The 57,671-nt window shown below is 35.1% G+C and carries 50 protein-coding genes, 1 tRNA gene and 3 pseudogenes (2 of these 54 cut by a window edge); 20 read left to right on the plus strand and 34 right to left on the minus strand.

Annotated features, from left to right (window positions below; genetic code table 11):
• From ACZZZA_RS14880 to ACZZZA_RS14905, 6 genes are all read right to left on the minus strand, one after another.
• Positions 1–1,410, minus strand: the 5' portion of a protein-coding gene (locus ACZZZA_RS14880; protein WP_463433067.1) for a glycosyl hydrolase. 1,368 nt of this gene lie to the left of the window's left edge; only the first 1,410 of its 2,778 coding nucleotides appear in the window; it begins with the start codon at positions 1,408–1,410; the stop codon falls past the left edge of the window.
• 11 nt (positions 1,411–1,421) lie between these two features.
• Complete coding sequence (locus ACZZZA_RS14885) at positions 1,422–2,744, minus strand: rhamnogalacturonan acetylesterase (RefSeq protein WP_463433069.1); 1,323 nt, start codon at positions 2,742–2,744, stop codon at positions 1,422–1,424.
• A gap of 2 nt (positions 2,745–2,746) precedes the next feature.
• Positions 2,747–3,190, minus strand: a complete 444-nt coding sequence (locus tag ACZZZA_RS14890; protein ID WP_463433071.1) for a hypothetical protein — start codon at positions 3,188–3,190, stop codon at positions 2,747–2,749.
• Positions 3,154–5,604: a glycoside hydrolase family 2 protein gene (locus ACZZZA_RS14895; RefSeq protein WP_463433073.1), complete on the minus strand. Its 2,451-nt coding sequence runs from the start codon at positions 5,602–5,604 to the stop codon at positions 3,154–3,156. The genes ACZZZA_RS14890 and ACZZZA_RS14895 overlap by 37 nt, the downstream gene beginning before the upstream one ends.
• Positions 5,601–6,980, minus strand: coding sequence for a rhamnogalacturonidase (locus ACZZZA_RS14900; RefSeq protein ID WP_463433075.1), 1,380 nt, complete (start codon positions 6,978–6,980; stop codon positions 5,601–5,603). Before ACZZZA_RS14900 ends, ACZZZA_RS14895 begins: the two co-directional genes overlap by 4 nt.
• 533 nt (positions 6,981–7,513) lie before the next feature.
• Positions 7,514–7,732, minus strand: a complete 219-nt coding sequence (locus ACZZZA_RS14905) for a hypothetical protein (protein ID WP_463433077.1) — start codon at positions 7,730–7,732, stop codon at positions 7,514–7,516.
• A 417-nt stretch (positions 7,733–8,149) separates the two neighbouring features.
• Here ACZZZA_RS14905 and ACZZZA_RS14910 point away from each other — a divergent pair, with 417 nt between their 5' ends.
• On the plus strand, positions 8,150–9,310 hold the full coding sequence (locus ACZZZA_RS14910) for a DUF389 domain-containing protein (RefSeq protein WP_463433079.1): 1,161 nt from the start codon (positions 8,150–8,152) through the stop codon (positions 9,308–9,310).
• A gap of 161 nt (positions 9,311–9,471) precedes the next feature.
• On the opposite strand, the gene ACZZZA_RS14915 is transcribed toward ACZZZA_RS14910, so the two are convergent.
• From ACZZZA_RS14915 to ACZZZA_RS14945, 7 genes are all read right to left on the minus strand, one after another.
• The gene (locus tag ACZZZA_RS14915; protein ID WP_463433081.1) at positions 9,472–10,647 is read right to left on the minus strand and encodes a hypothetical protein; all 1,176 of its coding nucleotides are present in this window, start codon (positions 10,645–10,647) and stop codon (positions 9,472–9,474) included.
• Positions 10,637–11,740 (minus strand): UDP-galactopyranose mutase, encoded by a 1,104-nt coding sequence (gene glf / locus ACZZZA_RS14920; protein WP_463433082.1) that lies wholly within the window; start codon positions 11,738–11,740, stop codon positions 10,637–10,639. Before glf ends, ACZZZA_RS14915 begins: the two co-directional genes overlap by 11 nt.
• A 5-nt stretch (positions 11,741–11,745) precedes the next feature.
• Complete coding sequence (locus tag ACZZZA_RS14925; protein ID WP_463433083.1) at positions 11,746–12,861, minus strand: glycosyltransferase; 1,116 nt, start codon at positions 12,859–12,861, stop codon at positions 11,746–11,748.
• A 575-nt stretch (positions 12,862–13,436) separates the two neighbouring features.
• Positions 13,437–13,799 carry a response regulator gene (locus tag ACZZZA_RS14930; protein WP_463433085.1) on the minus strand — a complete coding sequence of 121 codons (363 nt, stop codon included), beginning with the start codon at positions 13,797–13,799 and terminating at the stop codon, positions 13,437–13,439.
• Positions 13,800–14,051: 252 nt separating this feature from the next.
• A tRNA-Arg gene (locus ACZZZA_RS14935) sits at positions 14,052–14,125 on the minus strand.
• A 76-nt stretch (positions 14,126–14,201) separates the two neighbouring features.
• Positions 14,202–15,971, minus strand: a complete 1,770-nt coding sequence (locus ACZZZA_RS14940; protein ID WP_463433087.1) for a porin family protein — start codon at positions 15,969–15,971, stop codon at positions 14,202–14,204.
• Positions 15,972–16,060: 89 nt separating this feature from the next.
• The gene (locus tag ACZZZA_RS14945; protein WP_463433089.1) at positions 16,061–19,024 is read right to left on the minus strand and encodes a tetratricopeptide repeat protein; all 2,964 of its coding nucleotides are present in this window, start codon (positions 19,022–19,024) and stop codon (positions 16,061–16,063) included.
• 231 nt (positions 19,025–19,255) lie between these two features.
• Between ACZZZA_RS14945 and ACZZZA_RS14950 the strand changes: the two genes are divergently transcribed.
• The 3 genes from ACZZZA_RS14950 to ACZZZA_RS14960 all read left to right on the plus strand — a co-directional run bounded on the left by ACZZZA_RS14950 (position 19,256) and on the right by ACZZZA_RS14960 (position 22,151).
• Positions 19,256–20,929 carry an APC family permease gene (locus ACZZZA_RS14950; protein WP_463433091.1) on the plus strand — a complete coding sequence of 558 codons (1,674 nt, stop codon included), beginning with the start codon at positions 19,256–19,258 and terminating at the stop codon, positions 20,927–20,929.
• Positions 20,930–20,932: 3 nt separating this feature from the next.
• Positions 20,933–21,544, plus strand: coding sequence for a hypothetical protein (locus tag ACZZZA_RS14955; protein WP_463433092.1), 612 nt, complete (start codon positions 20,933–20,935; stop codon positions 21,542–21,544).
• Positions 21,545–21,827: 283 nt separating this feature from the next.
• Positions 21,828–22,151: an Mpo1-like protein gene (locus tag ACZZZA_RS14960; protein ID WP_463433093.1), complete on the plus strand. Its 324-nt coding sequence runs from the start codon at positions 21,828–21,830 to the stop codon at positions 22,149–22,151.
• Positions 22,152–22,381: 230 nt separating this feature from the next.
• Here the strand turns inward: ACZZZA_RS14960 and ACZZZA_RS14965 are convergent.
• Positions 22,382–23,313 (minus strand): annotated as a pseudogene (locus ACZZZA_RS14965) (SPFH domain-containing protein).
• A 72-nt stretch (positions 23,314–23,385) separates the two neighbouring features.
• Complete coding sequence (locus ACZZZA_RS14970; protein WP_463433794.1) at positions 23,386–24,741, minus strand: deoxyguanosinetriphosphate triphosphohydrolase; 1,356 nt, start codon at positions 24,739–24,741, stop codon at positions 23,386–23,388.
• Between the two features lie 144 nt (positions 24,742–24,885).
• On the opposite strand from ACZZZA_RS14970, the gene ACZZZA_RS14975 reads away from it, so the two are divergent.
• From ACZZZA_RS14975 to ACZZZA_RS14990, 4 genes are all read left to right on the plus strand, one after another.
• Positions 24,886–25,545: an Fpg/Nei family DNA glycosylase gene (locus ACZZZA_RS14975; protein WP_463433094.1), complete on the plus strand. Its 660-nt coding sequence runs from the start codon at positions 24,886–24,888 to the stop codon at positions 25,543–25,545.
• Between the two features lie 580 nt (positions 25,546–26,125).
• Positions 26,126–26,626: a MepB family protein gene (locus ACZZZA_RS14980; protein ID WP_463433095.1), complete on the plus strand. Its 501-nt coding sequence runs from the start codon at positions 26,126–26,128 to the stop codon at positions 26,624–26,626.
• A 178-nt stretch (positions 26,627–26,804) separates the two neighbouring features.
• Positions 26,805–27,527, plus strand: a complete 723-nt coding sequence (locus tag ACZZZA_RS14985) for an AAA family ATPase (RefSeq protein ID WP_463433096.1) — start codon at positions 26,805–26,807, stop codon at positions 27,525–27,527.
• Between the two features lie 232 nt (positions 27,528–27,759).
• Entirely contained in the window at positions 27,760–28,218 is a 459-nt protein-coding gene (locus tag ACZZZA_RS14990; protein ID WP_463433097.1) for a DUF5063 domain-containing protein, read from the plus strand.
• A gap of 243 nt (positions 28,219–28,461) precedes the next feature.
• Here ACZZZA_RS14990 and ACZZZA_RS14995 read toward each other — a convergent pair whose 3' ends face one another.
• Together ACZZZA_RS14995 and ACZZZA_RS15000 are read right to left on the minus strand one after the other, a co-directional pair.
• Entirely contained in the window at positions 28,462–31,161 is a 2,700-nt protein-coding gene (locus ACZZZA_RS14995; protein ID WP_463433098.1) for a LamG-like jellyroll fold domain-containing protein, read from the minus strand.
• Positions 31,091–31,465: a hypothetical protein gene (locus ACZZZA_RS15000; RefSeq protein ID WP_463433099.1), complete on the minus strand. Its 375-nt coding sequence runs from the start codon at positions 31,463–31,465 to the stop codon at positions 31,091–31,093. The genes ACZZZA_RS14995 and ACZZZA_RS15000 overlap by 71 nt, the downstream gene beginning before the upstream one ends.
• Positions 31,466–31,771: 306 nt before the next feature.
• On the opposite strand from ACZZZA_RS15000, the gene ACZZZA_RS15005 reads away from it, so the two are divergent.
• The gene (locus ACZZZA_RS15005; RefSeq protein ID WP_463433100.1) at positions 31,772–33,112 is read left to right on the plus strand and encodes a hypothetical protein; all 1,341 of its coding nucleotides are present in this window, start codon (positions 31,772–31,774) and stop codon (positions 33,110–33,112) included.
• A gap of 179 nt (positions 33,113–33,291) precedes the next feature.
• On the opposite strand, the pseudogene gcvP reads toward ACZZZA_RS15005, so the two are convergent.
• From gcvP to ACZZZA_RS15045, 8 genes and pseudogenes are all read right to left on the minus strand, one after another.
• Positions 33,292–36,151, minus strand: a pseudogene (gene gcvP / locus ACZZZA_RS15010) (aminomethyl-transferring glycine dehydrogenase).
• A gap of 288 nt (positions 36,152–36,439) precedes the next feature.
• Complete coding sequence (locus ACZZZA_RS15015; RefSeq protein ID WP_463433795.1) at positions 36,440–37,099, minus strand: J domain-containing protein; 660 nt, start codon at positions 37,097–37,099, stop codon at positions 36,440–36,442.
• 425 nt (positions 37,100–37,524) lie between these two features.
• Positions 37,525–37,782, minus strand: coding sequence for a hypothetical protein (locus ACZZZA_RS15020; protein WP_463433101.1), 258 nt, complete (start codon positions 37,780–37,782; stop codon positions 37,525–37,527).
• A 335-nt stretch (positions 37,783–38,117) separates the two neighbouring features.
• Entirely contained in the window at positions 38,118–38,456 is a 339-nt protein-coding gene (locus tag ACZZZA_RS15025; protein ID WP_463433102.1) for a hypothetical protein, read from the minus strand.
• A gap of 11 nt (positions 38,457–38,467) precedes the next feature.
• Positions 38,468–38,716 (minus strand): RNA polymerase sigma factor, encoded by a 249-nt coding sequence (locus ACZZZA_RS15030; RefSeq protein ID WP_463433103.1) that lies wholly within the window; start codon positions 38,714–38,716, stop codon positions 38,468–38,470.
• Entirely contained in the window at positions 38,676–39,023 is a 348-nt protein-coding gene (locus ACZZZA_RS15035) for an RNA polymerase sigma factor (RefSeq protein ID WP_463433104.1), read from the minus strand. The genes ACZZZA_RS15030 and ACZZZA_RS15035 overlap by 41 nt, the downstream gene beginning before the upstream one ends.
• Before the next feature lie 161 nt (positions 39,024–39,184).
• Positions 39,185–39,442, minus strand: a complete 258-nt coding sequence (locus ACZZZA_RS15040; protein WP_463433105.1) for a hypothetical protein — start codon at positions 39,440–39,442, stop codon at positions 39,185–39,187.
• 104 nt (positions 39,443–39,546) lie between these two features.
• Complete coding sequence (locus ACZZZA_RS15045; protein WP_463433106.1) at positions 39,547–40,497, minus strand: NAD(P)H-dependent oxidoreductase; 951 nt, start codon at positions 40,495–40,497, stop codon at positions 39,547–39,549.
• A gap of 142 nt (positions 40,498–40,639) precedes the next feature.
• On the opposite strand from ACZZZA_RS15045, the gene ACZZZA_RS15050 reads away from it, so the two are divergent.
• The 6 genes from ACZZZA_RS15050 (at position 40,640) to ACZZZA_RS15075 (ending at position 46,042) form a co-directional block, all read left to right on the plus strand.
• Positions 40,640–41,014 (plus strand): winged helix-turn-helix transcriptional regulator, encoded by a 375-nt coding sequence (locus ACZZZA_RS15050; RefSeq protein WP_463433108.1) that lies wholly within the window; start codon positions 40,640–40,642, stop codon positions 41,012–41,014.
• A gap of 154 nt (positions 41,015–41,168) precedes the next feature.
• Positions 41,169–41,729: a TetR/AcrR family transcriptional regulator gene (locus tag ACZZZA_RS15055; RefSeq protein WP_463433110.1), complete on the plus strand. Its 561-nt coding sequence runs from the start codon at positions 41,169–41,171 to the stop codon at positions 41,727–41,729.
• 55 nt (positions 41,730–41,784) lie between these two features.
• Positions 41,785–42,759, plus strand: coding sequence for an alpha/beta fold hydrolase (locus tag ACZZZA_RS15060; RefSeq protein ID WP_463433112.1), 975 nt, complete (start codon positions 41,785–41,787; stop codon positions 42,757–42,759).
• 226 nt (positions 42,760–42,985) lie between these two features.
• Positions 42,986–44,173 carry a retropepsin-like aspartic protease gene (locus tag ACZZZA_RS15065; RefSeq protein ID WP_463433114.1) on the plus strand — a complete coding sequence of 396 codons (1,188 nt, stop codon included), beginning with the start codon at positions 42,986–42,988 and terminating at the stop codon, positions 44,171–44,173.
• 357 nt (positions 44,174–44,530) lie between these two features.
• The gene (locus tag ACZZZA_RS15070) at positions 44,531–45,100 is read left to right on the plus strand and encodes a Crp/Fnr family transcriptional regulator (RefSeq protein WP_463433116.1); all 570 of its coding nucleotides are present in this window, start codon (positions 44,531–44,533) and stop codon (positions 45,098–45,100) included.
• A 78-nt stretch (positions 45,101–45,178) separates the two neighbouring features.
• Positions 45,179–46,042: an SDR family oxidoreductase gene (locus tag ACZZZA_RS15075; RefSeq protein ID WP_463433118.1), complete on the plus strand. Its 864-nt coding sequence runs from the start codon at positions 45,179–45,181 to the stop codon at positions 46,040–46,042.
• Between the two features lie 110 nt (positions 46,043–46,152).
• Here the strand turns inward: ACZZZA_RS15075 and ACZZZA_RS15080 are convergent, their stop codons facing one another.
• The 4 genes and pseudogenes from ACZZZA_RS15080 to ACZZZA_RS15095 all read right to left on the minus strand — a co-directional run bounded on the left by ACZZZA_RS15080 (position 46,153) and on the right by ACZZZA_RS15095 (position 49,441).
• Positions 46,153–47,793 carry an FAD-dependent oxidoreductase gene (locus ACZZZA_RS15080; RefSeq protein ID WP_463433120.1) on the minus strand — a complete coding sequence of 547 codons (1,641 nt, stop codon included), beginning with the start codon at positions 47,791–47,793 and terminating at the stop codon, positions 46,153–46,155.
• An 88-nt stretch (positions 47,794–47,881) separates the two neighbouring features.
• Positions 47,882–48,094, minus strand: a complete 213-nt coding sequence (locus tag ACZZZA_RS15085; RefSeq protein ID WP_463433122.1) for a (4Fe-4S)-binding protein — start codon at positions 48,092–48,094, stop codon at positions 47,882–47,884.
• Positions 48,095–48,096: 2 nt separating this feature from the next.
• A complete protein-coding gene (locus ACZZZA_RS15090; protein ID WP_463433124.1) occupies positions 48,097–48,387 on the minus strand; it encodes a GNAT family N-acetyltransferase in 291 nt (96 codons plus the stop codon).
• A 30-nt stretch (positions 48,388–48,417) separates the two neighbouring features.
• Positions 48,418–49,441: pseudogene (locus ACZZZA_RS15095) on the minus strand (LLM class flavin-dependent oxidoreductase).
• A 441-nt stretch (positions 49,442–49,882) separates the two neighbouring features.
• On the opposite strand from ACZZZA_RS15095, the gene ACZZZA_RS15100 reads away from it, so the two are divergent.
• From ACZZZA_RS15100 to ACZZZA_RS15120, 5 genes are all read left to right on the plus strand, one after another.
• Complete coding sequence (locus tag ACZZZA_RS15100) at positions 49,883–50,464, plus strand: Crp/Fnr family transcriptional regulator (protein WP_463433126.1); 582 nt, start codon at positions 49,883–49,885, stop codon at positions 50,462–50,464.
• 111 nt (positions 50,465–50,575) lie between these two features.
• Positions 50,576–51,229 carry a hydrolase gene (locus tag ACZZZA_RS15105; protein WP_463433128.1) on the plus strand — a complete coding sequence of 218 codons (654 nt, stop codon included), beginning with the start codon at positions 50,576–50,578 and terminating at the stop codon, positions 51,227–51,229.
• Between the two features lie 70 nt (positions 51,230–51,299).
• Positions 51,300–51,656 (plus strand): nuclear transport factor 2 family protein, encoded by a 357-nt coding sequence (locus ACZZZA_RS15110; protein WP_463433130.1) that lies wholly within the window; start codon positions 51,300–51,302, stop codon positions 51,654–51,656.
• Positions 51,657–51,758: 102 nt separating this feature from the next.
• The gene (locus tag ACZZZA_RS15115) at positions 51,759–52,148 is read left to right on the plus strand and encodes a nuclear transport factor 2 family protein (protein WP_463433132.1); all 390 of its coding nucleotides are present in this window, start codon (positions 51,759–51,761) and stop codon (positions 52,146–52,148) included.
• Positions 52,138–52,452, plus strand: coding sequence for a MoaF-related domain-containing protein (locus tag ACZZZA_RS15120; protein WP_463433134.1), 315 nt, complete (start codon positions 52,138–52,140; stop codon positions 52,450–52,452). Before ACZZZA_RS15115 ends, ACZZZA_RS15120 begins: the two co-directional genes overlap by 11 nt.
• Positions 52,453–52,612: 160 nt before the next feature.
• On the opposite strand, the gene ACZZZA_RS15125 is transcribed toward ACZZZA_RS15120, so the two are convergent.
• The 5 genes in view from ACZZZA_RS15125 to ACZZZA_RS15145 are tightly spaced (at most 20 nt apart) and all read right to left on the minus strand, a layout consistent with a single transcriptional unit that may run on beyond the window.
• On the minus strand, positions 52,613–53,788 hold the full coding sequence (locus tag ACZZZA_RS15125; protein WP_463433136.1) for a MalY/PatB family protein: 1,176 nt from the start codon (positions 53,786–53,788) through the stop codon (positions 52,613–52,615).
• Between the two features lie 4 nt (positions 53,789–53,792).
• Complete coding sequence (locus ACZZZA_RS15130; RefSeq protein ID WP_463433138.1) at positions 53,793–55,358, minus strand: ABC transporter permease/substrate-binding protein; 1,566 nt, start codon at positions 55,356–55,358, stop codon at positions 53,793–53,795.
• Entirely contained in the window at positions 55,355–56,275 is a 921-nt protein-coding gene (locus tag ACZZZA_RS15135) for an ABC transporter ATP-binding protein (protein WP_463433140.1), read from the minus strand. The genes ACZZZA_RS15130 and ACZZZA_RS15135 overlap by 4 nt, the downstream gene beginning before the upstream one ends.
• Before the next feature lie 6 nt (positions 56,276–56,281).
• Positions 56,282–57,472, minus strand: coding sequence for an ergothioneine biosynthesis protein EgtB (gene egtB / locus ACZZZA_RS15140; protein WP_463433142.1), 1,191 nt, complete (start codon positions 57,470–57,472; stop codon positions 56,282–56,284).
• 20 nt (positions 57,473–57,492) lie between these two features.
• On the minus strand, positions 57,493–57,671 hold the 3' portion of the coding sequence (locus ACZZZA_RS15145) for an L-histidine N(alpha)-methyltransferase (protein ID WP_463433144.1). Its footprint extends 805 nt past the window's final position; only the last 179 of its 984 coding nucleotides appear in the window; the start codon falls outside the window, past its right edge; it ends in the stop codon at positions 57,493–57,495.

Raw genomic sequence — 57,671 nt, forward strand, 5'->3', positions numbered from 1 at the left:
TAATCCTTCCAAATGTGGCCACAAACTGTTGTCAGGAACGAAATTCACGGAAGCATAAAACAGCCAGCCCGGAAAAGGCACATCGGTCGGCGTGTACGTCGTTCCGTGGTAAAAAACGTGGTTAATTCCCGATAAAAACACCTGCTCCACCTCCGGTTTTGCCTGTGACCACGAGGTTTTGAAATGTTCGGTCAGCCAAGTAAAAGTCTCATTAGAAGTTAATTTTTTGCCGGTCACGTTTGCTGCCGAAGAAGCAAATTTCAGCATATTAAAATCCGGTATATCTGATTTCTGAATGTCTGCACTATCTCTTCTTAAACCCGGAATATCAAAAACCGAGCTTCCAAAAGTTTCAGATTCAGGAATATCCACTGCAGCATACAAATCAAGCAAATTTCCTGGCGAACCGTGCGCCTGATTCGTGTTTTTTGAGTTTTTAGAATGAGCCCAACTGGTAAAATCTTTCGTGAAATTATTTAAAATCAATTCGCTTAACGTTTCTCTGTAATCGGATTTTACTCTTCCTGATATTTCATTTTCCTCGTTGCTTACTAAATATTTGATATACGGACTTAAATCGTAGCCCCGTCTTTTCTTAAATTCATTTTTAAAATCTGGTGTCCAATCGGCATTATAAACCTCATAACTGTCATTGAAAAAAGAACGGATTCCGTAGTTGGAATTTCCAAAAGCTTTATCGAAAGTTTTCAGATAATCTTTGGTCGCGTCCGGCGAAAAATGGTCCAAAGTATAACCTTCTCCACCAGGAGCAGCACGTTTTACTTTCTGTAAGGTTTTACCAGTGAAAACTGCGTAGATTGTCCATTTCCCAAAGGTTGGTTTCCAATTCAAGCTTCCATCACTACTAACTTTATCAGTAATAACAACCCCTTCATTTTTCTCATTATAAGCCGTTACAATATCTAGTTTTATTGTTTTTAAATTCTTCTGTTTTTCATCTTTCAGTACAATTTTATCTGAAAATTTTTCGCCTGATGAAATCGTATACGTCTGAACAATCATTTTTGTAGCAGCATCTTTTTCTTCAACTTGTGGTCCGCCAATCGGCCAACCTGTTCCCACCGACATATCGACGCCCATCTTCAGACTTCTGGCTTTGTCTGTGGTGAACTGAAGCATTTTCATCCATTCCGGAGAAAGGTAACTGATATACTGTTTTTCGAAACCTTTTGCGCCATAAATCGGAACGATTTCCACACCTCCAAAACCTGCTTCATTTAAAATGGTTAGTTGTTTATCTAATCCCTTTTCGTCTACAGCATTTCCCATCCACCACCACCGTGTCCAGGGTTTTGTGGTTTCGGTGGATTTTGGCCACGGATTTTGTGCGGAAAGATTTCCGAAGGCAAAACAGATTAGACTTAATTTTATGATCGATTGAATATTCATTTCTTATTTTGTTAATTTCCATCTGGTTTTAAAGTTTCCATGTAGATACTTTCAGGCCAGTAGAATTTTTCAACATCATCGGGTTTTTCAGGATTAAAATTTTGATCAATTTTCGAAATATATTTCTTCAAAGGCAGATTTTGATCTGCAATAGATTTTATAACACATTTCGCTAATTCATAAGCTCCATAGGTGTTGAAATGCGTATCATCCGCCAAAGCGGTCGGCTGATTAGGATAGCTGTTTGCCGGATAATGTACAAATGCTTTTTTTGCAGCTTCAGGTCCCATAGCTTCAAACAAGGTTTTACTCAATGTATTTAAATCGATTAAATATACATTTTCTTCTTTTGCAATTTCCCGCATCGCAGAAGGAAAATCATCTAAAGTATTAACAATTTTATTTTTTTCATCAAAAACTCTGCGGTTCATTGAAGTAATCAAAACAGGAGTTACTCCTAATTCTTTAGATTTTAAAATCCATTCTTTTAATCTTTTTCGATATCCTGATTTTATACTGTTTCCCGCTTTTTGGTCATTGTGTCCGAACTGGATGAATAGATAATCTCCAGGTTTTATTTTGTTCCAGATTTTATCAATTCGGCGGCGGTCTTCAAATGCTTTCAAGGTTTCTCCGCTTTCGGCATAATTGGCAATCACAACTTTATTTGAAACAAAAAAACAGGGCAACATTTGACCCCACGAAGCCCAAGGTTCGTACTGCGCATCCACAACAGTAGAATCTCCGGTGATAAAAATAGTTTTAGCCTTTTTGTTGGGTTGAATGATGACCGAACAAACTTTCGGAGCTTTGTGATTGAATTCGATGGTCAAAAGGTTATCCCAATGCAGATATTTTCTTTCTCTCGGTTTTAGTTTTACAATTCCAATTTGAGTTCCGTTCTCATTCCTGATAATGCTGTCTTTAACGTGAACTGTAATTTGTTTTTCGAGAATTTTGCCTTGTTTTGTTTTGATATCATTCAGCATCAGACGGCGGTTTTCTACCCGAACTGTTGTTTCAGATGTTCCTTTAGAATCGCCAAGATTTAATTGTATATCATAATTTCCTTCAGGAATTGCGACTGAGAAATAGAATGGTTTATTGCTGGTAATAAAATCTCCGGTTAAAGCATTTCCACCTCTATCCACAGATTTCAGACCGGAAACATCCATAAAACCGTACCCTATCTTTTGATTAAATTTTGAAGTTGAAGTGATAGGAATAAACCCGTTTTCGGTTCTGCCTGTACCAAAATCAAATTTGAAAGTCGTCTGTTGGGCGAACAAAAACGAACCTAAGAAAATCGTTAAAAATTTTATCCAGTTTTGCATTATTAATCAGTCAAAATATTTTCTTTTGGCATTGTAAATTGTTTGTTTTCATCGCCCAAATCTGGCAATCCAAAGTAAAAATATAAGGTTCTTTTGATTGTTCCGTTCAGATGATTCGGTTCACTTTCCGGACCTAAAGTCGAAGTTTCGTTATTAATATTAAACGCCAAAACAGTTCCCAATGGCGGAATCGCGTCGAGGAAAGAAATATTTCCACCCGGTAATTTGGGGTAACCTTCAGCACCGTAAATTCCATAAAAATCAAAAAGTCTGACGAACATTTTTTCTTCTTTTGTCCCCACCGTAATTTTTCCTTCTGCTGTATTGAGCTGCAACCATGAAACATCATCGAAATAACCTTTAAATTCAGGATAAATCCAAGGTGAAAAACCTGTTCTTGTTGAATTTCTCAGATTTTGCCAGACGTTATAAGTTTGTCCCTGCAAACGATTTTTCCAAACGTGATACGGGCAGCTTTTCCGAGCCATTTTGCGCTGATAACATAATTTTCAGGATAATCAAAACTTACGCCTGCAAACTGGTAATCTCCGGAAAGTGAATACTCGTAATTCAATTCTAAAATTCCATTATGATTCAGTTTCCAAACGGCCTTTTTTCCGTCTTTGTAAGAAATCTGAATAACTTGATTGTGCTCTTCCGCAAAAGACTTTATGGAAGATAGTTCCATTTTTCCGTTCACAAAAACAGGCCCGTTTCGGAATGTCATTTTTTTGCCTTTTTTATCTAAAATAACTGACTTTAATAAGCCGTCTTTTTTCCCGAATGAAAATTCTTTTTCGTCTGATTTTAGAATAAATAAAGAATCATTTTCTATGACAGAAACCGGTGATTCTTTGATTAATGATTTCGAAAATTGTGCCGATAATTTTTCATTTGATGCAATTCTCCAAGTCCATGTGTACATTTCTTTACCGAAAGAATCAGTTGCTGTTAACAGTAAACCTTCACTTTCTTTCCAATTTGCGGGAAGGTTTACTTTAATATTTCCTTTCTCTGTCGGTTTAATATTCGGAGATTCTGCTTTTCCTTTTTGAAGAATATCAAAACCAGATTCTGATGAAAATGGTGTTTTAAATTTTACCAATTTCCATTCAAACTGACATTCATTTAAGTTCGTAAAATGATAGCGGTTTTCTACAGGAATTGTTCCGTTAAAATCATTAGGTAAAGTTTTCAAATCTATTTTTACCGGACTGTAAATTTCACGGATGGCGTAAAAACTTCCTTCTTTTTCACGATGCGGACCCACGACTCCGTCTGGAGCATTGATAGCATTTACATCAATCTGATTATTAAAATCGGTTCTTACCAAACCTTCATCTGCAAACGCCCAAAGAAAACCGCCTGCTCCTTTTTTTGAATTCCAGTGAAGTTCCCAGTAATCGGCTAAAGAAGTTCCGCCACCGCCGTCGTCCTGTGCATGAAGAAATTCGGTCGGCATGTAAATATTTTCTCCTTCCAGTATTTTTTTGGTGCTGTAATAATCTTCGTAATGATTTCCGTCGATTCCGTTGAAAGCATTTCCCGGCTTGTGATGGGCGTGAATAACGGGACGATTCGACACATCATATTTTCCGAATTCTTTATCAAGATCAAAATTATGTCCGCCTTCATTTCCGTTGCTCCAAAAAATAATGGAAGGATGATTTGCATCTCTCGTAACCATTTCTTTCACCAGTTTTTTGCCAACTAAGGTGCTATATTTTTTTTGCCATCCGGCGAGTTCATCCAAAACGTACAAACCCAAAGAATCGCACATCTGAAGAAAGGATTTATTCGGTGGATAATGTGAACAGCGAACGGCATTCATATTCATTTCTTTGATAAGCTGAACATCCATTAAATCGATGTTTTTGTTGACCGCTCTTCCTGTTTCAGGCCACCAAACGTGACGATTGATGCCTTTCATTTTGATTTTGGTTCCGTTGATATAGATTCCGTCGCCTTTTCGGATTTCAATGGTTCGGAAACCGAATTTTTCGTCAGTCTGAAAGATGGCTTTTCTATTTTTATTTAAACTGAATTTCGCTTTGTACAGATTCGGCGTTTCAGCTGTCCAGAGTTTTGGATTTTTAGCGGAGAATTGAATCTGTTTTAAAGTATCTCCTTTTTGAATGGTCATCTGAGATTCGCTAATGAGAATGTTTTCAGCATCGAAAATTTCGACTTTTACATTGTTGGCAGAATTGATTCCTTTTAAATGAATATTTGAAATGAAAGTTCCGTCTGATTTTGCATCAATCGATATTGATGAGATATTTTCTTTTGGATGGGCTTCTAAATAAACAGGTCTGAAAATTCCTCCTAAAACCCAAAAATCAGCCAGACGTTCTGCATTGTTGACCGATTTGTCTGCAGACATTTTGGAAACTTTAACTTCTAAAATATTTTCTTTTCCAAATAATATTTTATCTGAAATATCATATTTAAATTCATAGAAAGCTCCCTGATGAATTTCTCCGGCTAATTTTCCGTTGATCTTCACTTCAGTATCGGTCATTGAACCTTCGAAAACAATATTTATAGATTTTCCTTTCCACGAATTTGGAACTGAAAACTTGTGTTTATATAATCCAACTTCATCATTGAATTTAAAATTCTTTCCGTTGGTCACATAATCTCGTCCGTAGTTGTAAGAGCCAAATCCCTGCTGTTCCCATTGTGAAGGCACCTGAATTTTGTCCCAACTTCCAGATTTCCGTCCTCCACTGATCCAAAAATTCCATTCTTTGGTGTGCTCAGAATCTGCCCCGCTCAGGAATTGAATTTCCTTAGATTGAGAATGCAGTAACTGTGAGCACAGACATAAGAGAACAAATATTTTGGAAAAACAGGTCATTTTGCGGCAATATCAGAATCGTCTTTTTTATCGTACGAGTGAGTGAGAGAAGCAACCTGGGTAACATTTACTTTAGTCTTCTTCAGATTTTTTATCGCATCTAAGTTTTCCTCTTTTGGCTTTACTGCTTTTATTTTCAGGTTTTCAAATGTGAAATCTGTCAATTCGTAAAGATCTGATTTTTCAATATCAAAAGCTATTTCACAACTGATGTCAATATTTTTTAAAACGATATTGTTGATCAGTCTCGTTTTCGGTTTTTCTTCTCCTTTCAAATCAAAAAACTGATTCCACCCTTTTACATACAAGAAAGTTTTTACGTTTCCGGTGATGTTTTCAACCGTAAGATATTCGTAGTGTTGAGGCGTGTCGGGACGCATTTTAAGATGTAATAATCTTGATGCATCTTTCACTGTTGAGTTTCTGAAAATGATATTGTAATTATGGATCGATTCACTTCCGCAAGTGAGTGCAGAGTGGCAAAATCCGAACGTATTGTCTTCTATAATGATATTTCTGTTTTCTCCATTGTTAGAGTCTTTGTCAGCCTTCGGACCTTTCCCTCCTTTCAGAGCAATTGCATCGTCATTAACCGACATGTAGCAATTTTTAATCAATACATTGGTGCACGCATCAATGTCAACGGCATCTGTGCTTGGTGCTTTTACAGGTTCTTTCGGAGCGAGAATTGTGAGATTTAATAATTTTACAAAATCACTTTTGTAATAATGTGTACTCCAGAATGGCGAGTTTTTAATGGTAATTCCCTCAACCTGAACGTTTTTAGAATTTGAAACATAGATAATTCTAGGTCTCATTTCGTCCATATTGGTACATTTAGGATTCCATTCTCGTCTTTTCCAGAATGACTTCCAAAATCGAAGTCCGTTTCCGTCGAGCATACCTTTTCCGGAAATCGTGAAACCATCCAAACCATCAGCATTGATCAAAGCCGGAAAATATTTTACAGTCTGACCTTCCATTCTTGTCATCACAATCGGAAAATCATTGATATCATCGCTTCCTTTTAATCTTGCACCATTTTCCAGATGCAAATGCGTTCCCTGTTTGAAGAAAACTGAACTGATTAGAAAAGTTCCTTTCGGAACAATGATAACACCGCCGCCATTTTTAGCTGCCAAATCTATGATTGCCTGAAGTTGTTTTGTCTGAAGAATTGTACTATCGTTCTTCACGCCATTTTCAGTAAGAATATACTTTTTGCCTAGTTTGTTGATGTCTGTCGGTTTGTTTTCTTTAAACCATTTTGGGATTTTTGTACCGTCCGGGAAAAGATCCTGGCTTTTTAATGTAGACGAAAATAAAGCAAGAAATAGCAGCGAGTAAAGAAATTTGGATGTATTTTGAAAATTCATAATTAAATCAGGTATATGAATGAAATGATTTTTATTGATCTTGTATTATTAGATTAAATCTCTAAACATAACTTTCATTTGTTAAAGAAGATTATTCTTTCATTTCATTTTCATAAAAATATACATTTTAACAATTTACAGCATCCTGCTCTCTCATGTTAATAATATTTTGGATGATTTTAATAAAAATAAGAATTGTAAAGAAAGATAATTAATGGTTGTTCAAATTACTAAACTGCAGTCATTACAGAATATAGATCTTAAATTCTTCCCAAAAAAAAATTATAAAATTGTCTTCAGTTGACAGAATTATCAATTGAACTGAGATTGAGAAACAATGAGTTTTTTATATTGTACAAATTTTTTATAAGATAAATCTTATATGATTAGTATGCAAAAAACTTGTAGGAGAAACTTGATAAGTCAGAAATAATTAATAAATCATAAGTTTTTCCGACTGAATAAAGTGGAAAATTGATTTAGAAAGTCTAGGAAATGAATTTTAACAATTTATTAAACAAAAACAGAATTTATTATGCCGAATATGCGGCTCTGTTGTGAAAAATATTTTTCCCGGCAATTGTATTTTTGCTTAAACTGTAGATGATTTCTACTGTGAAATTTGAAATTTCGTAAAGAACATATCGTGAATTGCTCACCGTGCTTTCATCAATCATTCTTCCAAAACTTAATACCATTTCGTACTGTACTTGATCCGGTAAATTTGTAAAATCGTAATAAGAAATATTCATAACCGTATTTTTAATTGTTAAAGAATGTTATATTTTACTATACAAATAGTTAACCAAAATTATAAATTCAGAAAAAAATTTCAAACAATAATATATTATAAGTAATTATGTTGCAATAATTCACACACATTTCAATTAAATTACAAGTAATTGTCGTTTATCATGGCGGATTTTTTCTTTAATCAGATGTTTCAAAATTTTTGATTTAAATTATAACCGGCATTTAAATAAGCCAACCTATTTTGCAGTTTGTTATTTTTTAAATACTTTCAACCAATATTTCTGTCAATTATGAGTAGTATTTTTAATTTCATCAATCTTAACAGTGGTGAAGAAAGAAAAGATAAGGTTTTAGATAATGTAACCTCCAATATTTCTTTCTGAGGCTCCAATCTCTGGATTCTTGCTTGCGCCATTATGATTGCATCTATAGGACTCAATGTAAATTCTACGGCAGTCATCATCGGAGCGATGTTGATCTCGCCTCTTATGGGTCCTATTGTAGGCGCTGGATTTGCGTTGGGTACGTATAATATTCCACTGTTAAAGAAATCGATAAAAAATCTCGTTATTGCAACTGTTGTTAGCTTGATGGTTTCTTCGCTGTACTTTTATCTTAGTCCGTTTAAAGATGTACAATCTGAGCTATTGGCAAGAACAGCACCCAATATTTATGATGTTTTAATTGCGTTTTTTGGAGGTTTGGTAGGAGTTATTGCTATTACTCGCGTAGAGAAAGGCAATCCTATTCCCGGAGTTGCGATTGCTACAGCATTGATGCCCCCGCTTTGTACTGCAGGTTTTGGTCTTGCTACGTGGAATTTTTCATATTTTTTCGGAGCTTTTTATCTGTATACAATCAATTGCTTTTTCATTTGCATTGCAACTTTTCTTGTCGTTAAATATTTAAAATATCCTTCATATATTGTTGATAATAAATACGAAAAAAGAATCCGATTCAGTATATATATTTTAATTGTTGTGATGATTGTTCCAAGCTTTTATCTCGCTTATAATCTGCTCAATGAGAAAAAATTTACAAAAACTGCTGAGTCTTTTATCCAGAAAGAATTCGAAAATAACGGTTATACTATTATTTATAAAAAAATTAATTATAATACACTACCTAAAACAATAGATATTGCTTTTCTTAACAAGAAATTTTCACCTTCTGAAATAGCATCCTATAACAAAATGCTGATGAATAACGGACTTGAAGACACCAAATTAATCATCAGACAAAACACGGCAGATTTAAAGTCTGAAATATTAAATGAGATCAATAAAACTGACAACAATCTGTCAGAAAAAGATTTTGCCATTTCAAAACTCAGACAAGAGCTGGATATTTACAAAGTCTCAGACTCATCGCTGGTAAAAGAAATACAGATACTCTACCCGGAAATATCTAATTTATCTTATGGTAAAATTGAACAGTTTCCTTCAACAGACAGTACAAAATTACAGTTTGTTGTTGTTTATTCCGGTAAAGAAATCAATCAACCTCAATTTAAAAATTGGTTAAAGAAAAGGTTGCATGAAGAAAATGTAGAAGTAATCAGAAGTTCTGTAGAGTAATAATTCATCTTTAAACCAAAAAAAAATCATCGATTTTGATTCTCGATAATCAATGAAAAATAATTATTACAATTGTTTTATACCTTATCTGCGAAAGAAAAAGCCTTCTACAGTCAGAAGGCTTTACATTGAATAAATATTATTAACTGAACTAAAGTTATTTAATGAAAAACATGAACTGCATTCAGCTGTTCTTTAAATTCTACAAGTGCTTCCACACTTTGCAAATCAGGTTCTCTTTTTAATGAAAGCAGGTCAAATACATCCCAAATTCCGCTGTGGTGCCAATTTTCCAGATCATCCCAATCCGGCCGATCTACAATGGGATAAAAACAGCATCCTAAAAGAGGAAGTCCTGTTTTTAAAATAGAAATACATTCTTTAGTGATTGCTTTAATCCATTTGGCTCTGTCTTCGCCGGGATGACTGGTTTCTGAAATAACAACAGGTCTGCCATATCTTGTGAAAACAGTTTCTATTAATGAATGCAACGAACGATGTAATGGGTGCGCCGGCGTTTCTGCCCAAGGCAAAAATTCATGGGTTTCGTTAATCCATTGATTGTTGTAATAATAATTGACTCCGATAATATCTAAATATTCCGGTTTGCCTCTAAGTTCCGGGCACATCTTGCCAGAAAGAATATCGTGCACCTGAAATTGCTCAAAATGTTTTTTTTCAGCAGACAAAAGCGAGACTACATCATGATGATTGCTTACAATACTGATGAGTGGTTCTGTAACCATGATCCGTACATAAGGATCAATTTCTTTCATCCGTTCTATCCCTTCAATATAAGCTTTCATCAAGGCATACTTCACTTCCCAACCCTGCCCTACACAGTAAGGAGAAGTTCCTCTGACGTCGCCGCCCAACCAAGAAATAAAACTGACTTCATTGATTGGGGTTACAACCAGAAGACCTTCAGGAACCAGGCTTCTGTATTTTATAATAAATTCCCGACACAAATGCGCAAATCTTCTGGCAAACATCGGGTGAAGCGGCGTGATATCATCAGGATATCCGAAATGACAAATATCCCAAACCACCTGAATATCTTTTTCACGAGAAATATTGATTACACGTTCTACTTCCGTCCAGTCATATTGGTAAGGTTTAGTTTCCACCACACTCCACCTGATTCCTTCTCGAATGGTTTTAATTCCAAAAAAATCTAACTGGTCATAATCTTCTTCCAAATAGCGGTCGTGTCCTGAAGCTTTATACAAATCTACCCTGTTTCCAAATGCATTCTGCTGATCTGCACATTCAAAACCACCCATCAGAAAACTTTTAAAAGGATTGATGTTGGAAGGCAGAAAATCATTATTGAACATACTCTTCCCTGCTTTTTAATTTTTTGAAAAGTGTGAGTGACTGTGCCACCACCTGATCCATGTTGTAGTATTTATACGTTCCCAAACGGCCTGTGAAAAATACATCAGGAAGATCTTCTGCAAGTTTTTTATACTGATTGTAAATTTCCTGATTCTGTTTCCGCGGAATTGGATAATAAGGATCTCCTTCGGCTGTAGGATATTCGTAAACGATGGTGGTTTTCTCGTTTTTTTGTCCGGTTAAAAATTTAAACTCCGTGATTCTTGTATATAAATTGGAGGTCGGATAATTCACCGTTCCTGTGGGCTGGTAATTTTCCTGATTCAGGGTTTCAAATTTAAAATCAATAGAACGGTAAGGCAGCTTCCCGTAGCAATAATCAAAGTATGAATCGATCGGACCTGTATAAATCAAAGTTTTAAAAGGAATTACATCAACAATGTCCCGGTAATCGGTTTGCAGCATGATGCTGATGTTTTTGTGCGACAGCATCTTTTTAAACATCTCTGTATACCCATTTTTAGGCATTGCCTGAAAAGTATCCGTAAAATAACGGTCATCTTTATTGGTTCTAGTGGGAACACGCGCCGTAACCGAAGCATCCAGTTCTGAAGGATCAAGATCCCACTGTTTTTTGGTATATCCTTTAAAAAATTTCTCGTAAAGTTCTTTCCCCACTCCATTTAATACAACATCTTCGGAAGTGAGAATGGGATTTCGTTTCTCAGCTTTTGAGGCTAAAAAGTCTGTAACCTCATCTGAAGTTAAATTTTTACCGTACAAATCATTAATCGTCGTCAGGTTAATAGGTATAGGAACCAATAAACCGTCTACACTTCCTAAAACCCTGTGCTCGTAAGGTCGCCAATCGGTAAATTTTCCTAAATATCTAAACACATCTTCAGAATTGGTATGAAAAATATGAGGTCCGTATTTATGAATCAGAATGCCGTCTTCGTTATAGTAATCGAAAGCATTTCCTGCAATGTGATCTCGCTTGTCAACAATTAAAATTTTCTTTCCTTCTGAAGCCAGACGCTCTGCCAGGACCGCTCCGGCAAAACCGCAGCCTACTATTAAAAAATCATACATAGTTATTAATTTGCTTTTTTGTATTTAATTGTTTCCTCCGCCATGGTCACTTCATTGATCAGGGCATTCATTTTACTAAAAGTGTGATCCCAGGAATCGTTTTCAAGAAAGTGATCAACATTTCTCAGCCAATGGTCTTTTTCTGTATCGGCAAATATTTTTTCTGCAGCTGAAATGAAAGATTCGGAATCATCGATGATGTTGACCAGACCTGCTATGCCATAGGGATTCACAACATCTCTGATGGCTGTAGAAATCACAGGTTTGCCTGCTGCCAGATATTCAGGAGTTTTGGTAGGGCTGATAAATTCTGTTGATTCATTTAATGCAAATAAAATAAGGGCGATATCCCAATGTGCGATGTACAAGGGCAATTCGGAATACGTTTTCGGACCTAAATAATGAATATTGGAAGCAACCGGTAAATCATCAGGATTAATTTTCACCACAGGACCAATAATCACAAACTGCCAATCGGGGCGCTTTGCAGAAACTTCACGGAGGAGCTCGATATCAAATCTTTCGTCAACCACTCCGAAGAAGCCTAATCTTGGGTAGCCAATGGGTGACTGATCTTCCGGCTCGTGCTGTAAAGCTCTAGCCTTTCCGAAATGGGCTTTATCAATACTGCTTGGCATTGCATGAATGTTGCCATGTTTGTTTTTCTTTGCCTGGTAAAGAGAATTTCCGCCCGTGAATACCACGTCTGCTTTTTCGAATAACTTTTCTTCCAACTCTAAAAGCTGTGGCGGTGCAAATTTAAAAGCAGACAATTCATCCATAGAATCGTAAACAACCGTATCAGGATTCAGATCATCCGTAAACTGCAGCGCCATGGGAGTGTAATACCAACTGATGTAATTTCCGATACGATATTCTTTTATCAGCTGGCTGATCAGATTCCGGATTCTTCTGTTTGTGGTCTCGTCATGTCCTGTCACCAACAATTCTACCACATAAACCCCATCTTGAACATTGACAGTATACCTGTCGGAATCTCCAATTTTTGGCTCTTCAAAGTAAAATACCTGATAAGCTTTTGAAAACCGGGTCAAAAGATGTTGCGGTCGCTGATAAACAAAGTTCCATGATAAATGGCTGAAGCATAATAAGTATTTCATATAATGTAATTTAGTCAGAACAAGATAGAACAATGTACAGATGATGTCCTATGACCGTGGTCATAATGATAAATCATTATATTATTAGAAATTTTGGATTGATTGTACATTATATCTAACAACAAAATAATTATTATGGATAAAAAATCTGAAGTATGAAAGCTTCTGTAAACTCTAACAAAAAATCAACAAGTACATTAAGTAGATGTAATTAAGCCGAAAAGTGATATGGTTAAGGAAAGTGCAGTGAGAGATGCAGCCATTATTGCAAGAGCGTAAAAAGTGGAACGTTATAAATACATCATAGAGTACGCTTGCATCTTATTATAAGTTACTAGATGAAAAGAACACTCTGAAATTGCTTCAAAAAATCTTAGATGAGGAGAAAATTATGGTATTCTATGTAAGTAAGAGCAGTATCAGAAATCAATCTGAATGCATCAGAATAAAGGAACTTTTTTCATTGCAAACAAAAATTGTTTTCCCAGAAAAAAAGGTGGAGAAAAAAATCAATGTCCGTTTCACTTATATGAACCGGACTTTTTTAGGGAATTATACTATTTTAAAGTTCAAAATTACTTGTCAACATTTCTTTCTATAACTTCTAACATTTCATCAATACCAAATGGCTTTTCGATAAAATCGTCTGCTTTACATTGCTGAGCATCCTTCGGAATGCTGCTTGAGGTACTGGTTAATACTGCAGGAATACTTTCTGTTTCAGGATCAGACTTTAATTCTTTAATCACCTCTGAACCTTTCACTTCACCTTTGATATGATCATCAACAATCACAATATCGGGGTCAATACTTTCTACATTTTCAATAGGATCTGTATTGAGCGATCCTATCACATCAAATCCTGCATCATCTAATACCTGATCCATTATTTCCAGAATCTCAATATTATCTTGCACAAGTATAACTTTTTTCTTCATAGAATATTAGTATTTTAATGTAAATGTAATAAAATATTAGTTAATACTATTTTAAAAAAGTTGAAAAATTAAGTTGAAAATTGAGTTGAAAAACTACTTATCATTTGATTAATCACAAGAAAAAGAAGGCGTTTGCATTAAAAACTTAGATGTTTCATAAGCGCATTAATTGTTACTGTTATTGTTACTGATTAATACGCTTCCAAAAAGTGAAATCCGTCAATCCCTTTGTGGCAAAGTGATTGATAGTAGTGACCGCGAAGGGATTCGAACCCCCAACCCTCAGAGCCGAAATCTGATATTCTATCCAGTTGAACTACGCAGCCGTTTTTTATAAGTAATGAGTAATCAATGATAAGTAATGCAAATATTGCTTATTACCAATTACTCATTACCTATATTTTAGAAAGTAATCTTTACACCTCCCACAACTTGCGCACCAAGAACTTTGTAACCTTTGTACGTTTGGTATGTTGAGCTCAGAAGATTATTTCCAAGTGCAAAAATACTGAAATTTTTGTGAACTTTGTACTCTGCAGACAAGTTTAAATCTGCATAACCACCAACTTTATCATTCGTATCTTCAGTTGACTGAAAAATCAACGACGGACTTCCCACGCCTTCAAACATATACGAATTTGTGGTTCTGTCTGTTGCGAAAATTCCTTTGAAACCTAATGACAGTTTTTTCTCAAACATCGTATATTTTGCACCAATGCTTCCTGTAACTAATGGAACGTTATAAATATTTTCGTAGTTCTTTAAATCATATTTTAAAAATCTCACATCAGCATCTACAATAAGATTTTCTAATGGGAAATACTGTAAACTTCCTTTGATGTCACTTACATTTCCGTCATCATAAACCGCAGAAAAAGTATTTGCAAAATCATATCCGGGACGATCTAAAGCAAAGCTGTTATCAAATAAATTATTCCCCTGGAAAAACATGATATTCCTCAATTTTCCAAAACCGGCAGACACATCATACTTAAGAGTTTCGTCAATATCACCTCTTAAACCAGCATAGAAATGATATTGTGTTTCTGTAGGTCTTAATATCTGGTCTGAAACCAGAAACGGATTTTCCTGAAGCAATTCGCTGTAAGTATTGAGTTTTAAGCCTCCATCAACTCCACCATAAAATTTAAATTCTTTCGCTGCTGCTACCTGAAATTCAGCCTGTGGAAACCAGTACGTTTTATTGTTCTTTAATTCTTCAGCTAAAATTAAATTTGAATTTCTTGCATTTAAAAACGAAAATGAAGAACCTAACATTACATAAGATTCACCTTTTGCGAACGTTACTTTAGGAGCAATATTGGCATTGAAAAACGTTGAAGAATTTTCATTTAATAAGGCAAAATCTGTTTTTACAGTTTCTAAGCCTAATCCTAAATCTGCATTCAGAACAATTCCGCCTTTTCCTAGTTCAACAGCATGTTTTGAAAGATTTGCCAGGATGGAAGCCTGATTTTCTTTCGCATCAAAATGATCGCTTAAAAATGAAGATTTTACTCTTACATCATTTAAAATTTCATTAGAATAAAAATCATAATATCCATTGACTTTAAACTGATTCACTTTCTGCTTCAAATCTACATCCGCAGAAGGAGTTAATGCGTAAATTCCGTAATAGTTATAATTATCTAAACCGTATTCAGCATTTATATTGATTTTTCCTTTTTCACCATACGAATTTAAAAAAGCTCCCAACGTTGCCGAACTCTGATCAGAATCCCAGGCGTAAACTTTCTTCAAACCATTGGTAGAAAGCACATGAACATCTGCTCCTACTTCTATTTTATTTTCAAGAGTTTTAGAAATATTGGCATCGGCTAAAATCTTTCCGTAATTTCCCATTCCGAACTGAAAATAGTTGTTCTGAGCCGTTCCGTCAAATTTTGGAGCAACATCTTCACCCTGAATGGTAGAGGTTTTAAAATCTGAAACCGCAGGAACATCTGTAATATTGTATTTCACAGGATTCGCAGACTTCTCTTCCGGCGGATAGTTTTTTATGATTTCAACTGAGGTTTTCTTCTTCTCAATTTTCTTTACTTCCGGTTCTCTTTTCTTGTTAAGAATAAGTTTTTCCTCCTTAATCTGAGAAAATGCCATCGACGAAATTCCCAAAAATAATATAGATAGTATTTGAATTTGTTTGTTCATATATGTTGTATTTATGTATTCATGTACAATGTATTACTGATTTCATTTCAATCTCATAAATACATATTACATGAATACGACAGTACATTTTACTTTTTAATCTGCTTTTTAACTTCCTTCGCCTCTGCAACAATTTCAGGGAAATCTGCATAGTTTGAAATAATCTGATCACAAGTATAACTTGCCTGATAATTATCTTTCAGACCAATATAATTTTTAGCCATCAAAACCAATGCTTTTGCGCCCCAATAATCTTCTGATGCGTAATTGTTAGCTAATTTAAAAATGGTTTCGTTAGAAGATTTAAATGCTTTTCCTTTGTTCTGATAGAATGCTTTTGCATAAAGAGCTTCTGCGGCAACTTCTGTATTCGAAGATTTTTCCAGTGAAGTGTAAGCAGTCTGCGCATCTTTATCTTTCCCCGAATTCATCAGACTTCTCGCCTTGATCACTTTAGCCGTTTCGATTACTGCAGCAGAATTTTTATTATTTGAAATTACTTCATCAGCCAATTTTTCAGCTTGGGAGAAATTCTTTTCTTCTGCATACATTTTCATCAGTTCTATATTGGCGAAGTTTCTGACATTGATGTTGGAAGAATTCTTAATATTTTCAAGATACTTCTTAGCTTCGGCAGAATTTTCCTGAGCGATATAAATTTGAGACACTCGAGTTGCTGCGTCGTCCTGATAATCATTCTGAACGTTTGCAATTTCCTGTAATACCAATAAGGCTTTTGTAGGATTATTAGTCTGATAATAGCTTTCACCTAACTCATATTTAGCCTGATAAAGGCCCTCTCCTGTTGGGTTTTGAATTAAATATTTCTCGTAATAAGAAATTGCATTCTTGTAATCTTTCTTCGTGAAATATTGTTTACCTGTTGACAAATTGATTTCGTCGATTTCAGAAGCATCGATGTTGACACCCATATTTCTTGCAAAATCAGCATAACCTGAAACATCACCATTTTTTGTGAAAATAGGTTTTGCAGCCTGAACAATTTTTTGTGCGTAAGCCGTATTTTTATACTGTTCGCCAAGATATCTTAATTCAGATAACGCTTTATCACTTTGATTTTGGTCAATATAATTCTGCGCTCTGTAAATGGATGCATTCGCAACCAAATCTTTATCTGAAGAAGATTTAATCACTTTTCCGAAGAAATCATTAGAATTGGTAAAATCATCCTGAGCGGCGTAAGCTGCACCAATTTCGTATTGCGCATCATCAATATATTCCGATGCCGGATATTTAGAAATCAATGATTTTAAATTGCTAATTTTTGCTGCCTGATCATCTTTAAATCCTAAAGCCAAAGCTTTCTGATATAAAGTATAATCTGTAGAATCCTCATTTTTATCGTAGATCGCAATTGCTTCGTTCAGATTATTATTGGCATAATAGATATCGGCCAATCGAAGTTCTGCATCATTTTTAAATTCAGTTTTAGGATTCGTCAGATATTGTTTGAAATATGTTTCTGCCTGATCGAATTTTTTAGATTTAAAATAAGCATAACCCATATCGTAAGGCAACTGCTGTTTCTCAGGGAAGGTTTCGTTGGTAAGTTTTTCGTAACGGGCAATCGCAGAAGGATAATTTCCTTTCTGATAATAAACCTGTCCCAACCAGTATAAAGCTCTGCTGTTGAATTCTTTATTGATGTTAAATTCTAAACTTCTTAAGAAATATCGTTCCGCTTCATCAAAATTACCTTTGTTGAATTCCTCAGTTCCCAATAAGTAAGAAACTTCCTGATCTACTTTGTCGGTTTCAGGGGTTGAATTCGGCAATTTATCGATGGCATTCAAAGTCTCTTTAAAGTTGCCGGAATACAGATAAGATTTCACCAAAAGTGATCTCATTTCTGCAGTTTTAGCACCACCTGGATTTTCTGTTATATAATTTTGAATTACAGTTGTCGGACTTTCAAATGGGTTTCCGATGTCGTACCCTAATTTTGCATATTGTTCGTGAGCCAGTTGTTTCACACTTGCATCATAATCCATCTGATAAGACGAACGAAATGCTGAAAGTGCTTCCTGTTTTTTATCAACTGCTAAATAAGCATTCCCTAATTGATAATACGCATTCTGAGCTAAAGCCGAGTTGCTGTTGATTAATTGGTTGTAATAAGAAACCGCTTCATCATATTTTTTAAGCTGAGCCGCCACAAATCCCATTTCGTACAGATCATTTTCTGACGGATTTTGCTGAACACTCAGATAATCTTTTAAGTGTGGATACGCCGATTCATAATCATTCTTCATAAAATAAGATTCACCGATGATTTTGTGAACTTCCGCTTTGTAAGACTCAGAAATATCTTCATTCAACAGAGCATTTCCTTCTGAGATCGCTTTATCGTAATCTTTATCATTGTAATGCATCTGAACATAATACGGACGTACCAGCTTTGAAAATTTAGGCTGATCTTTCACAGAATCAAAGTATTCGAAAGCTTTATCATTCTGTTTGTTAGAATAATATAAATGTCCTAACATATAAGCAACATCGCCTTTTTCAGATTCTTCAGCCGTTTTGTAAGCTTCTTCCAGTGCATCGATCGCCCCTTTAGAATCACCCATCATAAATTTAGCATACCCCAATTTCAGAATATACTGTGTATTTTCTTCTTTGGTCAGCTGATATTGATTCACTTTTTTTAAAGTTTCTAAAGCTGTACTAAAATCTTTTTTAGCCAAATAATAATCTGCCAATGGTAAATTTGCCTGGGCAAAATACGCAGAGTTCGGATATTCTTTTATAAAAGCCGTCAAACCTTCTTCCGCGTGATTTTTTTGAAGAATCACTCCTATCACGTTATCAAAAAACTGTGCAGCTTCTTTTCTCGATTGCTCCAGATTCTGGTTGTAGAAATACTGTTGTGCATATTCGTATTGGGAAGCGTTGTATATTTTGGTCTGATAAAGATTTTGAGCAAGATTAAACCTGTAGTTTTCTTTTTGGGTAAAGTATTGAGACTGTTGAGCTTCGGAAACCCCGAAATAGAAAACAGTAGTCGCTAGAAGTATTTTTTTTGATTTCATTAACATCAAATTTTAAAATGGAAAGGTCTTTAAAAATGAGACAGATTTTATCCACAAATTATCAACGAAAATATCGAAAAGATATTGTAAAAACAAGCCTTTTAACATATTGTTAGTATGTGGATTATTTTTTAATACTAATTAACTTTTCAGTAAGAAATATTAAGAAAATCTTAATTATTTATCAGAAATAATTACATTTGTTTTTTTCAACTTTTAGATAACTATTAAATGAATCAACTTTTCAGAAGGAAAAACTATTCAGCAACAGATACTTCCACCAATCTTTTGCGGGTTTTAGGAACTTGGGATATCGTTTTTTTTGGAATTGCCGCCATCATCGGAGCCGGAAGTTTCAGCAGTTTGGGTGAAGCCGTTTTCAGAGGTGGTCCCGGCGTTATCCTGCTCTATCTGATTTGTGGTTTTGCCTGTGGTTTTACCGCTTTATGTTATGCAGAATTTGCCAGCAGAATTCCTACAGCGGGCTCTGCTTACACGTATGCTTACGCTAGTTTTGGTGAATTAATAGCCTGGGTAATTGGCTGGGCTTTGATTATGGAATATTCTTTCGGAAATATCTATGTCGCCTTCTCCTGGTCAGATTATTTTACAAGTTTCATCGAGCGTCTCGGAATGCACATTCCTGATTATCTCACGTGCAGTTATACCGAAGCGAAAAAAGCTTTCTTAAACGGTTCTGAAAATAAAGAACTGATCAATGCGTGGACATCTGCACCTTTACTGGGAAATTTAAAACTGATCGTTGATATTCCGGCATTGGTGATTAACGGATTAATTACGTGGCTGTGCTATCGTGGAGTGAAAGAAAGTAAAAACTTCAACAATTCTTTAGTGATTTTAAAATTAGCCGTAATCGTTTTGGTTATTCTGGTTGGTTTTTCATACATCAATACCGATAACTGGACACCTGTAAGTATCGAGACAGGAACTCAATCATTTATGCCGAATGGTTTTGCAGGAGTGATGAGTGCGGTTTCAGGAGTTTTCTTTGCGTATATAGGCTTTGATGCACTGAGTGTACTTTCAGAAGAAACAAAAGATCCACAAAAGACATTACCAAAAGGAATGATTATTTCTTTGGCTTTGTGTACCGTTATTTATATCTGTCTGACTTTGGTTTTAACCGGAATGGTCGACTACAGAAAGTTCGACGGAGTTGGAGATCCTCTTTCTTTTATATTTGAAAAAACAAACGCTAATGTTGCTTGGATGGAACTGACGGTTTCATTTGTCGCAATTGTAGCGATTACCACAGTTTTATTGGTATTTCAGATGGGGCAACCGAGAATCTGGTATGCGATGAGTCGTGACGGATTGATGCCCAAAAAGTTTCAGGAAGTGCATCCAAAATTCAAAACACCGGCATTCGCAACGATTGTTACGGGTATTGTGGTGGGAGTTCCGATTCTTTTCACAGACAAAAGTTTTATTTTAGATTTTACAAGTATCGGAACTATTTTCGCCTTTGTGCTGGTTTGTGCAGGCGTTTTGATGCTCCCTCCAAAAGAAAAGATCAAAGGTCGTTTTCACCTTCCCTACATCAATGGTAAAATTATTTTCCCGGTAATTTTCATCGGAGCTTTAGTGGGTTTCTATTATTTTCAACCGGCATTTTTTGAAAACTTAATGGATTGGAAAGATCTCAAAGAGGGCGAATTCAGAGCATCAATTTTCTTTTTTATTATTGTTAATCTGATTCTTTGTCTGGTAACTTTTATCAAAAATCTATCGCTGATTCCATTAATCGGTTTAAGCTCTTGCCTGTATTTATTGACAGGGATGAGCCACGAAAACTGGTTCTATTTCGGGATATGGTTTGCCGTAGGTTTGGTAATTTATTTCTGTTACGGATATCAGAACAGCAAGCTGAGAAATACCAATTAAAAGATGAAATATCTTTTCTGTCTGCTATGTTTAATCACCATAGGATGCAATAAATCTAAAGTTGAATCGGGCAATGATCCAACGGTACAGAATTCAGAAATAAAGAAGATTCCTTATAAAGAATTTTTAAGGTCGATCAATAAAAAGACTGCGGAAGAAAAGAAAAATTATCTTTTTAAATTTATCAACTACGACGTTCCCAATTATTGGATGGGTACACCTTGGTCATTCAACGGAACATCGAGAGAACCTCAGAAAAACACCATTGCCTGCGGATATTTTGTTACGAATACGCTGGTTGATTTTGGTTTCGACATCAACAGAACTTATCTTGCACAACAAGCTTCTTCCGTGATGATTAAAAAGCTTTGTAAAGACATCAAATATTTCAGCAAAAGACAGGATTTAGACAATTATCTCTTAAACAAAGATAAAAACCAGGTGTACATTGTCGGCCTCGACTTCCATACGGGTTTTATTACAAGAGAAAATAAAGACACTTATTTTATTCATTCCAGCTATATCAAAAACAAGGGTGTTGTAAAGGAATTAACTACAAATTCACAGGCATTGAACGCTTCCAAAACATTTATGCTTGGAACTTTAAATTATTGATATAATATCCAATCCTTGTTTTTCGAATATAAGTGGAACGCCTTTGTATATCTTAATTTGAAAACCTTATAAGCTAAGTCTTTGTTTAGCTTTGCGTTTAATTATCACGATGAAAGACAAAGTTTTGACAACCTGCATTTGTCTAAGAAAAACAGTGGTATTTATTTAAGAAAGTAACACAATATTTTAATAAATCATCTAAACAGGAACAAACTATCATATTACTATAAATAATTGGCGAAATAATTGCTAAAGTTTCTTAAGAACTTTAAACTATACTGCCATGCCTGAAAGAATCAAAACATACCAAGAGTTCTACGAATTTTATCTAGATGAACACAAGAAATTAGGAACAAGAATTTTTCATTTTCTGGGAATTCTGTTTGTTTTTCTCGTCATCGGGTTTGTCATTTACACCGGAAAAGAAAGATTTCTTTGGTACATTCCGATATTTGGATATGGTTTTGCGTGGCTGAGCCATGCTTTTATCGAGCGAAATAAACCTGCCACTTTTAAATATCCGCTTTGGTCACTGATGTCAGATTTTAAACTATTTTTCGAATTATTAATAGGAAAACAAAAATTCAGAACTAAAGAAAAATCTTAGCTTTGAAGTCCTTTGAAAATTTCATATAATGAAAAATATTCTATAGATTTTAACCTTAACTTTTCATTTAACAGCAATATTTGTCGAGATTCAACGCAAAACAATGCAGAATTTCAGACCAGAAAACGATAAAATTTTCATCATTGCTTTACAAACTGTTTCTAAAATCAAGAAATAAAAAAATCCCTTTCAATATGTATTGAAGGGATTTATATTTTCAGCAAATGATCTTAATGCCCATGATTTCTTGGAGGTTCGGGTAATTGTATCTTATTGACTTCATCCATTTTCTGCGTTGCAGCCATAGAAACCACCAATTCATTCAGCATAGAGCTTGCTGCCTGTGGAGAATTGGGCAATAACACCAAATTGCTTCTGTTATTGGCTCCGATGGAATGTAAAGTATCGTAATGCTGTGTCACCACAATTAGTGCCGAAGCTTCTTGCGCATTGATTCCTGCAGCATTCAGCATTTTTACAGACTCTTCAAGACCTTTTGCTATTTCTCTTCTCTGTCCGCAATCCCTTGTCCCTGAAGTTTTTTAGATTCGGCTTCAGCTTTTGCAACCGCAACGATTCTGATTCTTTGCGCTTCAGATTCGTATTCTGCAGCAGTTTTTTCACGTTCTGCAGCGTTGATCCTGTTCATGGCGTGTTTTACCTGTTCATCCGGATCAATATCTGTCACCAAAGCTTTGATAATATCGTAACCATAACTTTGCATTGCTTCCTGCAATTCACTTTTTACAGCCACTGCAATATCATCTTTTCTTACAAAAACATCGTCTAATTTCGTCTTTGGAACTTCCGCACGCACCACATCAAAAACATAAGATGTAATCTGATTTTCAGGATTTTCCAAACGATAATATGCATCTTTTACGTTTTCTCTGATCACCTGATACTGCACAGAAACTTTCATTTTTATGAAAACATTATCCAAAGTTTTGGTATCGATAATGACATCCAATTGCTGAATTCTAAGATTCAGACGTTTAGAAATCTGATCCAAAAAAGGGATCTTCAAATGCAAACCGGCGTGGCTTACTTTTAAAAATTTACCCAATCGTTCTACAACCGCTGCAGATTCCTGCTTTACTGTAAAGAATGAAGCGAATAATGTAACAAGTCCGAAAAAGACCAAAATACCTAAATAATACATCATATAGTTTTTTTATGAATTAGGTGATAAGATACAAGTTTTTAGAATAAAAATCAAATTAAAGTTGAAAAATCACATCGTCATTCCGATATCGATTCCTTTTATTTTTCTATACAAGTCTGTAGCATAATTATCGGTCATTCCTGATACAAAATCAATAACTCCCAAAGTTTTCTGGTAATCATTCCCTTCTTCGTAAACAAATTGTTGTGGCAGAAGTTTTAAAGCCATTTTATCGTAAGATTTCCTGTTATCTTTCGCTTTTAAAACCGATGGAATAAAGTGATCAAGCAATTCATACATAACATTATAACCTGCATTTTCTATTTCTACAACAGCTTTGTGATTGTATATTTTAGCGATAGAATAAGATTCAATTTCTTGTAGTGCTTTATTTCCGTCACGGTAAATATCCAACAAACCTTTATCTAAATTACCTTCTAAAATTGTAGTGAAATTTGTTTTAAAACTTTCTATGGATTGATTGATTAATGCATTAATAACTTTAGCTCTCAGGTAAGAAACCCTTTCGTTATCATTTGAAATAGCAACCAGCTTATCTTTAACTTTTTTGATGTCCTTATTTTCAGATTCGATAAGATCCATAAAAAGATTTTCGCAGTCTGCACTTGAAATAATCCCCAAACGATGTGCATCTTCCATATCAATAATATTGTAGCAGATATCATCAGCGGCTTCTACTAACCAAACAAAAGGATGTCTTTTAAAAATATAAGGTTCATCATTTTCCTGGATGAGATTAACCCCTTTTGCTATTTCTAAAAAAGTTTCTTTTTCGTTCTGAAAAAACCCGAATTTTTTCCTGTGAATAATTCCTTTTTTCTTTGCGACAGCTTCACAGGGATATTTTGCGATACTTGCTAAAGTAGTAAAGGTAAGTTGGGTTCCTCCCAGATCTTTCCCTTGCTGCTGATGAGAGAGAACACGGATTGCATTGGCATTTCCTTCAAAATTAACAAGATCTGCCCATTCTTTAGTTGAAAATTTAGGTTTAAGTTCGTTTTCATTTTTATCAAAATAGCTCGCAATCGCATCTTCACCGGAGTGTCCGAACGCAGGATTTCCCACATCATGACAAAGGCAGGCTGCAGCGATTACGTTTCCTAAATTAAGCTGATAAAAGTTGTTAGATTCTTCCGTGAGTTCATTCTGATGATTTTCAGAAATAAATTCTCCTATCACACTTCCCAGACTTCTTCCTACCGAAGAAACTTCTAATGAATGCGTCAATCGGTTATGTACAAATACACTTCCCGGAAGAGGAAAAACCTGAGTTTTGTTCTGCAATCTTCTAAATGCCGACGAAAAAATAATCCGGTCAAAATCTCTCTGGAAATCCGTTCTTGAAGCAACAGTATTTGGATTGTTACCGGTACGCTGACTGGTAAAAATCTGGTTCAAATTCATCATTTTCCAAAATTAATTCAAATTTTACTTTTAAAGGAATAATATTTGAGTTTTTCTTGAAAACAAAACAATGCCTGAAGGTCCGAACAATTATTCTAATGAAAGAAAGATCTGCAAAAATTTGCAGGTGAAAAAGTAATAGAAGTGAGCGGAAGCGAAGTTCCTGAAACATCAAAAATAAAAGGAGAAATTCTAAGAGAAATCAAAACCTTCGGGAAACAAACGTATCTGATTTTTGATCATGTTATTTTCAAAATCCATCTCATGATGTTTGGTTCTTACAGTCTGCATGAAAGGAAAGATATTGATACGCTTCGTCTTGGCTTGACATTTAAAGAAGGTGGAATGTATTTTTACACTTGCGTTGTGAAAATCATTGATGAAAGTTTTCTTTTAAAAATCGACTGGGAAACTGATATCATGAGTGACCGATGGAACTCTGAAAAAACTGAAGCAACTTTAAAAGCAGCTCCTAAAATGATGATCTGTGATGCCTTGATGAATCAGGATATTTTCTCCGGAGTCGGGAATATCATCAAAAACGAAGCTTTGTTCAGAGTAGGAATTCATCCGGAAAGTCTGATCGGAAACCTGCCTCCGAAAAAACTGAAAGAAATTATCGCAGAAGCAAGAAACTATGGTTTCGACTTTAAGAAATGGAAAAAAGCCAATGTTCTCAGCAAACATTTCCAAATTTATCATCAGAAAAACTGTCCGATTTGTGGTGAAGAAGTTACAAAGAAAGACACTGGAAAAAGTAAACGCACGAGTTTTTTCTGTGAAAATGATCAGAAATTGTATTAATCTGTATCTACGGATAACTGACAAATTATACTAATAAATTTTGTTCATCTTTAATCAATAAAGCACCAATTTAGGGTGCTTTAATTTTTATTATGCAAAGCATTTTTATCTTATTGTGATTATCAAGTCTTAAATACACAATACGAATACATTAACATATTCACATTATTTTACGAATAAAATAATTTATTTTACAGACAATTTGTATGAAATTTTTAAAATTATTCAATTTACAGTTACTCTTAAATAGCTTAATAATGCCGTAACAAACTGATATACATCATAATATTTGTATTGCCTATACAATTTGAAAGCCGTAATATTGCATTACAGAATTCGCAATAAATATTAAAATAAATAAAAATTCAAAAATTATGATCGCAATCGTCGGAGTAGCAACATGTGCAGTTTTAGTTTCTTCTTATATCGCAACGATAAAAAAAGAAAACAACTAAATTATCAACTAAAAATAGTAGCTCATAAAACAATTTTTATCAGTTAGTATTTTTATGTTTGCAGTCTGAAACGACTGCCCGCTCTTTTACTCAACCGGAGTAAAAGAGCGCAAAAAACTCAAAAAATGATTACAGAACTTGAGCAACTTCAAAATTCAATTTTTTCTAAGCTCGACTTAATCATTTCAAACCTTCAGCCAGATCCTGAATGTGAAGATTATCTTGGACACAGTTTTCAACTTAATCATCTCAACATCAAATTCAGAAAGGCTAAAATTACCCCAAAGAAAATCGGACAATTTGTAACTTTATGGAAGAGAAATCCTAAAAGTAAACAAACCGAACCTTTCACTTCTGAAGATTTTTTTGATTTTTACATTATCGCTTGTGAATTTGATGAAAAATCCGGAATTTTCTTTTTTCCAAAACATATTCTCACTCAAGAAAATATTCTTACTTCTTTATTGAAAGAAGGAAAACGAGGTTTCAGAGTGTATCCGAATTGGGATTCGCCCAAAAATAAACAAGCGATCAAAACTCAGGATTGGCAGACAGATTTCTTCATAGATTTCTCTGATGATGATCTTCTTGGAAAAATTCGTCAGCTCGGGCGTTTTTCATTATAAAATAATAAAATAGGTATCAAGAAGGATTGAGCCACCGATAACCATTACATTGAAAACTTCTTGACACTATTTTTTTCAAAATCTACCAGAAGCAACGCTATTCTAAAAAAAACTTAATCAACCAAAAAGATTCTAAAGGATTATCTTTGCAACACAAAACTGTTTCAACAAAGCTAAAATGAATCTGTACAACCTCATCATTCAGGACAAAGAAGAAGTAACACTCGATGATGTTTTTCTTGAACCTCATAACAAAGAACATTTTGTACAGCTCATCAAAGAACAAAACTACGCCAAAGAACTGATGGAATACGGACTTCCCGTGAACAATAAAGTCCTTCTCGAAGGAAGTTCAGGCTGCGGAAAAACAATGACTGCAAAGGCAATTGCTAATGCTTTGGGCAAAAATATCATTATTCTCAACCTCAGCAATATCGTTTCATCAAGAATCGGGGAAACTTCGCAAAATATCAAAATGATTTTTGATAAAGCTGCAAGAGAACGATCTGTTCTTTTTTTGGATGAACTCGACCAGATCGGAAAAGCTCGCGGTAGTGACGATAAAGATGTGGGTGAAATGAGAAGACTCGTGAATACATTGATTCAGTTAATCGATTATTATCCCGAAAATGCGCTCCTACTTTGCGCCACCAATCATGCAGAAATTATTGACACCGCCATCATCAGACGTTTTCAGCTGAAAATAAAATACGAAATGCCTTCTAAAGAATTTCTGGATAGTTTTTATGATCGTCTTTTAGCAAAATTTCCTGATGATCTGAGAAATATCGAGAGAAAATATGAGATTTCTTTTGCTGAAGCGAAGGATTATGCTTTTACGGTGGTGAAAGGAAATTTGATTGAGAAATTGGAATCAATCCATTTAAACATAAAAAACTAACAAATGGACAAAAACTAGATGAAGGATAAGTATTTAGTTTCAATATTAACTAAACTCGGCAAAAAAAGAAAACATAAAATATTTTCAATCTGAAGATGGATTATATTTAATCAAAACAGATAAAATACATTACTACGGAATCGACCAACCCGTTTACAAAATGTTTTTTGTAATTGTTATGAAATAGACTGAACATTAAAATAAATCTCTTGGACAGATAAATAGCATTTTGATGATAAAATTAATTCCAACAATAAATGAAATCGTAAAATTTGGACTTGAGCCAAACTTAACAATTAGCAAAGATGACAGAAATCTGTTGCTAGAAAAATCTCTAGTCAATATTTACAACTTATATTTTGATATTCGCTATGAATATGATAATACTGATTTTAAAGAATTTGACGCACACAAATATAAAGACATAAGAAAGAATATTGAAAGTAATTTTCCCGACTTTGGTTTTTACTGTATTGCTCTTGACCTTCTGGATTTTGACAATAAAGAGAAGCTTGCAACTGGTGATGCAATAGATGATTTATCAGATATTATCCTGGATCTCTTAGAAGTAAAGTGGAGAATAGAAAACAATAGCCTAAATGACGGACTTTGGCATTTTGAATTTATTTTTTCAAGTCATACTCAGCAACATATTATTGATTTATTAAACTATCTAAAACAGAGAAAATAACTCACTTTCCCATTCTCCCCAAAATCACCCACCGCAATCTCCTCTCATTTTTATCACCTCATTTTCCAAGTACAGAAATTATAGGATCACTGTCTTCCAAAAATCTGTGACCAATTTATGTTCTTCAAATTTTCGCCACTCTCCAGACGAAGCGAATTTCAGATTGTTCCAAAAAAAATCCTTTCAAAAAATTGAAAGGATCTTCTAATGTAATATGAAATAAACTAAGTGTGCTTTTGTTTTTTACTGAACAATAATTTTAAAATTGCTGTTCAGATGGTCTCCTGAAACATTCAGAATATAATTTCCTGATACTTTTCTACCACCGATATTTAAATTAAATACTCCGTTTCCTGTAGACTTTATTGTTTCCTTAATGATCACTTTTCCGGTCATATCAAGAATTGTCGCTGTTAAACTTGATTTTTTATATTCGGGAAGTTTAATGAAAATCTGGTCTTTTACAGGATTCGGATATACCGTTCCTACGTTTTTACTGATGCTGAATTCTTCATTGCTCAACACTGCCTGATTATACAAAGCAGATACTTCGGTTGAAGTTAATGCGTAGTTGTACATTTTCAGTTCGTCAAATGCACCTTTGTATGGAGCTGAAGCGTTGGCAGTTGCCTGAAATTCAAGTTCACCGATATTTCCAATGACAAAATCGCTTGCTTCACCAATTCCTGTAACTGCTGTTTCGTCACCTTCAGCACTTAAAACGCCATTGGTGTAAATTCTCATTTTATGAGCAACAATATCTCTCTGGATCACTACGTGCACCCAGTTGTTGGTAAAATAATTGGCTACAGGTGATGTAATTTCTTTTTTCGTCACATCATCATCAATAGCGTATCGCAGCTGACCGCCTTTGATCTCTATGTTAAAACGTTTACCGGTAGCTCCAGTTGTTGTATTTTTAGTAATTGAACCTTTACACAAAATATAAAGACTTGTCGCTGAAGATGCTGGGATCATGCTCGCCGGAGCTTTCATCCAGTAAGAAACGGTAAATGAATTATTGTTAAACATGATCTGATCCTGATGAGGAATACTCGCTATGTAAGGAGTTGCCGGTGCAGTTGCCAAATCTAAAGCATTGTTTTCTTTTCCCGGAACTCTTACACTTGCGTTGTCATAAGCCGCGCTTAAAACACCATGGTTGGCAAAAGGCGAAACATCTGTAATTTGTGTACCTGATAACGGAGCTTCAGCAAAAGGCCAGTTCCCTACAAGACTCGGTGTAATCGCACGGAAATTCCATACAATTCCTGTAGTTGTTCCTAAAGTATTGGTTGCATCAATTCTCCAGTAGTAATTGGTTGCTGTACTCAAACCTGTCAATTGATGTGAAGGAGTAGCTGAATATGGAACTGTTGCAACATTGGTTAGATTCAAAGGATCTGTACCAAAATGAACAGTATAACTCGTTGTGTTGCTGCTTCCCGACCATTTTAAAAGCAGATTGCCATTATCTAGCTGAATATTGATATTTCCATTGGAAGGATTGGGAGCCGTAGCCTGTGTTGGTGCAGACGGAACCGGAGGTGTTGTAATGGTTGCATTGGCTGTATACACAGACGAATCTGTTGCATTGGTTGCTTTTACTCTGTAATAATATTGGGTATTTGGCGTTAAACCCGTTTCATTATAAGTAACTGTATTCGCAGGCAATGTTGCAATGACTGTAAAGGTTGTACCATTCGTAGAACGTTCCAGTACATAATTAGTTTCATTGGTTGCATTGTCATTCCAGTTAACCGTGAAAGAACTTAAAGCAGGAGTTCCGGTGGTAAGAGGATTAGTGAAATTTAAATTCGTTGGTGGAATAATAAAATCTGGCGCCGGTGTATTCGGTAAACCGTTAATATAAACCTCTATGTTCAGATAAGGAGCGTTGGTAGCACTTACTGCCAAAGCATCAGCAACATTAGGATTCAGTCCGTTGGCAGTTTCCCATGCATCCGGCATACCATCATTATCAGTATCCAAAGGAGCCGGTGCCCCATAAATGTGCCCTGCTCCACCGTTGGTGAAACCAAACTGAGTGGTTAAATCCGTTTGTACGTAAACATAAGCGGCAGTGGTTCCTTTAGATGATAAATCTGAAATCATCAATTGATCTACCTGATCACGTCTTGGATACGATGCTCCTACTCCAGCAACAACATTATTATAAGCATCTACAGCAGATAAAGTTGTATTCTTCATTGGGTAATCATAAGGAGTCGTCAGTATAGATGCTGCATCTCCTGTAGGAAATCCCGTTAAATTCTGGGGAACCAAAGTTCCGTCTAAGACTCCGTTTTTATTGTTATCAAAATAATTCCCGGGACCATACAAGTTGAAGTTGGCATTACCCACACTAAAAGGTGTAGAAACCGTGCTGCTTGTATTCGGACCTCCGATAAAATAATTGTTGATGATATTTGCATAAGAAGCTCCTGCAGAATCTCCGCCCATAATGTAAGCTTCTCCTGACTGTGTATGACCGTACGTATTGCCATAATTTCCCCAGTTGTACACTACATTATTTACGAACTCATTAATCCCTTTTACTTTGTTGTTTCTGGTTTTATTAGAGATATATAAATTCCCGATCAGACTGATCTTCCCGCCTACTGGTGGCTGCATCAATCCTCCCGCAGAGTGATTGTGACGGTGTAATCCCTGTCCGATGATTGAATTCTGGATCGTAATATTATCAGGACTCGTCCCATTGTTATCCCAGTTCACAGAAAACACTTCATCTGTACCCCAGGTAAAAGTCATATGATCTAAGATAATATTCGCACCATTCGCAATTCCTGATGCATCTTGATTTTGGGCTGTTCCGCCATAACGAACACGGAAATATCTGGCAATGGTATTATTAGATCCCGAAAATGAAACTCTCGGTCCGTAAAAATAAGATTCCTTCTCCGGGAGCGGTTTGTCCGGCAATCGTGGTATTGGCAGCAACGGCAACGACCGATTGTAAATTAACAATCCCTCCCACTTTAAAAATCACAAATCGACCCGGCTGGCTTACCGCCTCACGGAAAGAACCTGCACCGCTGTCATTCAAATTGGTTACCAAATAGATTTGAGGATTGGCTGCTCCTCTTGCTCCTGTAGTAAATCTACCAAAACCTGTAGCTTCCGGAAATGCTAATGTCTGTGCATTTATATCGACTGTGGAAAGTGTGATTCCACAAATCAATAAAGATTTAAGAGTTTGCTTAAAGAGTAAAGATTTATCTTTCATGAATATTAAATTTTGTTTAAACTAAACTACCCACAACGACAAATATGAGCATCCTGCTCCATCCTGCTATCATCTAAAAATCAAATAATTACATCACTAATCATTGTTCTTACACCAAGTTAAGAGATGTTAATAGGTTGGAAATCATTGGAGGATGATTGTGATTTATATATTTAAAATTGATTATCTTAAACATATTGTAATAAATCAATTTCTGAAGATTTTTGTTATATTTGATTATAGTTTGGATTGACGCAATGCGTGAAGACAAAAGTTATTCGGTACTGAAGGAAAACCAACAAATCAATGGGTAAACACTCAACAGAAATAAGTTTGAAACTATTTGACTTTCTCATTGACTTGGGTAATGGATTGGGATATCATACTGACACAGAATATCCAATGAGTGAAAATTCATTTGGCAGTCAGGCAATTGATATCGCATGGTTTAATGAAAAAGAAAATATATTTCCGCTTTTCATATTTGAAATTGAAAGTTCAAGCAACAATTCAATTGCCAACAATCCAACAAAAATTTTCGGGAAAGACAGTAGAGTGTTTGAAAAACCACTTTTCTTCTTTCATATAATAATCAATGGAGCAGAGAATTCAGAAAAATACAATGATTTAATTGGACTTTTCGGAAAACATAACTATGACATATTTAGAATTAATAATGCTGAAATTGAAAATCTACTACTCAAAATTATATCTCAACATAGAAGAATTCACAATAATGTAAACTTGTACTACATTATTAGACTAATTCATGAATATGATGAAATCAAATCAGAAATTGAATTAGAGAGATTTCTGACAAATATTGAAAAATTAATTCATGTAAACCAATTCTACCGAATTGGACAAGTATATGCTGATATTACATCTCGTTACAAATTGTTTCAAGAACAGTATTTGAAATTTTTATACAGATTATTTACTGATAAGCAATCAGTCTATATAGATTATGAAGGTTACTCTGCAAGTATCACTTCGGAGTTTATCAATTTGGGATTACTACACTCAAAATTTGGGAATGAAATTAATGGCTTAGATTTTACAAGCCTACTTATTGAGGCTCAGAAAACGGAAACATTTAATAAGATTGAATATTTACCTGGATTAAATTACGACTATGATATTTTTATTCATGACCATGTGCCATTTTATATTGCACTTACTTTTTTCCTTTTTGAGGGTAACTTAAATGCGCAAAAATATATTATTGATATTGCCATTGGGATTATTAGAAAACTAAAAGTAACCGAGGAATTTATTTTTGAACACCACTTATCTTGGGGATTATTAATGACCGCAAGTAATAAAGAATTTTCAGAAAATTTTGAAGAGTTAAAAGAATTAGTGAATAATAAAAGTGGAATTCTAAATACAATTCTTTTCTGCCCGACTTTAATCAATGACCATCAAAAACTTCCAGACTCAAAAGTGGTATTAGTTCCAATTAGAAATGAATATATAGAACTGTTTAAAAAGGAATTCAGCCATTTAAATAATGACAAAAATATTAATGAAATCGCAATAATGAGTTTGTCAGACAATTGGCAAGATGAAACAGAATATCATTATAATTTGGGTGTTGACTTGACAAATTTGGTGGTAAAATCTTTGATGAAACATGATTGGTAGAAAATCAGTACTGCATAACGGGCAGCTGGCAAAAAAGCGGATTCAGTACTGGCAGACAGTTTAGTGCTTCGATTTTCCGCCAAAACGTAAAGCCTCAAAACGTTTAAGCTCATTTAAAAAATTTTCAACAAAAACCCCTTTCATCACTGAAAGGGGTTCATTATATAAAAAACTTTTAATTACATATAAGCTTCAATCGGCTCACAAGTACAAACCAAGTTTCTGTCTCCGTAAGCTTCATCAACTCTTGCAACAGTCGCAAAGAATTTGTGATCTCTTACCCAATGTAGAGGATAAGCTGCTTTCTCTCTGCTGTATGGTTTGTCCCAAGAATCAGAAATCACCAACTGCTCAGTATGAGGAGCGTTTTTCAATACGTTGTTGGTCTGATCTGCTTCACCATTGGCAATCTCATCAATTTCATGTTTGATAGCAATAAGAGCTTCGGCAAAACGGTCAATTTCAGATTTGCTTTCAGATTCTGTAGGCTCAATCATTAGTGTTCCTGCAACCGGGAAAGAAACCGTGGGAGCATGGAAACCGTAATCCATCAATCTTTTGGCAACATCAACCACTTCAATTCCTAAAGATTTGAACTGACGGAAATCTACGATACATTCGTGCGCTACTCTGCCTTCTGTATTTGAATATAAAATAGGGAAATGTTCCGCCAAGATTTCTTTTAAGTAATTGGCATTTAAGATGGCGTGCTCCGTTGCTTTTTTCAAACCTGAAGTTCCCAACATTTTGATGTAAGCATAAGAGATATTTAAGATTAAACCAGATCCGTAAGGTGCAGCAGAAATTCCTTCAATCGCTTCTTTTGAACCTACTTTAATGTTAGCATTGGTAGGCAAGAAAGGAACTAAATGTTTCGCAACACAGATCGGACCAACACCAGGACCTCCACCTCCGTGAGGAATTGCGAAAGTTTTGTGAAGATTAAGGTGACAAACGTCTGCACCGATGTTTCCAGGACTTGTGTACCCAACCTGAGCATTCATGTTGGCACCATCCATATAAACCTGTCCGCCGTGATCGTGAACCAATTGGGTGATTTCTTTAATGTTGGCATCAAAGAATCCGTAAGTTGACGGATACGTGATCATTACTGCAGATAAATTCTCAGAATTAGCTTCTGCTTTTGCTTTGAAATCTTCATAATCAATTTCTCCGCTCTCAAGGTTTTTAACGACCACAATCTTCATTCCTGCCATTGCTGCAGATGCCGGATTGGTTCCGTGTGCAGACTGAGGAATCAAAACCACATTTCTGTGACCTTCACCTCTTGAGATGTGATATTCTCTAATCACCATCAAACCAGCATATTCTCCCTGAGCACCTGAATTTGGCTGAAGCGAAGTTCCTGCAAAACCAGTGATTTCAGAAAGATCTTTCTCTAATTCTTTGATCATTTCCTGATAACCTGCTGCCTGATTTACGGGTACAAATGGATGCACACTTCCCCAACCTGCCCACGAAAGTGGTAACATCTGAGTCGCAGCGTTCAGTTTCATTGTACAAGAACCAAGAGAGATCATGGAATGAGTTAATGATAAATCTTTTCTTTCAAGACGCTTGATGTAACGCATCAATTCTGTCTCTGTATGATATTTATTGAATACTTCTTCCGTAAGAATCTCATCTTTTCTAAGATTTTCTTCCGGGATGCTGTATCCTTCTTTTATTTCTAATTTAAATGTCTGCTTGTCTTTAAACTGAGCAAAAGAAGCCATCAAAACATTTAGTTTTTCTAGTGTAGTACTCTCATTAATGGCAATACTTACCACACCTTCTGTGAAATAGTTCAGATTTAATCGGTGATCCAGCATCATTCTCATTAATCTGGTCTTTTCATCTTCGCTCATCACGATTTTCACAGTGTCAAAGATGGGCTCTTCAACCGTCTGATAACCCAAAGCTTTCAATCCGCCTTTCAAAGCATTTGCTTTAAAGTGAATCTGATCGGCAATGTAATTTAATCCTTTCGGACCATGATAAACAGCGTACATTCCAGCCATAACCGCTAAAAGAACCTGAGCAGTACAGATATTTGAAGTTGCTCTTTCTCTCTTAATGTGTTGCTCTCTCGTCTGCAAAGCCATTCTCAGTGCACGTTTTCCGTACATATCCTGAGACACCCCGATAATTCTTCCCGGGATATCTCTTTTGTAGTCTTCTTTACAAGAGAAAAATGCTGCGTGACGGACCACCATAACCTAAAGGAATACCAAATCTCTGTGAAGTACCAACAGCACAGTCAGCGCCCATTGATGCAGGAGATTTCAGTTTAACCAAAGCCATCGGATCACAAGCTACAACTACCTGTAAATCTAATTTTTTGTATTCAGCAATATCTTCTGTATAATCCAAAACAATCCCGTTTTTACCCGGATATTGTAATAATACTCCATAGTAAGACTCGTCGAATTGGTGCGTTTTGTGATCACCTTCTACGATTTCGATTTCTAAACCTTCCGCTTTTGTTTTTAAAACAGAGACCGTTTGAGGTAAAACCAGATCAGAAACGAAAAACTTGTTAGCTCTCGCTTTTTTCTGATCTTTTGTTCTGTTATTGAAGAACATATGCATCGCTTCTGCTGCTGCCGTAGATTCATCCAATAAAGATGCATTTGCCAGAGCAAAACCAGTTAAATCACAAACAACAGTCTGATAATTAAGCAAAGCTTCTAATCTTCCCTGTGCGATTTCTGCCTGATATGGCGTATAAGCGGTGTACCAACTTGGGTTTTCAAAGATATTTCTCTGAATTGCCGATGGCAACAAGGTATTGTGGTACCCAAAACCAATATAACTCGTATAATCCGTGTTTTTAGCTGCCAATTCCTGTGAGTGATTCAGCATTTGATATTCTGAAAGCGGCTCTGAAATATTCAGATCATTTTCTAAACGGATGGATGATGGAATGGTTTGAGAAATTAACTCTTCGATACTTGAAACGCCCACTTTTTCCAACATTGCCTGCTTATCGGCTTCGTTTAGGGAGATGTGACGGCTCACAAACTGTTCTGTATTCATTTTTATAATTAGATTTTGTTTGTAAAAAAAGATGGGTAAAATTACGTTTTTTTAGGCAGATTAGCAATGATAAAAACTATTGATATTATTTATATGTTAATTATTAATTATATTTATTCTAAATTAATATATTTGCAGTATGAATATCATCACTCCATTTAAAGTACCGCCATTGGCTCCGGCATTTTCTTTTAGTAATGAAGAAATGTTCTGTGAAAAAAAATCTTGCTGTAAAAAATTTAAGAAAGGTAAAAGGTGTAAAAAATGCCCTGGAAATAAGAAACTGGCTTAGCTGGTTATACTGCTGATTAAAAAATATATTGCTAAAGCTAAAATTAAAAGTCCAAAAATTAATCTGAAAATTTTTGGCTGACCTTTAGGATTTGTTGCAGTTCTTGGTTGTGACTTGAAAAGTTCTTCAGCTTTGTCTCTGAATTTTTCACCATCACTTTCAAAAACTTCTGTTATTGTAATCCCCTGAACGACTGTTTTATGCAAAAGCGAATTGGTTGCATGAAGCAATAACTGGAATTTACCGTTTTTGAATTCCGTAATCTTAAATATTCTTTCTCCGTACGCTTTTTCCAATCCGAACGGCAATACTTTCACTACATCAGCATTTTGAGTTTGCCAATTGATGATAATCTCCTCTCCTTTTTTTGCGTGAATTTTATTGGCTGAAAAAGTTTTAATAGAAGGCGGAACCGTATATCTGAAACTTTTCTGCTGACTTTCTAAATTCTGGTCATAGGAAATTCTTCTCCCTTTATCACTCAAGGTTTCATACGCTTCCTGAATTTCTTTGAAACGGTCTGCAAAGAATTCATCATTTTCATTTTTATCGGGATGGTATTTTAATGAAAGTTTTCTGTAGGATTTTTTGATGTCTTCATCTGAAGCATTGTGAGAAATCCCGAGAAATAGTAGTAATCTTTCATGTAAGTGAATACAAAAATAAGAATTTTATTTTCTTTGTTATTTTTATTTATACACGATTTTTATCATCGCGAACAAAGCGAAGCAATCTCTTTTTTGACGCAAAGGTTGCTGAGTTTTTTCAATGATTGAAAATATTTTTCGTTCGCAAATGCGTTTGATTGCGTAGAATTTACGATTTTACTCAGCGAAGATGAACAATTTTGTTTTTTTTTGAATCTGAATATCCACCGTGTTTGTCATTCCGTAGGAATCTCAGCGGTTTTTTTAGAGATGTTTAGATTCCTACGGAATGACAAACTCTATATTGATTTTAATTAAAAAAGGTTAAATGGCGGCTAATAGCCTCAATTACTTTTTAAACAAAAAATTCCGGTGCGGGAAGCGAAGCTTCCCGCACCGGAATCAACAATTTCAATTGAATTAAAGATAAATTATTATGCTTCGAAAGCATTTTCTCTTTTGCAGCATTTGGATTTAAATTCCTTCTTAAGCTTTCCTTTCAATTCCTGATATTTTTCCTCATCCATTTCTCTGATTTTATCAGCCAGTCCGAAAGGAGATTTTTCTTTGATTCCGTATTCGTTGAAAATACCTCTTACCAATCTCTTTCTTTCAATTACTTTTTTAGCAACGATTGCAACTCCGGCAACGGCTAATGCTCCTAGAATACCTTTTAATACTGAATTTTTCATTTTTTTAATTTTAAATTTTACTACCTCTTGTTTTAAAATATGTCTTATTAAAATCAAAATTTTAACGCAAAGTCCAAAGCTTTTTTACCAGCTCACTGTTTTTAAGTTTCGCAAAGGCGTTTCACTCAGCTAAGAACTCAAAGTTTTATTATTGATAAGACAACTAATTTTTGTTTTTTATAGAGACGAATTCATTTTGATTTTTACTTTACTACTTCTTTAAAATTCATCAAATTAATTTACCTAAATCCTTCGACAAGCTCAGAATGACAAAATTGTAATTTTGAGGAAGAAATTTTTCACCTTTAGGATCGGGGGAAAGAAAATTTCTAAAACTATTCGTTGTTTCTGTTGAAGAATCCGGTTGAGCATTTTTGTCTCCAGACTTCTTTGAATTTTTCTTTTTCTTCTTCAGACATTCCTTCCATTTTATGTCTAAGATGTTTTTCTTTCATATCTCGCATTCCTCTTCCGAATTTCCCGTGAAAACCTCCGAACAGGATTTTACTCAACACTAAGATCCCCATTGCCTGCCAATAATTAATGTTTTTCACACCGATAACTTCGGGAAGAATACAGTTCCAGAGCCACATCACAATCAGCGCTACAGCAAGGAAAATCAATGGCGGACATAAGATTAAAAGTGCCCAGCTTTTTTTATATTTATTGTTCATTTTATTTGTTTCTAATTATTTAAATCTTCGTACAACTGCCTCAATCTGTTTCTCAAATGCTTCACTGCATAATTTTTTCTACTGATGATGGTTTTGATATTATCACCCTGTTCATCGGCTATCTGCTGCAATGTTTTATCGTTCAGCTCGTTTTCCATGTAGACGAGTTTTTGTTTTTCCGGAAGCTCTTCTAAAGCTTCAAACAGTTTTTTCCAAATCTCATCCTGAAACATTTTCACTTCCGGTCCGTGCACTGTCATCTTGTAACAGAATATCTTTTATTGAAAACGTTCCGTCCTCATCTTCGTAGACAAAATCTTCAAGATTTTCGGTTTTCTTTTTTCGGTATTTATCTATGATTTTGTTTGCTGTGACACGATATAACCATCCACCGACATTTACAATTTCAGAAAGATTGGTCAAACTGCTGAACTGATACCAAACTTCCTGCAGAATATCTTCAGCATCTTCGGTATTTTTCACTTTCGGTCGAATAAAAGACATCAGTTTTCCACCGTAACTTGATACGGTTTGAGAAATGATGCTTTCTTTTTCCTTCTGTGGCATTGTTATTTTCTCGGCAATCTCCATATTGCTATGACGATTGTACTTTTGGTTTTACTTTAATGAATATAAAGATTTTTTTTGACCCTGCAATTTTCCTTTTGTAAACGAGATTTTAGAAATTAATGAGACAGCTTAACCAAAAATAGTCATACACCCAAATTCTAAAAATCGCACATTTTTATTAATCCTTTTTTAATCATATTCAGCCATTCGAATGCATCTTGTGAGTTTTCAAAATATCTGTTTGCCTCAACACCGACTTCCTCCCAATAATTATCAATATCAACTACTAATTCTTCTATTTTTTTTTGATTATTAATTAAAACATGTTCTAGCACATATTCAGCTACAACATCTTCATCGGTTTTCTTTTCAAACTGCATTGAAACTGAAATGACTAGCTGAGTACCATTTTCCAATATTTTTTGTTATTGTTGGTCTTCTTATTTAACTGTTATTATAACCTAGTGCTAAGACTGCAGTGCATAAAATTAGTCTTAACATCCTCATCGTTGATGTTATTTTAATTGCTTACAATGTACTTTTCAATAATTGGTCTATTACTTGTCTCATTCCAAAATAATTTCCAATTTTCTGTTTCAAGAACATCAATTTCTTTTTGACTTTCCTTTTCTTTAGCCTGGAATCGCACTTCAAAGCGAATATCAAATTGATTTTTTTCCGTTTCCTGAATGTTTAAGTTTTTAACTTCGTGTTTCATCGGAGCTTCTAATTTTTCTTTTATTGAGGAGTACCATTTATTAAATTCAGCATGTCCTTTCATACTACCATTACCGGGAAATGTAAATTCTATATCTTTATGAAGGTACTGTATGAAATATCCGTTTTCGTCTAATAAATCAAGATGGCTAAACCATTTATAAATAAATGTTTCCACCTTTTCTTTATTGCCTTTCGAAAATTCCTGAATTTTTTCAATTAGTTTTTCTGCATGAACAATAGCGTTATCTTTCACTTCCGATATTGAGTTATAGATTCCAGATATGTAAGTATTGCCGTAAGAGTACAAAGGAAGACTGTAAACCATTTGAGTGTGATAAGCAGTTTGCTGCATGGGTTTTAAAAGATCTTCTATACTGAAACGATTATAGCCAAGAGGTGTGTAAGCATCTATTGAGCCACCTAAAGTAATACTTTGCATAAAGTGTTTGCCTTTTAGTTTGTCTCCTCCGGTACCATAGGCAAATCCCCAAGTCATTACATCATCTAAATATTTTTTTAAAATTGCAGGGGTACTGTACCAATAAAGAGGATGTTGAAAAATCAAAAAATCTGCATCAAGTAAAGCAGACTGTTCCGATTCAACATCTATTTCATAATTAGGGTATAATGCTTCGAGATGACGCACTTCTATTTGCGAATTTGGTATCATTTTTTTTAAATGTTCAATGATTGTTTTATTGGCTATTGAGCTTTCTAAATTGGGATGTGATAATAAAACTAGGGTTTTCATATTCTTGAGATTAAAACAAGTTCATATATGCAGTTGATTACTTTGTGCATTTTTTAAACTATATTATTTACAGTTGCAAAACTATCTTTAAATTTGTACCCAATCAATAACTGTCAAACCTGACAGGTTAAAATAATGTAAGATGAATAATAGTGTAGAATCACCTAATGAAATTACTGAGTTGAAATTTCATTGTGGGATGGATGTAGCAATGCATCATCTGGGTGGAAAATGGAAAACTGTAGTGCTTTATTACTTAATAGAGGATAAGAAAAGATTTAATGAAATCAAAAAACTCATCCCAAATATCACCGAAAAAATGCTTTCAATTCAATTGAAGAGTCTGGAAGAAGACGGAATTATAAAAAAAGAAGTTTTTAATATAAAACCGCCTTTAAAAGTAGAATATTCCTTAACTGATTTTGGCAAAACACTTATACCGCTATTAGAATCTTTGGTTGATTGGGGGCATTTTGTGGTAAAAGAAAGATCTTATATAATGCACACAAAAAAATAATTACAAAAGCAGCTAACCAAGAGATACATCATTGAGAAGGGATTACTCTTGATGAAGTAATGGTATATTGCTACAAATATCGTTTCAATTTAAACATTTTAAAAATAATTACCGAACGTTTGGTAAAATTAAATTAATTCATTAACTTTGCATCATGAGACCACAGAAAGTATCAGAAAATCATTTAATGGAAAGCTTATCTAAGACCTTTCGTTCATTTGGTTATGAAGGAGCTAGTTTAAAGGAACTTTCAGACGAAACAGGCTTGAAAAAGGCCAGTCTTTATCATCGATTCCCTAACGGAAAACAAGAAATGGCAGAATCTGTTTTGATATATCTTGATCAATGGGTTGAAAAGAATATTTTTTCTGCACTAAATGATGAAAAAAATGATTCGGTTACGCGATTAAAAACAGGGTTGGAACAAATCAGCCTGCTCTACAAGGGAGGCGAAAATATGTGTATATTTCAAGCACTATCTATGGATACAGGTTTACAGCTTTTTGAGAATAATCTCAAAGAAAGTATGCAACAATGGATTAATGCATTTACAAAGACTGGACTATCATTTCATCTATCGGCTGAGAAAGCAGAGCAATTGGCTATTCAAAATTTAATAGACATTCAGGGTAGTTTGGTTCTATCTAAAATACTGAACAATACAACCATTTTTGAAAATGTATTGAAAAATATTGAGCAACGATATATCAAATAAAAAAATTTCACTTTTAATTTTACCGAACGTTTGGTAATAAAACTTTAACATTATCATGATGAAACACACAACAATTTTATTTTCCGGTTTAATGCTACTGGCAGGATGTAATAAGACATCTAACCAATCAACGGAAAATAATAATCATTTTATAAAAGATGTAGACATGAAAACAACAAAATTTAGAAAACTAGAGGTGAACGGAATCAATATCGCTTACCGGGAAGCAGGAAATCCAGAAAAACCAACTATTGTACTCTTACATGGGTATCCTGCTTCATCCCATCAATACCGAAAAGTGCTTGATCAGTTATCGGACGACTACCACTTAGTTGCTCCGGATTATCCGGGATTTGGTGATAGTGACTTTCCTGCACCAGAACAATACAAATATACTTTTGATAATATAGCCATTACTATGGATGCTTTTTTGGAAAAAAAAGGCTTAAAATCTTATGCCATTGTAATGCAGGATTACGGTGCTCCTATCGGATTTAGAATCGCTACAAAACATCCGGAAAGAGTTACTGCTATGATAACTCAAAACGGAAATGCTTATGAAGAAGGCCTCGGTGATGGATGGAAACTTATAAGAGAATTATGGAAAGACCGGAATGAGAAAACAGAATCAGTTTTATTACCCGCTTTTACTCTTGAAGGTCTGAAAAATGAATACACGCACGGCACCCGAAACAAAGAAAATATAAATCCTGATTCTTGGCAGTTAGATTATCTGAAAATGTCTCGCCCCAATGCACACAGGGTAAATCTTGATCTGTGGTATGACTATCAAAATAATGTCAAACTATATCCAAAATGGCAAAAATATCTTCGTGATTATCAGCCACCATTATTAGTTGTTTGGGGTAAAAATGATATCTATTTTCCAGAAAGCGGTGCAGCAGCTTATAAAAAAGATGTCAAAAATATCGATTATAATATCTATGATACCGGTCACTTTGCTATGGAAGAAGAAGGTGAAGCAATCATCGAAAAAATCCACAGCTTCATGAAGAAACTGGATAAATAAAGGTATCAGTATTTATATTTTAAATGTTTAAAAATGAAAAATATAAAAACAGTTTTTGATTCTAGTCTTTATTGGTATTTATTTTCAACTGAAAATCTGAACTGTACTGATTAATTCCAAGTATTTTACAGACAATTTCGCAAGACATAACTATAATTATCTTATAGTAGATAATTGTCTATAAAGATACTGGCTGATAAGGACTTAATTTGTAATAAAATAAATTATGAATATAAAATTTAAAGAATTAACTGTTTTTTTAATCCTCTTTGTTGCAGCCAATTGTTACGCACAACAGATAAAACTATCCTTCGAATTATCAAAAGACAATAAGGCTGTTTTTATAAAACTTCCTATGGAAAATCAAAAGGACAGTTTACTCTTTTTTTTCGATACTGGAGCAGGTACAACTTTGTTAGATAAAAAAATAGCTGAAAAATACAATCTTAAAGCTGATTACCAAACAGAAGTGACCGGAGCAGGAGGTAAAAAGCTTTATGAGGTAATGACTAATCAAAAAATATTTTTTGATAGAAATCAATTTATTGATAGTACAAATATTGTTTTAGATGACTTATCAAGACTCAATACAACGTATGAGAAAAAGTTTGACGGAATCATAGGCGCTGAGATTTTAACAAATTATCTTACCAAAATTGATTTTGAAACGCAGACCATGAATCTATACAAGTTGGATGATCTTATTGATTATGAGGGCTATGAGAAGATTTCTTTTGAGCTTTTCTCTGGCATTCCTAGAATTCCGATTACCTTTGAACTGAAAAATAATGAAAAATTTTCAGGTGACATACTATTTGATAGCGGTGCAAGACTTACTCTTCTGGTCAATACGCCTTATAAGGAGAAAAATGATCTCCTCAATAAAATTGAAGATAAAATTTTGTACAGTAGCCGTAATCTGAGCAATAATACGAATTACAATAAAGGACTCATTAAAAGTATTCAGTTAGGTAATACTTTCATTAAAAATAAAAATTTAGCGATTTCTTTATCCTCTGATAAACAAGGCGTCAGTTCTTTAGATCATCTTTTAGGCATATTGGGAAGCGAGATCATTAACAGGTTTAATTTTATACTCGATTATAAGAATAAAAATCTTTATTTAAAGCCTAACAATCTTTTTTTTATGGATTTTGACGCATTGGCTAAACCAATAACTTTTGAGTATAGTGACGACAGGAAAGAGATTATAATATCAAATGTTATGGAAAACACAGATGCTTATAAAAAAGGACTTAAGAAGGGTCAGAAGGTTATATCTATCAATAATATTGTAAGTAAAGACATCTATACATACGATCAATTGCTCAAGCAAGAAAATGGAAAAATAATATTCAAATATGTAGATCGTAATAATCAGACTAAGTCAGTAAAAATTAAACTAAAAAATTAATTTGAAATATTATAGCATATATTAGTAATTGAAGATAATTGGGTTTGACTGTAAACAGTTAAGCCTAATTTTGAAAATATCCAAAATTGTTCTATCATATATTTCAACTCGTAACCCGAAGCATTAAAAAATGACGGAGCAGCTTTTTGGAAAACTATTTGCCGACAAAGGATAGTTTTCAAAAGTCATCAATGAGAAAGCACCGTTCCAGACTCTGAACAATGTACATTTTTGATGGTCGGAAACTGAAATAGGCAATTGGACAAAAGGTAATGAAATTGCTCATGCATTTTGTCAAACAATAGCTTTTTACCATAGGGTAAGTCTCTTGCTCAGAATATCAAGTATTTTTAAATCATGAAAGAGTTTATAGATTACATTCTACAGTTTGGAGGTTTGAATAAACAGCAAATTGACCTTATCACAAGCAAAGCAACAATGGTTAATCTTCGTAAAGATGAATATTTTTCCGAAGCGGGAAAAGTCCCTATGCAGGTTGGATTTATTCTTAAGGGCGTATTTCGTTTTTGTTATTACAACAACAATGGCTATGAAATAACACATTTCTTTATTGATGAAAACAATTTTGTCAGTGATTATCAGAAGTTTGAAACAAACTCGGTAGCTTCCGAATATATACAGGCAGTTACCGATTCTACAATGCTTGTTTTTTCAAGAAAAGATTGGGAAGACCTTCTTAATAATATAGTTGGCTGGGATACAACTGTTGCTAAAATTTATAAAAAATGTCTGATAGAAACCATTGAAAGAAGAAGTCCGTTGGTTTCAGAAGATGCAACCACCCGCTATTTATCCTTCATTGAAAAATTTCCGAATCTTGTCAATCGGATACCTCTTTCCCATGTTGCTTCTTACTTAGGAATTACCCAACAATCATTAAGCAGAATAAGAAAAAATATCAGGTGAAAATTGCTTTTTACCATTTGGTAAACGTTTCCACTTACCAATACCCGAAATTTGTATCATCAATTTAAAATAAAGAAAATGGACAAAAAAGTAGTGTTAATAACAGGTACAAATAGTGGATTTGGATGGCTTACTGCTAATAGTGTTGCAGCTTTAGGGCATAAAGTGTATGCTACAATGAGAGATACAGACGGAAAAAATGCCGATAAAGCAACAGCCTTGGCACAGGTAGAAAACATAACCGTTTTGGATGTGGCGCTCACTGATGAAACAAGTGTGAAAAATGCAATCGACACGATTATAGCTAAAGAAGGTACCATTGATATCTTGGTAAATAATGCAGGGATCTCAATGTTTGGTGTGGCTGAAAGTTCTACGCCTGAAGATTTGCAGCGAATGATTGATGTCAATGTAATCGCTCCGTGGAGATTGATGAAGTTGGCGTTACCTTTTATGCGCAAACAATCGGAAGGTTTGATTATTAATGTTTCCAGCGGATGGGGCAGATTCTCAGCTCCTTTTTTTGCAATGTATGGTGCTTCAAAATTCGCCCTGGAAGGTTTAAGCGAAAGTTTGCATTATGAACTACGACCATTTGGAGTAGATGTAGCCATTATTCAGCCAGGCTCGTTTCCTACCGAGATGTCTCAAAAGGTTCAATTCGGTTCTGACGCATCCGTTGTTGATGATTATAAAAAGATCTCTGAGATTCCGGATAAAATATTTGGAGCCGTTGGTCAAATGTTTGAAACTGCAAAACCAAATCCGCAGGAGGTTGCAGATGCTGTCGTAAACCTAATCAATTTACCAAAAGGACAAAGACCGTTAAGAACAGTTGCCGACCCTACAACGGGAGAAATCGTGAAAACAGCCAATAATGCTGTAGCCTCTGAATATGCAAAAGTTTTAACAGCATTTGGAATGCAGGAACTTTTATCATAATATCTAATTAAAATACTCCAAAGTTTCCGACTTTGGAGTATTTTTTTTTTCATAATGAGAATTCTCTATTGTAAATAGACATTTTCTAATTTTAATACCTCAAATTTAATCTAAGCATTCATTTTTAATTCGGCTAAATATTGGTGAACCTGACTGATAGCCATAGAACCTTCACCTACCGCAGAGGCCACTCTTTTTACAGAACCTTTCCGAACATCTCCAACGGCATAAAAACCGGGAATACTCGTCTCAAGAGATTGTGGTTTTCTGTCTTTGTAGATAGAAGATTTAGTCATTTCTGATTCAATGACATCAGGACCTGTATGAATAAATCCTTTATCATCCATTGAAACCATTCCGTTTAACCATTCCGTACAGGGTTTTGCTCCTATGAACGTGAATAAATTTGAAATACCGATCACTTGTGTCGTGCCATCTGTATCAAGTATTAAAGATTCCAGATAATGGGTTCCGTTGAGCTGAATAATATTGCTATTCTTGTGAACGATGATATTGGGAGTAGTCTCAATTCTTTGAACCAGATAATCACTCATTTTGGCTCCCAAATCATTTCCACGAATAATTACATGAACCTCATGAGCATGGTCTGCTAAAAACAGTGCAGCTTGTCCCGCTGAATTCCCACCTCCAATCACTCCCACCAATTCATTTTTACAGGCAGAAGCATTCATTCCTGTAGCTGAATAAAAAACTCCGCTGCCTTCAAATTTTTCAATATTTTCTACCGGCAACCGTCTGTAGTTGGCTCCGGTTGCTGCAATGACAGATTTTGCTTTAATATTTTTACCATTTGAAGCACATAAAGTAAAATAGCTGCCGTTATACTCTACTTTTTCTGCCTTTTGCGGAATAGAAAGCGTACATCCGAATTTCTGTGCCTGAATATAGGCCTTATTGGCAAGATCATTTCCTGATATTCCTGTCGGAAAGCCTAAGTAATTTTCGATTTTCGAACTTTTTCCGGCTTGTCCTCCGGGAGCATTGCCATCAATAGTTATGACAGACAGACCTTCTGAAGCAGCATACACACTCGCTGCTAAACCCGATGGACCCGCTCCTACTACCAAAACGTCGAATATTTCATCAGTAAATTCAATTAAAACACCCGTTTTTCTTGCAATCTCAGCAACAGTAGGCTTTTTCGAAATTTCTCCTGAGATACTGATAACAATCGGTAAATCTTCATTGAGCAGTCCGAAACTCTGTAAAAGCTCCTGAGCTTCTTTTGAAACATCAGTATTAAGGAAAGTATGCCAAATATGATTTTTTTCCAGAAAATCACGTAATGCATAGGTTTCTTTAGATTTTTCTGGACCGATCACTTTTATACCCCCATTGAATTCTTTCAGCATGATTTCCTGTCTATGAATAAAAGCAGTTAAAAGAACGTCACATATATCGCTGTGTTTGGATATGATCTCTTTAAGATCAATAGGGGTAATGCTAAGAACGGCAGTGTCTTTTAAAGCATAAGCACTAAATGGTATACTTCTGTCGGATAGCATACTGTTATCACCGGTAAACTCATTGATCCCATGAGTTGCCAATACTTGATTTTCATTAAATGGATCTTTAATGACCACTGCTCCGTCTAGAACGACATAGAAATTATAGGAGCTATCACCAGCTTCAAAAACCGCGGTTTCTTTTTCAAAGGTCATTACCGTTCCTGACTCTTTTAAAATATTGATTTGTTTTTGGGTTAATACAGGAAATCTTGGATCAGTCATTGTTTGTAAATTTAAATGATATGGATATTTTTTTATTTTTGAAATTTTCACCTTTCATCGATGATGATGCTGGTGGAATAAATCTCAATTAAGATTCCTTATACGATAATGCCCCGGAAGGACATTTTTCTATTTGCTTCTTTAGATCTTCTACTGAAGCATTCTCGCAATTAACCCATGGTGATGCTTTTGGATTGTAAACCTGTGGCAGGCTTTTTACACAAACACCTGCATGGATGCACATTTTGGGTTTCCACAAAATGGTGAAGTCACCTTTTTTATATTCTTTTGTATTTTCCAAAATTAATTAATGTTTTTTAATACGTCTTTAATATTTTCTTCTTTTTTGAACATCGCTGCCGCAAAAGGACATAACGGAATGATTTTCATATCGTTTTCCCTAGCCATCTCAACAATTTTATACAACATTTGAAGACCGACTTTTTTACCCATGTATTCTGGCTCAACCTCAGTGTGGTCGATGATGATCAAATGTTCTCCTGCTGAAGAGTACGTCATTGCTCCCGCCCTCTTTTCATTTTCCCTTGCTATGGCAAAGCCTCCGTTTTCACGCTCTTTGATGAATATTTTCATAATTGTCAATTTGTTTTTTGTAAATAAGATTTATAATGCCTGCTTTATGAATGGGATTACTTTTGTCCCTATCAATTCGGTAGCCTGCAGCAATTGCTGATGCGACAAGCCAGCGTTATCCATTTGGAAAGCAAACCGGTCTACACCACCCAATGCTTTACTGTGCCTTAATAATTTTTCAGCGACTTCTTCCGGTTCCTCCCACTATCAATACGCCTTTTGGTGCAATCAAAGCGTTAAAACTTTGTCGAGTTACCGGAGGCCAGCCGCGATCTCTGCCCAACTGGGTCCATAATTTGGAATAGCCGGGGTAGTAGTCTTCAATCGCTTGTTCGGTAGTATGAGCTACATAACCTGGAGAATGCAAACCTACCTTCAGCTGCTCAGGTGAAAATCCTGCGGCATGCCCTGCTTCACGATAAAGATCAACGAGAGGGCGAAAGCGTTCTGTTTCTCCACCGATGACAGCCACCATCAGAGGCAGTCCCAATGAGCCTGCACGCACAAATGATTCCGGTGTGCCACCTACTCCCAACCAAACAGGCAGTTTTTCCTGTAATGCCCGTGGGTAAACGGGTTGGTTATCTAAAGATGGTCGGAATTTACCGGACCAGGTTGTAAACTCGTTATCGTTTACTTGAAGAAGTAATTCCAGCTTTTCCGAAAATAGTGCATCATAGTCTTTCAGGTTAAAACCGAAAAGAGGGTAAGCCTCAATTGAAGAACCGCGGCCAACTACTATTTCGGCACGTCCTCTCGATATCAGATCAAGTGTAGCAAAGCTTTGATACACCCGTACAGGATCATCGGTGCTCAGCACTTTTACCGCACTGCCAAGCATGATCCGTTTTGTTCTGGCTGCGGCTGCGGCAAGAATCACGGCTGGTGCAGAATCTAAAAAGCCACTTTTATGATGCTCTCCGACACCAAAAAAATCCAGCCCTGCCTGATCGGCCTTTACGATTCTATCCAACAGTTGTTCCATGACATCTGCACTATTAAGATGGTCACTGCCATACATTGCAGATGCAAAACTGTCTATTCCTATTTCCATTTATATTGTTGATTATTTGGTTTTATTTATATATGATTGTTCAAGGATTTCGAACTTAAATGATTTTGTTCTGTTAAGATTTAGATATGATCTTTCAGAAAAAGGCATTAAATCTAATTTAGACGCTTATTTTCATATGACTGCAAACTCTATATTTTGAAACAAATTTAGATGTATCATTATAAATCAAAGACGACATTTGACAATAAATATTGTAGACATATATCTACTAAATCAAACAAAAATTATTATTAAATTTCTCCTTTAAATCACTTTATTTGAAATCAAATGCTTTTACAGAATCGCTTATTAAAGAAATTGAACCGATATTTTGTAGTATTTAAATCTAACCTCAATAGAAAAAAAAGAATTTTGTCTGCATAACAGAAATATTATCAAAATTCAAAAAATAATTAACTTTGTCTGAGCTAATATCATTCCATGCATCCATTATTGAACTATATCAACCAGTACTCTACAACCCCGATTTCTGCAGAAGATTTTAAAGTCTTTCAGAATTACTTTATCAGAAAAAAACTGCGAAAAAAACAATTCCTTTTAGAAGAAGGAGAAATCTGCAAACATTTTGCATTTATCGTAAAAGGAGCCATGAGACAATATTATACAGACGATAAAGGTACTGAACATATTGTCAATCTTTTTGTTGAAAACTGGTGGGCAGGTGATCGCGAAAGTTTTGCAATGTCAACACCGAGTGCATATCATATTGATGCATGGGAAGACTGTGAAGTCTTTTTGGTCACGAGAGAAAGCACCGTAAAATTAGCCCATGAATGTCCTGCTTTTAATGAACTTTTGTTAAAGCTTGATGAGAGAAACAATATTGCAACACAGAGAAGAATAACATCTTCCATCAGTTCTGTTGCGGAAAAACGCTATAATGATTTTGTTGAATGTCATCCGTATTTTGTTTCCCGCTTCCCTCAGCATATTATCGCATCCTATTTGGGAATAACAAAAGATACCCTCAGTAGAGTGCGAAAAAAGTTACTTAAAAAATAATATAGCCAATTTCTTATTTAGACATATATCTACTTTTTTTTTCGTCTTTTGTCTACTATTTTGACGGATGATTTCATCCAATTTTGTGATATTAATTTTATATCATAAAAAATGGAAAAGTCTCCAAAAATCGGCCTTCAAGGTCTTTTGCGTCCTGAGGACAGCATTGTTGTACTGATTGATCATCAGCCTTATCAATTTACCAACCTCAACAGTCATGAACCGACAATGATTGTAAATAATGTGACAGGGCTCGCCAAAGCAGCCAAAATTTTTAATGTTCCTACAATTCTTACCACTGTTATTGAGGAACGAGGTGGCTACATTATCAAACAACTGCAGGATGTTTATCCTGATCAAAAACCTATTAACAGGACATTCATCAATACATGGGAAGATCCGAAGGTTACCGATATCGTAAAAGAAAGCGGCCGTAAGCAGCTGATTCTTGCGGGTTTATGGACAGAGATCTGCGTTGCGATGCCAGCAATTCAGGCATTAGGTGAAGGTTATGATGTTTTTGTGGTGACCGATGCAAGTGGTTCAACAACTTCAGAAGCGCATGATATGGCAGTACGCCGTATGGTTCAGGTCGGTATTGTGCCGATCAATTGGCTTGCGGTAATTGCTGAGTGGCAGCGCGATTGGGCACGTATGGAAACAGCGGGTCAGCTTTCTGAAGTGATCATAGAACATGGTGGCGCAAGCGGTGTTGCACTTGCATGGGAACTGCAGCTTCTAAATACTCCTGTATCTACAAATTAAACATTTTACAGCACATCTTTTCATCATCAGGATGTGCTTGTTATTTAAAAAAGATTCTAAAATCCAAAATATGAAAAATCAAGAAATCCAAATGATGGAAGACAACCTTCAACATGTCTGGAATGAAAAAAATTCTACCATCAGAATGGAAGCCATCAAAAAAATTTATGGAGAAGAAGCCAAATTGTACCATACAGGACATAAAGTAAAGGGATTGGATGCCATTAATGAAAGCGTGACCACAACACTTCAGAATTTGCCACCTGATTTTATTTTCACTCAGCTTAAACCTATTATCATTAATAATAATTTGGGCAGGCTCATTTGGGGAGCTGGTCATGAAGGTCAGCCGCACGTTGCTACAGGAATGGATATCGCCCATTTTAAAGATGGAAAAATTAAATCATTATATGTTTTTCTTGATTAAGCAAACCAGAAAAATGTTTTATCATGTTGCTTTAATTTGATCCCTCGAACTAAAATAACATTCGGACATTAAAAGAAACAAATAAATTAAAACTAATAAAAAGTGAAAAATAAAGAAATCGTAGTGAAAGCAATGAATGAATTGTTTCACGAAAAAGACAGTACTGCTATAGACCGCTATTGGCATGAATCATACGTTCAGCACAATCCATCAATGATAAGCGGCCACCAAGGTCTCAAAGATCTTTTAACCCTACTTGATCCAAAGTTCAGATGGGAACCCGGTATTATTGTAGAAGAGGGAAATATTGTTATCAGCCACAGCGTAGTCAATGGATGGGGTCCGATACCCGTCATTGTTGTGGATATTTTCCGTATCGAAGATGGGAAAATTGCTGAGCATTGGGATGTTGTACAAGAAGAAATTCCTGCATCAAAATCTGCAAATGGAAATCCTATGAACTCCTTTAATATGATTAAAAATGAAAAATAAATTAGTAGGCAACAAATACAGAATGGAAGTGGATGGTCTGAAAACAGAACTGTTTTTCGATTCTGATGACTCTTTAGTTTTTACCATTATTGATGGAGGCTCATTAACTAAAAACGGGTATTCAGAAAGAGTAAAAACAACCATTGCAGAAATACGTGAAAATGTTTATATGGTTGCATGGAAAGAAATTTCAGGCGCTACGGTTACTCATGTTGAAGACCACGAGAAAGGAATTATCTACAGCAATGCAACCTTGGCTGACGGTAGTTTTTATACCATGAAAGGTACTATTCATTTGATATAAGACGTTAAATCATAAGAGATTGTTTATCATAGACAAAATCAGCAAGTAAAATTAGTTCACAAACAGCCAAATGGCGCCACTTTAAAACAAGCGGCGCCATTTTTATTATACATTCTAATTAATTTTAAATCATAGTAATGAGCGAATTTATTAGAAATTACTATTTCAAATTCTGACAAAAATTTCTCAATCGGTTCAAACCCTCAATTAGAATTTCCCTGGAGCAGCCAATATTGATTCTCAGAAAACCTTCACCGGCTGAGCCATACAATGTTCCGGGATTTACCCAAAGCTTTTCATCTTCGAGTAGAATTTTCGAAAGTTCTTTTGACGTTTTATTTAATGAACTACAATCCAGCCAGACCAAATAGGTTGCTTCTAATGGAATGACTTTAATTTCGGGTAAATTTTGGCTGATAAATTCTAAAAGATATTGATAATTTTCATAAAGATAAATTTTCAGTTCTTCCAGCCATTCTTTTCCATATTGGTAAGCGGCAACCAAAGCTTCTGCAGCCATTGGATTTGGATAACTTGTTTCCTGAATTTCGAAAGTTTTATGAATTTTATTTAAAATTTCATCATCCTCAGAAATCACATAAGAAATCGGTAAACCTGCAAGATTGAAAGTTTTACAAGGCGAACCACAAGTAATAGATTTCAAATCATAATTTTCAGCAATCGATGCGAAAGGAATATGCTGATGACCGTTAACAACCAGATCTGCATGAATCTCGTCTGAAACTACCATCACCTGATGTTTTGAACAAATTTCCGCCATCTTTTCAAGCTCAGTTCTTTTCCAGACTCTGCCAACGGGATTGTGAGGATTGCACAATAGCAGAAGTGTGGTTTTGGGATTTGAGGCTTTAATTTCAAGATCATCAAAATCAATTTGATAATTTTCGTTTTGATAGATTAAATTATTCTCGACCATTCCAAATTCACAATTTTCCAGAAGATTATAAAAATGGTTGTAAACAGGCGGCTGAATAATAATATTTTCGCCAGATTTCACAAAGGTTCTCAAGATTGCAGAAAGTGTCGGAATCGTTCCAGGACCAGGCAAAATCGATTCTTTTTTAATATCAAAATGATGAATTTCTCTCCACCAATGAATTATTGAATCGAAAAAATCTGTCGGAACAAGATTGTAACCAAAAATACCTTGTGAAACTTTATTTAGAAGTGCTTCTGTAATTTTGGGCGCAGTTTTAAAATCCATATCTGCGACCCACATTGGCAAAACTTCTGCATCTTTCGCCAAATCCCATTTTACAGAATCTGTTCCTCGTCTGTTGATGATTTCGTCAAAGTTATATTTGCTAGTACTCATTTTTTTATTTTGAATCGAGATATTTTTTAAGGTCTGAAATGCTTTTTATCTTCAATTCGTCTGCCTGTTTTTGTCGCATCATTAAGGCATAAGAATTATTAAATCCAAGCGGTTTCAACCATTGAATCCCATATTGTTTTCTGAATTCTGAATCTACAAATTTATAGGTTTCATCGGCATTTTGAGAAACAGTTTTAATGGTTTTTTCTGTAGATTTTAATAAAACTAAAAGTCCAGTTCCTGTATACTCGGGGTAAAAATCGATGGCATCGTTCATCAAAGCATCAAAACAGATTTTCGTACCGCCCAATCCGGTTTTGGTTTCCACTTTGTAATGGGTGTAGCCTTCGATCAGGATTTTATAAATCTCTGTGAGAATGTACTGTTCGCCGAAAATCTTTGAACCAATACGAATTGTTCCTCCATTACCGTTTCGTGGAACTTTATATAATTTAGTTTTAATTAAAAAATCCTTTGCAATCTTTTCAGGTGTTTGGTTAAGATAATCGGAACGGTAATTAAGATCCGTCATTATCGAGTCATTGAATTTCCCTGATAATAAATTCAGAGTTTCTTCCAATTCAGGAAACTTCTCCAATGTTTTGGTTTTAATAATCGGAGCTGCAAAATACGGTGGAAATATTTTTTTATCATCTTCGAGAACATATAAATCAAAAGCTTTGATCCTTCCATCCGTAGAATAGCCGCTGATGAGATCCAACTCATTTTCGTACGCTGCTTTGTACATTACGGCATCGTTCACGACTTTAGGATTGACATCCATTCCATAAACGGAACGCAGACCTAAATTTCCGTCTTGTCTCCCCATAAATTCGGGCGTAAAACCTGCTTTCAATTTATTATCAGAAACTGATGTCATTAAATAAATAATTCCAAAACTCACTAAAAGTGCTGGAATTATGTACTTTAATTTCTTTAAAAACCGATAACCTGATCTCTGCAAAACTGCAATCGTCTGATCGAGCAAAATAGCCAATAACGCTGCAGGAATTGCACCTGCCAAAATCATATTGGTATTGTTTAATGAAATTCCGCCAAAGATAAACTCGCCTAAACCACCTGCTGCGACAAACGATGCCAATGTTGCCACTCCCACATTGATGACGGCTGCAGTTCTTATCCCTGCAATGATAACAGGCATCGCCAACGGAAGTTCAACTTTGAAAAGCAATTGTTTCCGGTTCATTCCCATTGCTTTTGCTGCTTCAATCACAGCGGGATTAACTCCTGTAATTCCTGTAAAAGTATTTCTTATAATCGGTAAAAGTGCGTAGATTAATAAGGCGACGATTGCCGGAGTGGCACCAATTCCAAAAGCGGGAATCATAAATCCTAACAAAGCAATACTTGGAATGGTCTGTAAAATCCCGGCAAAAGCAAGAACAGGATTTGAAAGTTTTCTTTTTCTTGCAATTAAAATTCCGAGAGGCAAACCCACAATAATCGCCAGAAGCAATGACAAAAAAGTCAGCCCAAGATGTTGCACAAGCTGAGTCAGTAATTTTTCGTGTTGTTCGATGACGAACTGCCAAAGACTTTGCTGCGTCATACAATTTGTAATTTTCGATAAATATTGAAAGCTTTGATCAGCATTTCGTATGACTCAGTATTTTTATGGTCAGAACTTAATTTTTGTAAAGCATCCCAAACACTTGTGTCTTTTGTAAATTTAAATTCACTGATAAAATTTTCTGAATGGATGAAAGAATTAACATCCTGCAAACTAGCCACTTTATATTCCAGTAACAATCTATTTTCAGCGAAAAAGTCTTTCACAAAATCATTTTCCGGACGATACAACATTTCTTTCGGCGTTCCGGTCTGGATAATTTTTCCTGTATCCATCAGACAAATCCGATGTCCCAATTCAAAAGCCTCCTGAACATCGTGAGTAACGAGAATAATGGTTTTATTTTTAAGTTCTTCCAACGATTTAAATTCTGAATGAATATCGGCTTTCGTAATGTTATCCAAAGCTCCAAAAGGCTCGTCCATAAGCAGAATTGGGGAATTGGCTATTAAAGCCCGTGCAATTCCTACTCTTTGCTGTTGACCACCACTTAGTTCACTGGGGAAACGGGAAAGCACATCTTCGGACAGATGAAGTTTGAGCAAGAGTTCTTCAGTTCTGTTTTGAATCTTTTTTTTGTCCCATTTCAATAATTCAGGAACAACGGCAATATTCTGCCTGACTGTATAATGAGGGAAAAGTCCGGAAAGCTGCATTACGAAACCAATTCCCATTCTCAATTTCTCTATTTTCTGATCTTGGATATTTTTACCATCAATCAAAATATTTCCCGAGTCAGCTTCAATTAAGCGGTTAATCATCTTCAGAGTTGTTGTTTTTCCGCAACCGCTGGTTCCCAGAAGCACTAGAATTTCCCGATCATTTGCCTGAAAAGAAATACCGTCTACTGCTGATTTTCCGTTGAAACTTTTTGAAACCGATTCTAATGTAATCATGGGCAGTTATTGAGCAAGTCTGATTCCGGTGAACTGCCATTTCAATCCCGTCTGGAAAAAATTACGGTACGTGTTTCTGCTATGACCGATTGGTGTTGCATCTGAAGCGCCACGCAAAACCATTTGATTGACCATAAATTTTCCATTATATTCACCAACTGCACCGGCTTCTTTTTTAAAACCCGGATATGGCAAGTAGGCAGAATTCGTCCATTCCCACCGGCTTCCCCATTCAAAATGATTGGATGCAATCTCCCACTCTGCTTCGGTTGGCAAACGCATCCCTTTCCAGGAAGCAAAAGCTGAGGCTTCATAAAAATTGATGTGACAAACTGCGTTATTCAGATCTAATTCCTGCAAACCATTTAGAGTATAATTCATCCACTTTCCTTCAATCAAATGCCAATATAATGGGGATTTTGCTTCGTTTTGCTGCACCCAATCCCAACCTTCGGCGTGCCAATATCTGAAATCTTCATATCCTCCTGCTTCCATAAATTCAAGATATTCCTTGTTGATTACCAATCGATGTGCTATTTCAAAATCATTTAAATAAACTTTATGTCTTCCCAATTCATTATCAAAACAGAAACCTTCTCCTTCAAAACCGATTTCGTAAACACCTTCTGAAAATGTGATCATTTCTAAACTTTCATTAGATCTTATTTTTACAGTTTCTTCTTTTTTATAAGCCGGAAAAAGTGGATTGTGACCTAAAATATATTTGATATCAGTCAGCAATAATTCCTGATGCTGCTGCTCATGGTTGAGTCCGAGTTCCAGTAAAGGTTTTATTTCTTCAGTTAAAAATTCGCTTTGAAGAAAAGCATTCATTTGTTCATCGACATATTCCCGGTATTTGTAAATATCAGAAACAGACGGACGACTCAGATTTCCGCGATCGGTTCGGATTACTCTTGCACCGATAGTTTCATAATAACTGTTGAAAACGTAATTATACTGAGAATCAAAAACCTGATAACCCGGGAAATTTGGTTCCAAAATAAAAGTCTCAAAAAACCAGGTTGTATGGCCTAGATGCCATTTTGGTGGACTGACATCAATGATGGGTTGAACGACATAATCCTCAATCTCGAGAGGTCTGCAAATTTCCACCGAAAGGTCACGAATTTCTGAATATTTCTCTGCCCAATTTGTAATCGAATTTGATCTTACTATTACTGAATTTGTCTTCATTTGATTCATTTATTTAAAATTTATAAAACCTGCCAGATAGAATCTACAAACCAGTTTTTAGAATCGTGGATTTCATCAATAATATGAAAATTCGAATCTTTGGCGAGTTTACTGATGTCTTCTCGGGAAAATTTTTGTGAGATCTCCATATCGATCAGTTCATTTTCTTCAAAGTGAAAGACTTGATTGCCTATGTGTA

The organism is Chryseobacterium sp. AC405b (assembly GCF_979258685.1).

What these genes read in the sequence shown, in the direction of transcription:
- ACZZZA_RS15055 (WP_463433110.1), top strand. Translation starts at nt 41,169, where the DNA reads ATGAGACCACAGAAAGTATCAGAAAATCATTTAATGGAAAGCTTATCT.
- ACZZZA_RS14950 (WP_463433091.1), top strand. Translation starts at nt 19,256, where the DNA reads ATGAATCAACTTTTCAGAAGGAAAAACTATTCAGCAACAGATACTTCC.
- ACZZZA_RS14990 (WP_463433097.1), top strand. Translation starts at nt 27,760, where the DNA reads ATGATAAAATTAATTCCAACAATAAATGAAATCGTAAAATTTGGACTT.
- ACZZZA_RS15105 (WP_463433128.1), top strand. Translation starts at nt 50,576, where the DNA reads ATGGAAAAGTCTCCAAAAATCGGCCTTCAAGGTCTTTTGCGTCCTGAG.
- ACZZZA_RS14915 (WP_463433081.1), bottom strand. Translation starts at nt 10,647, where the DNA reads ATGTTCAATAATGATTTTCTGCCTTCCAACATCAATCCTTTTAAAAGT.
- ACZZZA_RS15130 (WP_463433138.1), bottom strand. Translation starts at nt 55,358, where the DNA reads ATGACGCAGCAAAGTCTTTGGCAGTTCGTCATCGAACAACACGAAAAA.
- ACZZZA_RS15030 (WP_463433103.1), bottom strand. Translation starts at nt 38,716, where the DNA reads ATGACAGTGCACGGACCGGAAGTGAAAATGTTTCAGGATGAGATTTGG.
- glf (WP_463433082.1), bottom strand. Translation starts at nt 11,740, where the DNA reads ATGTATGATTTTTTAATAGTAGGCTGCGGTTTTGCCGGAGCGGTCCTG.
- ACZZZA_RS15135 (WP_463433140.1), bottom strand. Translation starts at nt 56,275, where the DNA reads ATGATTACATTAGAATCGGTTTCAAAAAGTTTCAACGGAAAATCAGCA.
- ACZZZA_RS14925 (WP_463433083.1), bottom strand. Translation starts at nt 12,861, where the DNA reads ATGAAATACTTATTATGCTTCAGCCATTTATCATGGAACTTTGTTTAT.
- ACZZZA_RS14885 (WP_463433069.1), bottom strand. Translation starts at nt 2,744, where the DNA reads ATGCAAAACTGGATAAAATTTTTAACGATTTTCTTAGGTTCGTTTTTG.
- egtB (WP_463433142.1), bottom strand. Translation starts at nt 57,472, where the DNA reads ATGAAGACAAATTCAGTAATAGTAAGATCAAATTCGATTACAAATTGG.
- ACZZZA_RS14940 (WP_463433087.1), bottom strand. Translation starts at nt 15,971, where the DNA reads ATGAACAAACAAATTCAAATACTATCTATATTATTTTTGGGAATTTCG.
- ACZZZA_RS14970 (WP_463433794.1), bottom strand. Translation starts at nt 24,741, where the DNA reads ATGAATTTGAACCAGATTTTTACCAGTCAGCGTACCGGTAACAATCCA.
- ACZZZA_RS14900 (WP_463433075.1), bottom strand. Translation starts at nt 6,980, where the DNA reads ATGAATTTTCAAAATACATCCAAATTTCTTTACTCGCTGCTATTTCTT.
- ACZZZA_RS15005 (WP_463433100.1), top strand. Translation starts at nt 31,772, where the DNA reads ATGGGTAAACACTCAACAGAAATAAGTTTGAAACTATTTGACTTTCTC.
- ACZZZA_RS15110 (WP_463433130.1), top strand. Translation starts at nt 51,300, where the DNA reads ATGAAAAATCAAGAAATCCAAATGATGGAAGACAACCTTCAACATGTC.
- ACZZZA_RS15065 (WP_463433114.1), top strand. Translation starts at nt 42,986, where the DNA reads ATGAATATAAAATTTAAAGAATTAACTGTTTTTTTAATCCTCTTTGTT.
- ACZZZA_RS15100 (WP_463433126.1), top strand. Translation starts at nt 49,883, where the DNA reads ATGCATCCATTATTGAACTATATCAACCAGTACTCTACAACCCCGATT.
- ACZZZA_RS14960 (WP_463433093.1), top strand. Translation starts at nt 21,828, where the DNA reads ATGCCTGAAAGAATCAAAACATACCAAGAGTTCTACGAATTTTATCTA.
- ACZZZA_RS15080 (WP_463433120.1), bottom strand. Translation starts at nt 47,793, where the DNA reads ATGACTGATCCAAGATTTCCTGTATTAACCCAAAAACAAATCAATATT.
- ACZZZA_RS15025 (WP_463433102.1), bottom strand. Translation starts at nt 38,456, where the DNA reads ATGAACAATAAATATAAAAAAAGCTGGGCACTTTTAATCTTATGTCCG.
- ACZZZA_RS14945 (WP_463433089.1), bottom strand. Translation starts at nt 19,024, where the DNA reads ATGAAATCAAAAAAAATACTTCTAGCGACTACTGTTTTCTATTTCGGG.
- ACZZZA_RS15090 (WP_463433124.1), bottom strand. Translation starts at nt 48,387, where the DNA reads ATGAAAATATTCATCAAAGAGCGTGAAAACGGAGGCTTTGCCATAGCA.
- ACZZZA_RS14895 (WP_463433073.1), bottom strand. Translation starts at nt 5,604, where the DNA reads ATGACCTGTTTTTCCAAAATATTTGTTCTCTTATGTCTGTGCTCACAG.
- ACZZZA_RS14985 (WP_463433096.1), top strand. Translation starts at nt 26,805, where the DNA reads ATGAATCTGTACAACCTCATCATTCAGGACAAAGAAGAAGTAACACTC.
- ACZZZA_RS15000 (WP_463433099.1), bottom strand. Translation starts at nt 31,465, where the DNA reads ATGAAAGATAAATCTTTACTCTTTAAGCAAACTCTTAAATCTTTATTG.
- ACZZZA_RS14905 (WP_463433077.1), bottom strand. Translation starts at nt 7,732, where the DNA reads ATGAATATTTCTTATTACGATTTTACAAATTTACCGGATCAAGTACAG.
- ACZZZA_RS14955 (WP_463433092.1), top strand. Translation starts at nt 20,933, where the DNA reads ATGAAATATCTTTTCTGTCTGCTATGTTTAATCACCATAGGATGCAAT.
- ACZZZA_RS15075 (WP_463433118.1), top strand. Translation starts at nt 45,179, where the DNA reads ATGGACAAAAAAGTAGTGTTAATAACAGGTACAAATAGTGGATTTGGA.
- ACZZZA_RS15070 (WP_463433116.1), top strand. Translation starts at nt 44,531, where the DNA reads ATGAAAGAGTTTATAGATTACATTCTACAGTTTGGAGGTTTGAATAAA.
- ACZZZA_RS15020 (WP_463433101.1), bottom strand. Translation starts at nt 37,782, where the DNA reads ATGAAAAATTCAGTATTAAAAGGTATTCTAGGAGCATTAGCCGTTGCC.
- ACZZZA_RS15045 (WP_463433106.1), bottom strand. Translation starts at nt 40,497, where the DNA reads ATGAAAACCCTAGTTTTATTATCACATCCCAATTTAGAAAGCTCAATA.
- ACZZZA_RS14980 (WP_463433095.1), top strand. Translation starts at nt 26,126, where the DNA reads ATGATTACAGAACTTGAGCAACTTCAAAATTCAATTTTTTCTAAGCTC.
- ACZZZA_RS15120 (WP_463433134.1), top strand. Translation starts at nt 52,138, where the DNA reads ATGAAAAATAAATTAGTAGGCAACAAATACAGAATGGAAGTGGATGGT.
- ACZZZA_RS15060 (WP_463433112.1), top strand. Translation starts at nt 41,785, where the DNA reads ATGATGAAACACACAACAATTTTATTTTCCGGTTTAATGCTACTGGCA.
- ACZZZA_RS15035 (WP_463433104.1), bottom strand. Translation starts at nt 39,023, where the DNA reads ATGCCACAGAAGGAAAAAGAAAGCATCATTTCTCAAACCGTATCAAGT.
- ACZZZA_RS15125 (WP_463433136.1), bottom strand. Translation starts at nt 53,788, where the DNA reads ATGAGTACTAGCAAATATAACTTTGACGAAATCATCAACAGACGAGGA.
- ACZZZA_RS14910 (WP_463433079.1), top strand. Translation starts at nt 8,150, where the DNA reads ATGATTGCATCTATAGGACTCAATGTAAATTCTACGGCAGTCATCATC.
- ACZZZA_RS14930 (WP_463433085.1), bottom strand. Translation starts at nt 13,799, where the DNA reads ATGAAGAAAAAAGTTATACTTGTGCAAGATAATATTGAGATTCTGGAA.
- ACZZZA_RS15050 (WP_463433108.1), top strand. Translation starts at nt 40,640, where the DNA reads ATGAATAATAGTGTAGAATCACCTAATGAAATTACTGAGTTGAAATTT.